This is a genomic window from Actinacidiphila sp. bgisy160, from assembly GCF_057707815.1.
Window position 1 is genome coordinate 1 of record NZ_JBYIQW010000050.1, and the last position, 55,619, is coordinate 55,619.

A 55,619-nucleotide genomic window follows, 5' to 3' on the forward strand; every position below is an offset into this window, starting at 1 on the left:
CGTCCAGCCCTCGGCGACCGTGCTGCCGGTGGCGGCGAGGGCGACGATCCTCTCGTCCTCGACGAGGACGTCGGCGTGGACCTCCTCTGCGGCGGTGATGACCAGTCCGCCGCGGATCAGGGTTCGGCTCACCGGTTTTCCCCTCCTCTCAGGCCTCGGTCAGCGGGCCGTAGGCGTCGGGGCGGCGGTCCCGGTAGAAGGCCCACTGCTGACGGACCTCCTCGATCTTTCCGAAGTCCAGGTCGCGCACGACGAGTTCCTCCTCCTTGTCGGAGGCGACGTCGCCCACGAACTGGCCGCGCGGGTCGACGAAGTAGGACGTGCCGTAGAAGTCGTTGTCGCCGTACTCCTCCTGGCCGACCCGGTTGATGGCGGCGACGAAGTACTCGTTGGCGACGGCCGCGGCCGGCTGCTCCAGCTGCCACAGGTACGCGGACAGCCCGCGCGAGGTGGCGGAGGGGTTGTAGACCAGCTCGGCGCCGGCGAGGCCCAGCGCCCGCCAGCCCTCGGGGAAGTGGCGGTCGTAGCAGATGTAGACGCCGACCTTGCCGACCGCCGTGTCGAAGACCGGCCACCCCAGGTTCCCGGGCTTGAAGTAGTACTTCTCCCAGAAGCCCTTCACCTGCGGGATGTGGTGCTTGCGGTACTTGCCGAGGTAGCTGCCGTCGGCGTCGATCACGGCGGCGGTGTTGTAGTAGAAGCCCGCCTGCTCGATCTCGTAGACCGGGACGACCATCACCATGCGGAGCTCCTTGGCGAGCGCCTGCATCCGCACGATCGTCGGGCCGTCGGGCACCGGCTCCGCCCACCGGTAGTGCTCGGGCTCCTGCACCTGGCAGAAGTACGGGGCGTTGAACACCTCCTGGAAGCCGATGACCTGCGCCCCCTGGGCGGCGGCCTCGCGGGCGTACCGCTCGTGCAGGTCGGTCATCGACTCCTTGTCGCCGGTCCACTTCGTCTGGACGAGCGCGGCGCGCACTACTCGACTCATCGGTCTTCCCTCCGACGTCGCGGCAATGAGCGGGCCGCGAAGGTGAACTCCGGGCCGCTTGACGGCTGACACTAAGAGCCGCGGGGTGCCGGGTGCAGTACCACGCTGTAACGCACTGGGCCTCCCGGCGTTCCGCCGCGTCACCTGCGCGGACACCGCCCACAGCGATGTCAGGGGCGTTCGCGCGGCAGGTGAGATCGGTGTTTCGTCCCGGGCGCCGGCGTTACCGGCGGGTGTCGCCCACTCCCCGACAAGAAAAGTGGGCTGGACAAAAAAAATTTTCGGTGAGACGGTTGAGCCATGTTGGACGTGAGTGTGATCGAGGACTCGGCGGCGGCCGCCGCCACGCTGGAGCCCGTACGGGCCCGCCTCCTCGCCGAGCTGGCGGAGGGGCCCGCGTCGGCGGCCATGCTCGCCGCCCGGGTCGGGCTGCCCCGGCAGAAGGTGAACTACCACCTGCGGACGCTTGAGGCGCACGGTCTGGTCGAGCTGGCCGGCGAGCGCCGCAAGGGCAACGTCACCGAGCGGCTGATGCGGGCCACCGCGGCCTCGTACGTGATCTCGCCGCTCGCGCTGGCCGCCGTCCAGCCGGACCCCGGGCGCTTCCGCGACCAGCTGTCCGCGCGCTGGCTGCTGGCCGTGGCCGCCCGCCTCGTACGCGACGTCGGCACCCTGATCACTGGCGCGGCCAGGGCCCGCAAGCGCCTCGCGACGTACGCCCTCGACGGGGAGGTGCGCTTCGCCTCCGCCGCCGACCGGGCCGCGTTCGTGGAGGAGCTGACCCGCGGGGTGAGCGCGCTGATCGCCAAGTACCACGACGCGGACGGCGAGGGCGGCCGCGACCACCGCATCGTGGTCGCGCTCCACCCCACCGTGAAGGACCCCGCGCCCACGGCCGGGGAGTCCGCGCCGGCCGTGGAAGGCCGCGCGCCGACGGCCATCGATGAGTCCTCGTGAGCCAAGTCCCCGTGTCGGAGTCCCCGTGAGCGGAGTCCCCGTGAACGGTCCGTGACCCCTTCACGGCCGCCCACGTACGGCGGAACACGAGCGCCACCACCCACCACCCACCCCCCCCACCACGCCGTCCGGGCGTCCGGGCCCGGTCCCACGAGGAGCAAGCAGCACCATGTCAAAGGAATTCGAGATCGTTCGCGAGTTCGAGACCGAGGCCAGTCCGGAGGAGGTCTGGGAGGCCGTCACCACCGGCTCCGCCGGCTGGCTGTGGCCCCAGGAGTTCGAGCCGCGCGAGGGCGGCGCCGCGCCCTTCGGCGGCACCCTCACCGCCTGGGACCCGCCGCACCACCTGATCGCCCGGTCGGAGGGCCTGGACGTCGCCCACAACCAGACCTTCAACCAGCTCGAGCACGTCATCGAGGAGCGCGAGGGCGGTGGTGCCTGGGTGCGCTACGTGCACAGCGGCGTCCTCGTCGACGACTGGGACAACCAGTACGACGGCGCGAGCAAGCACACCGACTTCTACCTGCACACCCTGCGCCAGTACCTGACCCACTTCGGCGGGCGGCCGGCGGCCTTCGCCACCGTGGCCGGCCCCGCCGCGTCCACCGCGCCGGACGCCCTCGAGGTCGTCAGCCGCGCCCTCGGGGTGCCGGACGACGCGGCCGAGGGCGCGACCGTACGCGTCGAACTGCCCGGCGCCGGGCCGGTGGAGGCCGTGGTCGACTACCGCAACCGCTACTTCGTCGGCCTGCGCACCAAAGACGCGATGTACCGGGTCTTCGGCCGCAACCACTTCGGCGCCCCGGTCGGCGTGAGCGTGCACGACTTCGCCCCCGGCGCCGACGGCGGGCGGGCCGGTGAGCGCTGGCAGGCGTGGCTGGACGGCGTCTTCGCCTGACGGTCCGCCGCGGCCCGCCCGTCCCTTGCACCTTGCACCTTGCGCGCGAACCGCCCCGGCTGGTGATCCAGCCGGGGCGGTTCCCGTCGTACTGCGGTTCGGCCGTGCCGAGGGTCGCGTCAGACGAGGCTCGCCAGCGCCTCGTTGAAGGTCGCGGACGGACGCATCACGGCGGCTGCCTCGGCCGGGTCGGGCTGGTAGTAGCCGCCGATCTCGACCGGGGAGCCCTGGACGGCGATCAGCTCGTCGACGATCGTCTGCTCCTTGTCGGTCAGCGTCTGGGCGAGCGGGCCGAAGGCCTTGGCCAGCTCCGCGTCGTCCGTCTGCCTGGCCAGCTCCTGGGCCCAGTACATGGCCAGGTAGAAGTGGCTGCCGCGGTTGTCGATGCCGCCGAGCTTACGGCTGGGCGACTTGTCCTCGTTGAGGAAGGTGCCCGTGGCGCGGTCGAGCGTGTCGGCCAGGACCTGGGCGCGGGCGTTGCCCGTGGTGGTCGCCAGGTGCTCGAAGCTGACCGCGAGCGCCAGGAACTCACCGAGGCTGTCCCAGCGCAGGTAGTTCTCCTTGACCAGCTGCTGCACGTGCTTGGGGGCGGAGCCGCCGGCGCCGGTCTCGAAGAGGCCGCCGCCGTTCATCAGCGGCACGACCGACAGCATCTTGGCGCTGGTGCCCAGCTCCAGGATCGGGAAGAGGTCGGTCAGGTAGTCGCGCAGCACGTTGCCGGTGACGGAGATCGTGTTCTCGCCGCGGCGGATGCGCTCGAGGGAGAACTTGGTCGCCTCGACCGGGGACTTGATCTCGATCTGCAGGCCCTCGGTGTCGTGCTCCGGGAGGTACTGCTTGACCTTGGCGATCAGGTTCGCGTCGTGGGCGCGCTCCTCGTCCAGCCAGAACACCGCCGGGTCGCCGGTCGCGCGGGCGCGGGTGACGGCGAGCTTGACCCAGTCCTTGATCGGGGCGTCCTTGGTCTGGCAGGCGCGGAAGATGTCGCCCGCGGAGACGGCCTGCTCCAGCACGACGTTGCCCGCCTGGTCGACCAGGCGCACGGTGCCGGTGTGCTGGATCTCGAAGGTCTTGTCGTGGCTGCCGTACTCCTCGGCCTTCTGCGCCATGAGGCCGACGTTGGGCACCGAGCCCATGGTGGCCGGGTCGAAGGCGCCGTGGGCGCGGCAGTCGTCGATGACGGCCTGGTAGATGCCGGCGTAGCTGCTGTCCGGGAGCACCGCGAGGGTGTCGGCCTCCTGGCCGTCCGGGCCCCACATGTGGCCGGAGGTGCGGATCATGGCCGGCATGGAGGCGTCGACGATGACGTCGCTGGGGACGTGCAGGTTGGTGATGCCGCGGTCGGAGTCGACCATGGCCAGGGCCGGGCCCTCGGCCAGCTCGGCCTCGAAGGAGGCCTTGATCGCGGCGCCGTCGGCCAGCGACTCGACGCCCTTGAGGATGCCGCCGAGGCCGTCGTTGGGGGTGAGGCCGGCCGCCGCGAAGGTCTCGCCGTACTGGGCGAAGGTCTTGGGGAAGAAGGCGCGCACGACGTGGCCGAAGATGATCGGGTCGGAGACCTTCATCATGGTGGCCTTCAGGTGCACGGAGAACAGGACGTCCTCGGCCTTGGCGCGAGCGACCTGCTCGCCGAGGAACTCGCGCAGCACGGCGACGCGCATGACGGAGGCGTCGACGACCTCGCCCGCGAGCACCGGCACGGACTCGCGCAGCACGGTGGTCGTACCGTCGTCACCGACCAGCTCGATACGCAGGGCGCCGTCCTCGGCGATGACGGCGGACCTCTCGGTGGACCGGAAGTCGTCGGCGGTCATGTGCGCGACATTGGTCTTGGAGTCGGCCGACCAGGCGCCCATGCGGTGCGGGTGCGCCTTGGCGTAGTTCTTGACCGACGCGGGGGCGCGGCGGTCGGAGTTGCCCTCGCGCAGGACGGGGTTGACGGCGCTGCCCTTGATCTTGTCGTAGCGGGCGCGGACGTCCTTGTCCTCGTCGGACTTCGGGTCGTCCGGGTAGTCCGGCAGCGCGTAGCCCTTTGCCTGCAGCTCGGCGATGGCGGCCTTCAGCTGCGGGATCGAGGCCGAGACGTTCGGCAGCTTGATGATGTTGGCGGCGGGGGTCTTGGCCAGCTCGCCGAGTTCGGCGAGGGCGTCGGGGATGCGCTGCCCCTCCTCCAGGTACTCGGGGAAGCTCGCGATGATGCGCCCGGCCAGGGAGATGTCACGGGTCTCCACGGCGACTCCGGCCGTGGAGGCGTACGCCTGGATCACGGGCAGGAACGAGTACGTCGCCAGCGCCGGCGCCTCGTCGGTGTGCGTATAGATGATGGTCGAGTCAGTCACCGGGTGCTCCGCTCCACGTCTGCAACATTGCTCGACATCAAGATATCTCGTGAGCGGCGGCCACTCGAATGGACCCTCTCGGGGCGCGCTCTCCGCCTCCGGTCACGCGCGGGCCCCCGCCGGGCACCCCGGGCCGTGCGCCCATGGTGCCCGCCCGGATACCCGTCCGCGTAACTGTGGTGTTCCACCACATGGGAGCGTGACGTGGCCGTTTCTACGGTGTGGCGACATCGGAAACGTCCCCGTCCCCCGCCCGGAAGTGGTGACCATGGCAACCCCGGCACCCGCGCCCACCGCACCCGGCTCGCTCCGCAGAATCGTCGCGGCGAGCCTCATCGGCACCACCATCGAGTGGTACGACTTCTTCCTCTACGGCTCCGCCGCCGCGCTGGTCTTCAACAAGCTGTTCTTCCCCAACGAGGAACCCCTGGTCGGCACGCTGCTGTCGTTCCTCACCTACGCGGTCGGCTTCGCCGCCCGCCCGGTGGGCGCGCTCGTCTTCGGCCACTACGGGGACCGTCTCGGCCGCAAGCGGCTGCTCGTGCTGAGTCTGCTGCTCATGGGCGGCGCGACCTTCTGCATCGGCCTGCTGCCCACGTTCGGCACGATCGGCGTCGCCGCTCCGGTGCTGCTCACCCTGCTCCGCCTGGTGCAGGGCTTCGCGCTCGGCGGCGAGTGGGGCGGCGCGGTGCTGCTGGTCTCGGAGCACGGCGACGCCAAGCGGCGCGGGTTCTGGGCGTCGTGGCCGCAGACGGGCGCCCCGGCCGGCCAGCTGCTGGCCACCGGTGTGCTGTCGGCGCTGACCGCGCTGCTCTCGGACGCCGCCTTCACGTCGTGGGGCTGGCGGATCCCCTTCCTGCTCTCGGGCGTGCTCGTGATGGTGGGGCTGTGGATCCGGCTGTCGGTCGACGAATCGCCGGTGTTCAAGGCGGCGCTGGCGAGGGCGGCGGCCCGCAAGGCGGAGGAGTCCGCGATCGAGCGGCTGCCGCTGCTGTCGGTGCTCCGTGACCACTGGCGGGACGTCCTGGTGGCCATGGGTGCCCGCATGGCGGAGAACATCAGCTACTACGTCATCACCGCCTTCGTCCTCGTCTACGCCGTCGAGCACGCGGCCCTGGGGAAGCAGACCGCGCTGAACGCCGTGCTCATCGCCTCCGCGGTGCACTTCGCCGTCATCCCGGCCTGGGGCGCCCTCTCCGACCGCGTCGGTCGCAGGCCGGTGTACCTGCTGGGTGCGGCGGGCGTGGGTCTGTGGGCCTTCCCCTTCTTCGCGCTGATCGACACGAAGAGCTTCCCGGCCCTGCTGTTGGCGGTCACGGGCGGTCTGGTGCTGCACGGTGCCATGTACGCGCCGCAGGCGGCCTTCTTCTCGGAGATGTTCGCGACCCGCATGCGCTACTCCGGCGCCTCGATCGGCGCCCAGTTCGCCTCCGTGGCCGCGGGCGCCCCGGCTCCGCTCATCGCGACCGCGCTGCTCGCGTCCTACGACAGCTCGGTCCCCATCTCGCTGTACGTCATCGCCGCCGCCCTGCTCACGCTGATCGCGGTCGGGCTGGCCAAGGAGACGCGCGGCCGGGACCTCGACGCCATCGAGGCCGAGACCTCGCAGGACTCCCCGCTGGCCCGGTCGGCCCACGCGGGCTGACGACGGCGACCACCGTTCCGCACCCCGACGCGTAGGCCCCGCCACGGAATGTCAGTGGCGGGGTCTACTGTCGTGACTGTGAGTGACAGGAGAGCGGGGACGGGGGTGCTGCACCATGTCGAGTTGTGGGTTCCGGAGCTGGAGCGCGCGGAGGCCGAATGGGGCTGGCTGCTGGGCGAGCTCGGCTACGTCCGGTACCAGCGGTGGGAGGCCGGGCGCAGCTGGCGTCTGGGAGCGGCCTATATCGTCGTCGAGCGGTCACCGGATCTCGTCGCCGGACCCCACGAGCGCCGCAGGGCGGGGCTGAACCACCTCGCGTTCCATGTGGCGGGCCGCGCGGAGCTGGAGGCGCTCGTGGCGCGCTCGCCGCGGCACGGCTGGACGCTGATGTTCCCCGAGCGGCATCCTTACGCCGGCGGCGAGGAGCACTACGCCGCCTACCTGGAGAACGGCGACGGGTTCGAGGTGGAGCTGGTCGCGGGCGCGGATCCCTGACCGGCCGGGCCTCGCGGCGGGCCCTCCCGCCCCGCCGAAAGGCCGTGCAGGCGCAGCGCGAGCTGGATCTCCAGCGCGCGGTCCGGGGACTGCCAGTCGGCGCCGAGCAGGTGGGAGATGCGCTCCAGGCGCTGCGCGACGGTGTTGACGTGCACGTGGAGGGCGTCTTTGGTGCGTACCGGGCTCATCCCGCTGGCGAAGTAGGCGTCCATGGTGCGCACGAGGTCGGTGCCCCGGCGGCGGTCGTAGTCGGCGACGGCGCCGATCGTGCGGTGCACAAAGCCGTCGACGTCGCGCGACTCAGTCAGCAGCAGTCCGAGGAAGCCGAAGTCGTCGCCCGCGGCACCCTCCCCGGCCCGGCCGAGGGCGCGCAGCGTGTCACCGCAGCGTTGTGCCTCCGCGTAGGCCAGGGCGACGGAACCGGGCCGGCCGACCGGCGCCCGGACGGGGCCGGACGCCCCCACGGTGACGGCCGCCCGCACCGCCGTGCCCAGTTGCTGGGCGATCCGGCGGGCGGTCGCGGAGGCGTCGGAGCCCGGCTCCAGCGGGAGCAGCAGCACGGTTCCGCCGTCGCGCGCGGCGGCCAGGCCGCGCCGGGTGGCGGCGAGGTGGGAGGCGGCCGACCACAGCCGCTGCCGGTCCGCGGCGGCCCCGGCGTGCTCCTCGTCGACGCGGGCGGCGAGGACGACGTGCGGGGCGTCGAGGTCGGCGCGGAGCCGGCCGGCGCGTTCCCGCAGCAGGCCGGGGTCGCGGTGCGGGGCGTCGAGCAGGTCGTCCAGGAGCTCGCCGCGGAAGCGCTGCTCGGCCTCGGCCGCGGTGCGCCGGGCGAGCAGGAGCAGGGAGGTGACCATGGCGGCCCGCTCCAGCGTGCGCTGGTCGACGGGGTCCAGTGCGGGGTGGCCGTGCAGCACGAGGGCGCCCAGCAGTTCCCCGCCCGCGGTGACGGCGGCCGTCCAGCTCTCGCCCTGCCGTACGGCGTGCCCGTCCTTCCGGGAGCGGGCGACGGCGTCGGCGAGCGCGTCGGGGACGGGGTCATGGTCGGTCCCGACGACCCGCACCGTCCCGGAGAGCACCTCGGCGACGGCTTCCGCGACGTCGTCGACACCGCCGCCGCGCAGCACGAGCTCGGTGAGCCGGTCGTGCACCTCGGAGGCCCGTTCCAGCACGGCGCTGTGGCTGCGGATGGTCTCGTTGGCGGTCCCGAGGTCGGCGAGCGCGGACCGGGTCTCCTCCAGCAGGTTCGCCGTGTCGATGGCGACGGCGGCGAGCGAGGCGAGGGAGGCGAGCAGGGCGATCTGGCCGCGCTCGAACACCCGGGCCCGGCGGTCCGCGGCGTACAGCACGCCGATGACGCCGGTACCCAGCACGAGGGGCACTCCGAGGATCGCCACTAGGCCCTCGTCGTGCACGGCCGAGTCGATCGGGTGGGTGTGCCGGAAGCGCTCGTCGTCGAAGTAGGACTCGGTGACGTAGGGCAGGGCGGTCTGCGCGACCAGGCCGCCGAGTCCCTCGCCCATCCCGAGTCGCACCCGCTGGAACTCGGCGGAGACCGAACCCTCGGTGACCCGCATGTAGGTGTCGCCGGCCTTGCGGTCGATCAGGCTGAGGTAGGCGACGTCCGTGCCGAGCAGCGATCTGGCCCGCTGCACGATGGCCTGCAGCACCGAGTCCAGGTCGCGCAGGCCCGCGAGGTCGCCGGCCGTCTCGAAGAGCGCCGACAGCTCGGCCTCGCGCCGCCGCCGGCCCTCCAGTTCCGCCCGCACTCGCAGCGCGAGCAGCTTGGCCTGCTCCATCTCCGCGAGCACGGCCGGGGGCGCGCCCTCGGCCCTGGCCGCGAGGACCGGCCGCTCGTACTCCTCGGCCGGTGCCCCGCGGGCGAGCAGCCGCAGGAAAGGTGCGTCGGAAGGGCTGTGGGGAGCCATGGTTCCGCCGTGGTCGTCGGGGGCTTCGTGTGAGTGGCGCGGCACGCTGTCAGGGATACCGGCAGATCAGTGTGCCGTCCATCCTCCGTCCATGGTGAGCGAGGCACCGGTGATGAAGGACGCCTGCCGCGAGCAGAGGTAGGCCGTCAGCTCGGCGACCTCCTCCGGCTCCAGCAGCCGCTTCACGGCGGAGTCGGCGAGCATGATCTCGGTGACGACCCGCTCGGGTTCGATGCCGTGCGCGGCCGCCTGGTCGGCGATCTGCCGCTCGACGAGCGGGGTGCGCACATAGGCGGGGCTGATGCAGTTCGAGGTGACGCCCCGTGCGGCGCCCTCCAGGGCGGCGGTCTTGGACAGGCCCTCCAGCCCGTGCTTGGCCGAGACGTAGGCGCTCTTGTAGGCCGAGGCCCGCAGACCGTGGACGGAGGAGATGTTCACGATCCGGCCCCAGCCCTGCCCGTACATGTGCGGCAGCGCCCCCCGGATCAGCCGGAAGGGGGCCTCGAGCATCACCCGCAGCACCGTGGCGAAGACGTCGGGCGGGAAGTCCTCGATGGGGCGGACGAGCTGCAGCCCCGCGTTGTTGACCAGGATGTCGGTGCCGGCGGCGGCCTGCTCGGCCGCGTCGAGGTCGGTCAGGTCCAGCGTCAGGGTCTCGACCGCGCCGGGGCGGCCGCCCGCCGCCGCCTGTGCCGCGAGCTCGGCCAGACCTTCGGCGTCCCGGTCGGCGGCCCGCACCTTGGCACCGGCGGCGGCCAGTCGCAGGACGCACGCGCGGCCGATACCGCCGGCGGCGCCGGTGACGAGCGCGGTGCGTCCGTCCAGGTCCGGAACTCCGGACGGCGCGACGGGGCCTGCTGCGGGACGGGGCGCGGGGGGCGTGAGCGTCATGCACTGCAGGCTAGGCAGCGCGCGGGTCCCGACCGATGTGTGCGCCGCCCACACTCGCGTCAGCGCCCGTGGGGGCGGCGCACACTCACCCCTGTGGCGGTCCCGCGGGCTCGAACCAGGTGGGGCTCCCGGACAGCGCGTGCTTGAGCCGCAGCCGCCCGTGGTTGCCGAGGTCGGGCAGGCCGTCCACGTCGAACCAGCCGACCTCCAGCGACTCGTCGTCCGCGACCCTGGCCCGCCCGCCGACGGCCCGGCAGCGGAAGGTGATGTCCACGTACTGGCAGCGGTCCCCGTTGGGGTAGAGGACGGGGTCGATCGTCTGGACGAGGACGACACGCTCCGCGACCGCGCGCACGCCGGTCTCCTCCAGCACTTCGCGTACGGCGGTCTGGGCGGGTTGCTCACCGGGTTCCGCGATGCCGCCGATGAGGGACCAGCGTCCGTTGTCCGCCCGCCGGTTCAGCAGGACGCGGTTCTCGTCGTCGAGCACGACCGCCGTGACACCGGGCAGGAGCAGCTGCCGGTGGCCGACGAGGGCCCGCAGCTCGCGAAGGAATTCGGGAATCGGCACGCCCTGAGCCTACGTCCCCCTGCCGCGCCCTCCCGTCGGTCCTCCCCGCCGGCGCGGCACTTGCCGTTCGCGCACGGGATCTGCACATCCCCGGGCCCCAGCGGTTACGGTGACCCCCGGGGTCGGGGGGGTCCCCGGGCTCGCCGCCTCCTACGTCTGGCTGCTCTGGGCGCTCCAGCGCTCTCCGCGCCCGACCCCGGTCGTCCTGACCGCCGCGGCCGCCCTGACCGGCCTGGCCATGCAGTCCGCCGTCGACCACGTCCTCAGCTACCCCGTCGTCACCGCGGCCGCGGGTCTCCTCGCCGGCCTCGCCACCTCCCGCCCCCTCGGCGCGACCCCGGACCGCGGCACCGGCACGTGAGCCCTCGGCCCGGAACAGCGCGTCGACGGCGTGAGCAAGTTCTCCCGCGGCCTCCATGACCGCGTCCGTGCCTCCAGCCGGACCGCGGCGAGTGCGGCGCCCATCGGGACGAGGCCCTGCCAGGCGGCGCCCCCCCGTTGTCCACGGGGTCGCCATGGTGGGCGGCGCGACGGCCGACCGCCGAGGCGAGTTCCTGGGTCGCGGCACGACAGGCGGCCATCAACGTCACATAGGCGTCGCGGCGGTCCTGCCGCTGTCAACGCCGGTCGCCGAGGTCCCGCTGCCGTACGGCCTGCCATCGCCTCGCCGCCCAGCCGGTGCCGCCGGTGACCACCGAACCGAATGCCCCGACCGCGGCGCCCAGCACCGCTGTTGCCTCTTCCACCCGGGACTCCCTCCCCGCCGGCCCGCCGCGGCCGCCCGCTCCGGCCCTACCCGGCTCGCGGCCCGCTGCACACCGGCGACGGGCCGGCCGCCGCGCCACGAGCCGAAGGGGCCGTTGTCGCACCCTGGGGTGTCGACATAACATCGTCCTCCGTAGTGGTCGAATCGATTCGACGAATCGATTCGACCACTACTGCACCTCAGGATCAGAAGGAGAGCCGCATGACCACGATCAAGGACGTCGCCGAACGCGCCGGGGTCGCGCCCAGCACCGTGTCGTACGTCCTGAGCGGCTCACGCAAGATCTCGGAGGACACCCGCCGCACCGTGCAGCAGGCGATCGACGACCTCGGTTACCACCCCCGCGCGAGCGCCCGCACCTTGCGCAGCACGCGCACCCATGTGCTGGCACTCGCGCTCCCCCGCGTGGCCGGGGGCTACCGGGCCGTCGACGGGCACTTCGCGATCGAGATCAGCGACGCAGCCCGCCACCACGGCTACGACGTCCTGCTCACCACGGCCCAGGAGGGCGTGCCGGGCCTGCGCCGCATCGCGCGCAGCGGCCAGGCGGACGCCGCGGTCCTGATGGCCGTCGAGATGGAGGACCCGCGCATCGCGGCCATGGTCGAACTCGGCTTCCCCAGCGCGCTGCTGGGGCGGTCCGCCGACGACTCCGCACTGCCGTGGACCGACCTGGACTGGGAGGCGGCCGCGGCCCTCGCCATCCGTGAAGTCGCCGCCGCCGGCCACCGGGACATCGCGTACCTCGCGACCACCGAGCACGAGATCCAGGCGCGCCGCGGCTACGCGATCCGGGGCCTGGACGGGGCCCGCCGCGGGGCGCCGGAGACGGGGGCCGACGTGCGCGTGCACCAGTCGACCAGGGACATGGCACGGCTCGCGCGGCGCATCGGCACCCTGCTGCACGGCGAACGCCCGCCCACCGCCCTGGTGGTGCAGCACGTGGCGGCGCTCCCGCACGTCCTCGCCGCGGTGGCGGCGGAGGGGCTGCGGGTGCCCGAGGACCTGGCGGTGGTGGCCGTCGGAAACCTGCCCGACGACCTCGGCGGCCAGGACCTGCCACGCATCGAACTGCCCGTCCCCGAGATGTCCGCAGAGGTGACGCGGCTCGCCGTGGAGGCGATCGCCGCGCACGCGCAGGGTGCGCCCCGGACCCCGCCGGGACACCGGTTGATCCCCCCGGTGCTCGTGCCGGGCCCGGGGATCGCCCCGCCCCGCTCAGGCGCGGCCGGCGCCTGAACCGCGCCCCGCTCTGCCGCTTTTCTCACCGTTCTGTTCCCCGCACACGCAGCGCACCAGCCAGGAGCATCCCCCATGCCCACCGACTTCCCGCTCTTCCCGCCCGGATTCCGCTTCGGCGCCGCCACCGCCGCCTACCAGATCGAGGGCGCCCACGACGAGGACGGCCGCGGGCCGTCCATCTGGGACACCTTCAGCCACACCCCCGGCCGTACCGCCGAGGGCGCCACCGGTGACGTGGCCTGCGACCACTACCACCGTCACGCCGAGGACGTACGCCTCCTCGCCGACCTGGGCGTGGATTCCTACCGCTTCTCCGTCGCCTGGCCGCGCGTCGTCCCGCAGGGCCGCGGCGCGGTCAACGGCAAGGGCCTGGACTTCTACGACCGTCTCACCGACGACCTGCTCGCCGCGGGCGTCTCCCCCGCGGTGACGCTCTACCACTGGGACCTCCCGCAGGCCCTGGAGGACGAGGGCGGCTGGCGCAACCGCGCCACGGCCGAGGCCTTCGCCGCGTACGCGGGCGTCGTCGCCGAGCGGCTCGGGGACCGCGTGGAGCGCTGGATCACCCTCAACGAGCCCTACTGCTCGGCCTTCGTCGGCTACGCCGAGGGCCGGCACGCCCCCGGCGCGCAGGAGGGCACCGGCGCCCTGGCCGCCGCCCACCACCTGCTGCTCGCCCACGGCCTGGCGGTGCGCACGCTGCGCGAGGCGGGCGCCCGCGAGGTCGGCATCACCCTCAACCTCGACCGCATCGAGGCCGCGAGCGACTCCGCCGCCGACCTGGCCGCGCTGCGCCGGGCCATGACGCTGCACAACGACACGTGGACCGAGCCGCTGTTCTCCGGCAGCTACCCCGTCGGCGAGGCCGAGACATGGGGCGCGCTCGCCGACGGCTCGTACCGCCGCGAGGGCGACCTGGAGATCATCGGAGCGCCGCTGGACTTCGTGGGCCTCAACTTCTACCGCCCTCTGACCGTCACCGACGCCCCGCACCGCGAGCCCGACCCGGCCCGCCGTACCGCCGTCGACATCGGTGTCCGCGAGACCGACCCGTACGGGACGCGGCACACCACCATGGGCTGGCCCGTCGTCCCCGAGTCCTTCACGGCGCTGCTGCTGGAACTCAAGGAGCGCTACCCGTCGCTGCCGCCCGCCTTCATCACGGAGAACGGCTCGGCCGAGGCCGACGTCCTGACCGCCGACGGCCGCGTCGACGACACCGACCGCGTGGCCTATCTCCGTGACCACCTCCACGCGCTCGTCGCCGCGGTGGACGCGGGCGTGGACGTGCGCGGCTACTACGTCTGGTCGCTGCTGGACAACTTCGAGTGGGCCCGCGGCTACGGCCAGCGCTTCGGCATCGTGCACGTCGACTACGACAACGACGCCAAGCGCACGCCCAAGGCCAGTTACGGCTGGTACCGGGACCTGATCGGCGCCCACCGGGCGGGACGGCCGGACCGGTTGTGAAGACACCGACGGCTTCTGGATGATGCGCCCGGGCGTCACGGCGAAGTACGCGGCCTCCGTCGCCGACGCCTCGGTCGCGGCGACCGGGGCGTCCTCCACGCGCCGTTGAAGCCGTGCTCTTCGCCCGCTCGGCGACCGCAGGCGGACAGCGGTTCCCGGTGCGCTGGGGCGGCGACTGCGCGTCGACGGTCACGGCGATGGCGGACAGCCTGCGCGGCGAACTGTCGCTGGGCCTGTCGGGCTTCGGCTTCTGCAACCACGACATCGGCGGATTCGAGGGCACGCCGCACCAGGCAGCCGGCTGCACAGCAGCAGGCCCCACCGCGTGCCGTGGGAGTTCGGGGACGTGGCCGTCGCCGTCACCCGCGACTTCACGCGGCTGAAGAACCCCCTCACGCCGTACCTGTATCGGGCCGCGCTGCAGGCCCGTGACCAGGGCACGCCGATGATGCGGGCGATGGTGCTGGAGTTCCCCGGCGACAGGGCCTGCCACCATCTGGACCGGCAGTGCATGCTCGGCGACGACCTGCTGGTCGCCCCGGTCCTCAGCGCGGACGGCGTGGTCGAGTACTACGTCCCGGCCTGCACCTGGACGCGCCTGCTGACCGGTGAGCGCGTCGAGGGCCCGCGCCGGCGGCGCGAGACGCCCGGCTTCGACACGCTCCCACTGCCGGCGAGGCCCGGCTCGGTGGTGCCCTTCGGCGCCGCCGGGGAGCGCCCGGAGTACGACTGGGCGGGCGGCGACGCGATCAAGGCCGTGCCGGCTACGGACGGCTCGACAGCCGCCGTCTCCCTCGTACGCCGTACGGGTGACACGGTCTCGGTCGAGGCCCAGGGCGAGCGCCCGCCGGCCGCCCCGTGGAACGTGCTGCTCGTCGGCGCGGACGACACGGGGGGGCCGAGGGAGCCGCATCGGCCGAGCGCCCGGGGCTGGGCGTGCTCTTGAGGTGCGCCGCGGTGACCGGACGGGGGCGGCGCGCTGGTCGTGAGCGCCCGCCGGCGGTGAAGGGGCCGCACCCCGGCCCCGAGGGCTACGGGCGCAGGCCCAGCCGGCTGCGGATGGCCCGGACGGCGCCCTCGGCGTCGTCCACGGTGACGGTGAAGTGCCGGCCGTTGCCGAGGTCGATCACGACACCGGGCCCGCGGCGGACCACGACCGCGGTGCCCTGTTCGGGCCGCCAGCGGTACCCCCAGCCGCCCCAGTGGCGGGGGCTGACCACGGGGGCGAGGTGCGCGTCGCTGATCTCCTCCCAGCGGATCCGGCGGCGGGGCACGCCGATGTGGCCGCAGCGCACCTGGAGCCCGTCGCGGTCCACGTTCACGCGGACGTGGGTGAACGCGACGGTTCCGAACAGCACCAGCAGCCCCGCCGCGATGCAGCCCACCACCGACATGACCAGCGGCACCGTGCCCGAGGTGTAGGGCGAGGCCACGGCGAGTTCGATGCCGAGCGCCAGGCAGGCCGCCCCCGCGGCCGCCAGGAGCCACTGGAAGCGGTTGCTCGCGTGGCCCGTCCACACCTGGGATGTACGCGCGTCGTCACGCTGCGCGTCCGTCATAGTGCGCAGCCTACTCATCCCACGGCCGGTTGGCACCGTTGCGCGGAGGGGAAGCGACGGAACGCGGCGGCAAGGCGGCGCCCCTCGCCCGAGGGCGTGGGGCGGGGTCAGCGCGCCTCGGCTGCGGCAGTGGCCACGCCGGCGCCGAGGGAGCGGCCCTCGGCGTAGGCCAGCGCCTCGGGCGTGACGGTGCCCGCCCGGCCGCTGAGGATCACCGTGAGGCTCCCGGTCGGTGCCGCGTCCGGGAGCGGCTCCGCGCCGATCCGGCGCAGCGTCTGGGCGGCGACGGCGTCCGCCGAGCCGTACAGCCGGGCCGGGCCGGCCAGGGCGGCCCGGATGCGGTCGGCCACCAGCTCGTAGTGAGTGCAGCCGAGGACGACCGCCTCGACGTCGGAGGGGGTGAGCGCGGCCGCGGCGGAGACGGCGGCGGCGGTCGCGGACTCGTCGGCCCGGTCGACGGCGTCGGCGAGGCCGGGGCACGGCACCTCGGTGATCTCTGCGCCGTTGCCGAAGTCCTCGATCAACCCGCGCTGATAGGGGCTGCCGGTGGTCGCCGGGGTCGCCCAGATCGCCACCTTGCGGGCCTCGGCGGCGGCGGGCTTGATCGCCGGGACGGTGCCGATCACCGGGATCGCGGGTTCGAGGGCCGCGCGCAGCGCGGGCAGGGCGTGCACCGTCGCGGTGTTGCAGGCCGCAATCAGCGCTTCCGGACGGTGCTCGGCGGCGGCGAGGGCGCAGGCCAGGGCGTGCGCGGTGACGTCCTCGGGGGTACGCGGACCCCAGGGCATGCCGTCGGGGTCGCAGGAGAGCACCAGGTCCGCGTCGGGCCGCAGCCGGCGGATGGCGGCGGCCGCGGCGAGCAGGCCGATACCGGAGTCCAACAGCGCGATCTTCACGGGGCACCACCTTACGCGATGCGATTGTCGGCCCGCCCCGCGGCCGTACCGGCGGAAATCACGCGCACATAGGGGCGGCGGCGGCACACTGCGGGAGTGACGTGGCTGACGTGGGTGACCGTGGGGTCGTTGCTGTCGTGGGTGTGGCTGCTCCTGGCGCAGGGCCTGTTCTGGCGGACGGACGTGCGGATGCCCGCCGTCGCGGCGGAGCCGCGGGAGTGGCCTGACGTGGCGGTGGTCGTCCCGGCGCGGGACGAGGCGGAGGTGCTGCCGCGGAGCCTGCCGAGCGTCCTGGCGCAGCGCTACCCGGGACGCGCCGAGGTCTTCCTGGTGGACGACGGCAGCACCGACGGCACTGGGGAACTGGCGCGTGAGCTGGCGCACCGGGCGGACGGGCTGCCGCTGCGCGTGGTCTGCCCGGCTCCTCCCCCGGAGGGCTGGACGGGGAAGTTGTGGGCGGTGCGGCACGGCATCGGGGCGGCCACGTCCTCCGGCCGCCCGGAGTTCCTGCTGCTGACGGACGCCGACATCGCGCACGGCCCGGACTCGCTGCGCCACCTGGTGGCCGCGGCGCAGGGCGCCGACCTGGACATGGTGTCGCAGATGGCGCGGCTGCGGGTCGCCACCGCCTGGGAGCGCCTGGTCGTCCCGGCCTTCGTCTACTTCTTCGCGCAGCTCTACCCGTTCCGCCGGGTGAACCGGCCGCGGGCCAGGACCGCCGCGGCCGCCGGCGGATGCGTGCTGATCCGCCGCGCGGCGGTGGAGCGGGCGGGTGTGCCCGACACGATCCGGCACGCGGTGATCGACGACGTGGCGCTGGCCCGGGCCGTCAAGCGCGCGGGCGGGCGGATCTGGCTGGGCCTGGCCGACGAGGTCGACAGCGTCCGCCCGTACCCCGGCCTCGCCGAGCTGTGGCGGATGGTCTCGCGGAGCGCCTACGCGCAGCTGCGGCACAGCGCGCTCCTCCTCACCGGCACGGTGCTCGGCCTGCTGCTGGTGTACGTGCTCCCGCCGCTCGCCGCGATCGGCGGGGCGCTCGCCGGCCACTGGGCGCTGTGCGCGGCGGGCGCTGCGGCGTGGGCCCTGATGTGCGGTACCTATGTGCCGATGCTCCGCTACTACCGGCAGCCGCCGTGGCCGGCGCTGCTGCTGCCGTTCACGGCGGTCCTCTACCTGCTGATGACGGTCGACTCGGCGGTGCAGCACGGCCGGGGCCGTGGGGCCGCGTGGAAGGGCCGCACCTATACGCGACCGCGGCCCGACGACGCCTCGGCGTAGACGACGGCGAGCCGGGCACCGACGACCGCGGTGCCGTAGCGGCGCCGGGTGCGCTCGGCGAGGGCCGTGGGCAGGCGGGCGGACAACCGGGCGGCGGCCTCCACGAGCGCCCGGCCGAGGGCGGAGGCGTCGCCGGGTTCGACGAGCACCCCGCCGTCGTGCCCGACGAGTTCGGGCAGTGCTCCGGTGCGGGTGCCGACGACGGGGGTACCGCAGCAGAGCGCGTCCAGGGCGCGCACGCAGAAGCTCTCCACATGGCTCGCCACGAGGAAGAGGTCGGCGTGCGCCACGGTGTGCAGCGCCTCGGCGCGGCCGCGAGCCCGGCGCACCGTGACGAAATGGGCCACTCCGCACTTGCGTATCAGCTCGCGCACATCGGCGGGGAGTTCGGCGGGCCCCTCGGCGATGACGTCCAGCCGCAGCCGCGGGTCCTTGACCCGCGCGGAGGCGAAGGCGTGGACCAGCACTTCCCAGCCCTCGTGACGCCCGAAGCGCCCGGCGGCCGCCACCCGCACCGGGTCCTGGCTGATCCGGGTGCGGGCGGGCACCGGCGGAAGCGCCTCGGGGCACACGGGGTGCGGGACCAGACGGTGCCGGCCGGGGAGGCGGAGTTCGCCGAGCCGCAGCAGCAGGGCGTCGCTGACGGCCAGGACCGCGGCGGCCTCGCGGTGGACCCGCGCACGGGCCCGCCGCGCGGGAAGGCCGGGGAGCGGGCAGGTGGGATGCCCGAACAGGGACGGGTCGTCCTCGGTGACCACGTACGGCAGCCCAACGGTCCGTGCGAGCCGGGGCAGCAGTTCCCCGGCGCCGGGCACATGGCCGTGGAGGAGATCGAACCTGCCGCACTCGGCCGCCTCGTGGCGCAGCACGCCCCCGACGCGGCCCGCGGTGACGCGGCGCGCCATGGCACCGCCGTGAGGGACGGCGACCTGGTAATGGTGCGGCCGCTCGGGGTCCCGACCGGCGTAGGGGAGTCCGCGGACGGCCGGCAAGGTCAACTCGCGGACGGCCACCACGTCGACCACGTCGGCGACGGTCGCAGCGGCCTTGCGCCATTCCTCCGGCCGCGCCGGCCGGTCCTGCCCGAAAAGCATGGCGACGCGCATGGCCCACTGTGGCATATCGGGGGCCTCCCGGGACGAAGTTCGACCGAGTCACGCAAACGCCTCGTTCCTCCTTCGTGCGGGTGACTTGTTGGTGCGCGAGAGTGTCGGTCCCGTCACTCTCCGACACCGCCCCGCCGGGTGCTTCCCCCCGTCCGTGTTCCCCCGTGACGAGCGGTTACGCCCCAGGCCCAGCGCCTTTACGCGATCCGAGCGGCGACCCTGGACCGATTTCCTCCGATTCGCTCGCAATAGGGGTCAGCCGTCACTCGCTGCACATGAAATGACCTGCTAATCGGTCTCCCCAACCAGCACATCGTGGGCTTAACTTATGGGCTATGAGCTCCCCCCGCGGTTCTTACAGCGGTGGCTACTACACGTCGCCGTTCTTCCCCGACACCCCCATCTACGACAGCCTGGTCGCAGAGCGGGGCACCCCCCAGATCGCGCCGATCCGCGTCCCGTCCGCGTACGAGACCACCGGCAGCAATCTCCCGGCCCTGCCGGCCGCGCTCCCCGCGCTGCCCCCCGGCCCCTCCCACCACGCCTCCGCGCCGAGCACGCCGTCGTACTCCGGCTACTCGGCGCCCGGTTACCAGCAGCCCCAGCTGCAGCAGGCACCGGCGCCCTACATCCCGCAGCAGGCCACCGCGCCCCGGCCCGCCGCCTTCAACGGCGGGTACCAGACACAGCAGGCCCCGCAGCAGTACCAGGGCCCGGCCGGGTACGAGCAGGTGCGCCCCGCCGTGGCGCCGCGTCCGGCGCCGCCGCGCCCCGCCGCGCCCGCCGGCTACGACGAGCAGCCGTACCAGCGGCGCAACCTCGGCCAGGGCTACTACTCCGGCTGACACCGGCGGGCGGCCCGGTCCCCGCCGACGGGTGACCGCGCCGCCTGGCACGATGGCGGAATGACGACTCCGACGCCCACACCCCGCCTCAGCGCACTGCACGTCCACCCTGTCAAGTCACTCGGTGGACAGCGGTTGTCCGAGGCACTGGTGGAGCCGTGGGGGCTCGCCGGAGACCGCCGGTGGATGCTCGCCGACACTGCGGGACGATGCGTCACGCAGCGGGAGCAACCCCGGTTGGCCCTGGCACGCGCGGAATCGTCCCCCGAGGGTGGGCTGCTGCTCACCGCGCCGGGAATGCCATTGCTGGACATCACCGCGCCGGAACCGTCCACGACGGTCCCGGTGCACATATGGGGCGACAAGGTGGAGGCCGTGCCCGCGGGAGACACGGCCGCCGCCTGGTTCGGCACGTATCTGGGGACAGAAGTCACCCTCGTCCACCTCGACGACCCGGGCCGCCGACGCCCGATCGACCCCGAGTACGCGCGTTCCGGTGAGACCGTCAGCTTCGCCGACGGCTTCCCCCTGCTCGTGACGACCGAGGCCTCGCTGGAAGCCCTCAACGCGCTGATCGCCGCGGGCGACCATCCCGGGGAGGGGCCGCTGCCGATGGACCGCTTCCGCCCCAACGCCGTCATCGCGGGAACCGACGCGTGGGCCGAGGACGATTGGAAGCGGATCCGCATCGGGGACGTCGAATTCCGCGTCGTGAAGCCCTGCGGGCGTTGCGTGGTGACGACAACGGACCAGCGCACCGCGGTCCGCGGCCGGGAGCCGCTGCGCACCCTCGCGCGCCACCGCAGATTCGGGGGCAGACTGGTTTTCGGACAGAATCTCGTGCCCGTACGACCCGGAACACTCCGGGTGGGAGACGCGTTGTCCCGTTTGGAGTGAACGCGTCCCGAGATCGCGGCACGGCCCGGGCCCCGGACGGGTGCCGGCGTGAGATGGCTCTCTCCCGCCCGGTCCATGCCGCGCATGTGCCGCGCCACGTGCGGCACTTGGACGGTGAAGGGGGTGCGCCCGATGGCGGCCACGCACGTGCGGTGGTGGCGGTGGCGGAAGAACAGCCTGCGCCGCCGTTCCGACGTGTTCGAAGCATGCGCCGGGGTCGCGGCCGGCTGCGCCATCGTGCTGGGGGCGCCCGCGGCGGGGCTGACAGCCGGGCTGGCCGTGGACCACTCCCTCCAGCACACCGTCGGCGTCGAGCACGCCACCCGCACCCAGGTCGGTGCCGTGGTCGTCAAAGCCGGGCCGCGTGAGGCCGCCGATCCCGACCCCGAGTCCGGCCGCGTCCGCGAGGAACGCCGCGACGCCCTGGTCCGCTGGACAGCTCCGGACGGCCGGGTCCACACCGCTCACGTGCGCGTGGGCGCCGCCTACGACAAGGGCGACCATGTGACGATGTGGACCGACAAGTCCGGTGCCGTGCCCGTGGCGGCGCCCCTGGACGCCCGGTCCGCCACCACGCATGCGATGCTCGCCGGGATCGGCACCTTCCTCGCCGCGAGCGTACTGGGGTTGATGGGGCGACAGGTACTCATGTGGCAGCTGATGCGCCGCAGGCTCGCCGAGTGGGAGCGGGAGTGGGCCGCGGCCGGGCAGAGCTGGGGCCGGGCCGGGGCGGGCGGCTGACCACGCCGGGTACGTGGGTGGGTGCTCCCCGATCACCCGCGATCGGCCTCATCCGGGCGGATCCATCAGGTGATCCATCAGCATCTGGGTGCTGGCGCGCGCCCGTCGCGCGCTACCGTTGAGGCCCCCAGGTCGGCGCAGTGCAAGAGGACGGGGCAGAGCATCTCCATGGCACAAGGCGTGGTTCAGGTGACGCACACCAGCAGCTCGCGGTGGCGCCGCCGCACAGGAGAGTACGAGAGCCTCGCCGCGGCCCTGGAGGCGGCCACCGAGGGTGATGTGCTCTCGGTCAACCCCGGGACCTACCGGGAGAACCTCGTCGTCGAGAAGGCCATAACGCTCCGCGCGGCCGAGGGGCCGGGCTCCGTGCGGATCGCCCCGTCGGCCGGCGTCGCGCTGACCGTACGGGCCGCCGCGACCGTCCAGGACCTCTCCGTCGAGGGCCAGGACACCTCCGCCGCGGCCCTGCTGGTCGAGGGGGCCTCGCCCGAACTCACCGGGCTGCGGGTCAGCACCCGTTCCGCGGTGGGCATAGAGGTCCGTGACGGGGCGCGGCCGACCGTGCGCCGCTGCACCGTGGACAACCCGGCCGGACTCGGGATCAGCGTCCTGGAGGCCGCGGGCGGCCTGTTCGAGGACTGCGAGGTGGTGGCCGCGGGCCAGACCGGCATCTCGGTGCGCGGCGGCTCCTCCCCACGGCTGGAACGCTGCCGGGTCCACAACGCCTCCGGCGCGGGGCTCGCCCTCACCGGCGAGGGCACCGTGGCCGAGGCGGTCGGCTGCGAGGTGTACGAGGTCAAGGGCGCCGGCGTACAGGTCGCCTCCCGCGCCACCGGCCATCTGACCGAGTGCCAGGTACACCGCACCACCGGCGACGGCATCACCCTGGACACCGACGCGGTCCTGACCCTCTCCGACTGCGACATCCACGACATCCCCGAGAACGCCGTGGATCTGCGGTCCCGTTCGGTGCTGACCCTCACCCGCACCACGGTGCGGCGCTTCGGCCGCAACGGCCTGTCGGTGTGGGACCCGGGCACCCGGGTGGACGCCAACCAGTGCGAGATCCACGACAGCCAGGGCGACTACCCGGCGGTCTGGGTCAGCGACGGGGCGGCCGCCGTCCTCGACTCATGCCGCGTGCACGACGTGCCCGACGCCCTGTTCGTGCTCGACCGGGGCTCGCGCGCCGACGTCGTCGACAGCGACATCTCCCAGGTCCGCAACACCGCGGTCTCGGTCAGCGACGGCGCCACCGTGCAGCTCGACGACTGCCGCATCCGCGAGGCCTCCACCGGCGCCTGGTTCCGCGACCACGGCAGCGGCGGCGCACTCTGCGCCTGCACCATCGACGACACGGCGACCGGTGTCATCGTCACCAAGGGCGCCGACCCCACACTGGAACGCTGCGTCGTCACCAACCCGGCCGAGGCCGGGTTCTACGTCTCCGCGGGCGGCCGCGGGACCTTCACCGGCTGCCGGGTCACGGGCAGCCGGGGATACGGCTTCCACATCATCGACGGCTGCCGCTCCGCGCTCACCCGCTGCCGCACCGAGCGCTGTGGGCGCGGCGGCTACGAGTTCGCCGAGCCGGGCCCGGTGACGGTGGACTGCACCGGGGACCAGAGCGGTGAGCGGCGCACCGTGCCGGAGCCCTCGGGCGTGCCGGCTCCGGCGGGCGAACGGCGGCCCGCGACCGCGTCGTTCGGGCTGCTCGGGGGACTGCCCGTGATGCCGACCGGCACCGCCGAGCCCCCGCCCGCGCCGGCCCCGGCCCCGGCCGGGGACACCCGTCCCTCGGACGAGGTGCTGGCCGAACTCGACGCGTTGGTGGGCCTGGAGAACGTCAAGCGCGAGGTGCGCTCCCTGATCGACCTCATCGCGGTGGGCCGCAGACGCCGCGAGGCCGGCCTCAAGGCCCCCTCCCCGCGCCGCCACCTGGTCTTCACCGGCTCCCCCGGCACGGGCAAGACGACCGTCGCCCGGCTCTACGGCGAGATCCTGGCCACCCTGGGCGTGCTGGAGCGCGGCCACCTGGTGGAGGTGGCCCGCGTCGACCTGGTGGGCGAGCACATCGGCTCCACCGCCATCCGCACCCAGGAGGCCTTCGAGCGCGCCCGCGGCGGGGTGCTCTTCATCGACGAGGCGTACGCCCTCGCACCCGAGGACTCGGGCCGGGACTTCGGACGGGAGGCGATCGACACCCTGGTGAAGCTGATGGAGGACCACCGCGAGGCCGTCGTGGTGATCGTCGCCGGCTACACCGCGGAGATGGAGCACTTCCTGTCCGCCAACCCCGGTGTTGCCTCCAGGTTCTCGCGGACCATCACCTTCGACGACTACACCCCCGTCGAGCTGCTGCGGATCGTGCGGGCCCAGGCCGAGGAGCATGAGTACCAGCTGTCCGAGGACACCGGCGAGGCGCTCTACAAGTACTTCACCGCGATCCCCAAGGGCCCCGCCTTCGGCAACGGCCGCACCGCGCGGCAGACCTTCGAGGCCATGGTCGAGCGCCACGCGGGCCGGCTCGCCAGGATCAGCGAGCCCAGCCACGAGGAGCTTCAGCTGCTCTACCCGGAGGATCTTCCCCCGTTGCCCTGACCCTGCGGGGGCAGCGTCCCCTCCGTGTTCCGGTACAGCCAGCCGAGCAGCGCACCGCGCTCGGCCGCGAAGGCCGGATCGGCCTGGTAGTCGAAGTGGGTCAGCAGGGGCGCGGGCAGCGGGTGTTCCTCCGTTCGTCCGTACGCCGCCGGATCGGGCAGCGGCGCGCGGTCGACCGGTGGGCCGGGCTCGTCGAGGTGCACCGGGCCGCCGATCGGATCCGTACGGCGCCACAGGTTGCGCCAGGCGTGCAGCTCGCCGTGGAGCGAGGTCAGCGCGGGAGGCCCGAAGTAGGCGGGGAACCAGCGCCCGTACAAGCGGCCCAGCGGCGAGCCGTAGGTGAGCAGGGCGATCCGTGCCCGGGTCGCCGGATCCAGTTGCCAGACGGCCGCCGCGGCCAGGACGCTCCCCTGGGAGTGTCCGGAGAGGATGATCCGGCCGCGGTGCGCTCGCGTCCAGGTCGTCATGCGCCAGGTCAGGTCGGGCACGGCGCGCTCGGCGTAGCAGGGCGGGGCGAAGGGGTGGGCGGCGCGCGGCCAGAACGTGCCGACGTCCCAGAGGATGCCGACGGTGCGGCGCGCCCCGGCGTCGCGGTAGGCCCGGCGCCCGAGCGCGATCAGGGCGACCACTCCGGCGCCGACCAGCCAGGAGCCGAGGCCCTGGGCCGTCTCCGCGACCGTGCGCAGCCATCCGGGCGCACCGGCCCCGGCCCGCCCGGGGACGGCGCCGCTCAGCCAGGCCCCGGCGAGCGCCCCCGCGCCCAGCAGGAAGGCCACGGCCCCGATGACCCCGATGAACAGTGCCGCCTGATCGGTGAGTTCGGCTCTGGCCCGGGCCATGGCGATCTGGCGGCTGCGCGGCGGATCGTGCTCCTCTCCCGGATAGTCCGACTCCACCTTCGGCACCAGCGCCCGGGTCCGGCGCAGCAGTCTCCTGCCGCGCACGACGACCACCACGGCCAGCACCAGCAGCAGGACCGGGATCGCCGAGGCCTGCCAGGACAGCAGCACCGGCGGCCCGGCGACGGCGCCGCCGCTGCCCGGCGTGGCGCCGCGGTCCAGCCAGTCCGCGACCCGCTGCGCGATCCCTCCGGTGAGCACTCCGCCGAGCGAGCACGCGAGCAGGGCGATCGCCGGCCCCCCGAGACCGCGCAGCTCAGCCCGGCCGCCGCCGGAGCAGTGCATCAGATGGGCGACGCACGCGAGCATCACGAGCAACAGCCCCTGCACCAGGGCGAGCCAGCCGAAGGCCTCCCCGGCCGGCAGCCGCCCACCGGCGTTCCATCCCTGGCGGTGCCAGCAGGCGTATCCGGCCGTGGCGAGCAGGGCTGCGGCCGTCCCGCCGAGCATCGCGCGGGCCAGCCGCGGATCCAGGGCCTCGTCCGGCGCGTGCTCGCTGCGTCCCATGCCGCAGGTCACGGCGATCACCGCGATCGTCAACCCGGCCAGTACGCCCGTCAGCAGCCAGCCGACCGCGGCGAGTATCCCGATTCCCCCGACATCGATGTCCCGTTCCAGCGGCGGAACGACCAGGGCGACCGCGACCGTGAGCAGCCCGGCCGCCGTGTGGGCCGCACGGAGCCGGGCGACCAGCCGCCGCCCGTACCAGAAGCCGCGCCGGGCCAGCGGTGTGACCTCCGGGCCCTCCCGCTCGTCCGGCTGCGGGCCGGGCAGCGGCCGCTGGGACTCGTAGGCGTACCAGGTGCGCCGGGAGAGCCACCACAGCAGCAGGGTCAGCCCGACGGGCAGCGCGGCCCCGGCGGCGATCCGGCGCCCCGGCTCGCCGGCGGCGAGGAAGGAGAGCCGGCTCTTCCCGCCCGCGCAGGCCGCGTTGCCCGCGCACTGCCAGGCCACCAGGTCCATCGCGACCTCGCAGGCCGCCGCCACCAGTAGCACCGTCAGCGACAGCGCCAGCAGCCGCACCAGCACGTCGTACGCACGGTCAAGTCCCGGGCGGGAGACCGGCGGCCGCATCCAGTGGGCCAGGTTGGCCACCATGAAGGGGAGCAGGAGCAGCCACAGCGCACGGCTGCCGTCCCCGGACGTCAGATTGCACCATGAGTAGGCGTCGGGCACCGGGCTCTCGCCGTACTCCCGCGGACGGCGCTCCGCGTCGGCGTCCTCGGCACGCCGGTAGATCCCGGCGGTGTCGTCACCGCAGACGCGCGTGACGCGCGGGTCGTTGAGCATCGTCTGCGGCGTCGTCCCGCCGACGCCGTGGACCAGCAACTCGAGCGACAGCTCCGTCCGTACCGTATCCGACCGCATCGCGATCGCCTCCCGTACTTTCCCCGTGGCGCGCGTACGGCATCGCGCGTATTCAGAATCGGGCACGCGTACCAGTACTGGACAGAGGTGTTCACGAATGCCACCCGAACGTGTCACAGGCGGTGCTTGTGGGACCGGTCACCCCGCGCCCTTCACCCCCTGTCCGGCGGGGGAGGTCGTGGAAGGATGGCGAGACTGCCGGTCCGGGCAGCATCGGGATCACATCAGAGGATGGGACGGGACCTCGGGTGAGCGACAACCAGAACCTGCTCGCGGAACAGCGGCGTGCGCTGATCCTGGACGAGGTCCGGCGGCGCGGCGGGGTCCGGGTCAACGAGCTGACCCGGAAGCTGAACGTGTCGGACATGACCGTGCGCCGCGACCTCGACGCGCTCGCCCGTCAGGGCGTGGTCGAGAAGGTCCACGGCGGCGCCGTGCCGGTCGCCCCGGCCAGCAGCCACGAACCGGGCTTCGAGGCGAAGGCGGGCCTGGAACCCGGGGCCAAGGAGGCCATCGCCCGCGCCGCCGCGCGTCTGGTCACCCCCGGCAGCGCGATCGCGCTCACCGGCGGCACGACGACGTACGCCCTCGCCCGCCACCTGCTCGACGTGCCCGACCTCACCGTGGTCACCAACTCCGTGCGCGTCGCCGACGTCTTCCACTTCGCGGCCCGCGGCGCGGCCGGCGGCCGCGAGGGCGCCGCGACCGTCGTCCTCACCGGCGGTGTGCGCACCCCCTCGGACTCCCTCGTCGGCCCCGTCGCGGACCGGGCGATCGGCTCGCTCCACTTCGACCTGCTCTTCCTCGGCGTCCACGGGATCTCGGTCGAGGCGGGCCTGTCCACCCCCAACCTCGCCGAGGCGGAGACCAACCGGCGCTTCGTCCGCTCCGCCCGCCGGGTGGTCGTCATCGCCGACCACACCAAGTGGGGCACCGTGGGCCTGAGCTCCTTCGCCTCGCTGGAGGACGTGGACACCCTCGTCACGGACGCGGGCATCCCCGAGGTGCTCCGGGCGGAGATCGCCGAGCACCTGTCGGACCTGATCGTCGCCGGCGAGCCAGGGGACGCGGAGCCGGGCGGAGCTCCCGGCGAGGGTCACGCAGACAACTGACGAGACGTCAACTGCCCTCCCATGACGCGCGCGGTGCGCCCCACACGCCGAATCGGCCTGGGATTCCTCACCACGGCGCCGCACCGCCTCGCCTCCGCCGCCGATGTCACGGCACCGCCCGACGCCGTCCACGCCGCGCTCGCCAAGGAAACCGAGTGCTGGACGGCGTGGTTCGGCGCCGTCACGGCCGCCGTCACGGCCGCCGTCCCGACCGACCAAGACCGTGCCCGCCGACGAGCCCCCGCGGCGCTTCGCCCACCGCGTCGATGCCACCAACGCCCCGGGCCTGCGCGCCCTGCCGGAGGAGTGGGCGCTCTCCCCCGGCCGGTTGCACCCCGTGTGCGCTGGACCTTCACCGCCGACGGTCCACCGCCCCCGCGCACCTTCCTGCTCCCGTCCCACACCCGGGCCTCGGCCTGTCTTCCGGTTCCGCGGTCCGCGCGCTGGACCGCCGGCCGGCCTCCCGAGCAGGGCCGCAGGCCTCAGGTGCGGGAGACCGTGCCGCAGCCCTCGAACCGGGACCGTTCGGCCTTGAGGTCCCTGCTGCGGTCGTAGGGATCCACGGTGGGTCCCGACCGGCCCGCGTCGTCACCCGACGAGGCGTCGGAGGCGAACTGCGGGTGGAGCCAGCCGTCGTGGACGAAGCAGGCCGAGTTGGCGACGTCGTCGTCGTAGCGGGTGATCGCGAACTTGCCCGGCGTCACCCGGTAGCGGGACGGGTCCGGGAACTCCACGTCCAGGATGCGGCGGATGATCGTCCGGGCGACCTCGGTGGATTCCGGCTCCGCCTTCACCACGGGGTACACGAAGGTGTAGTCGGCGTGCACGACGACGGCGCGGTCCTTGCCCTTCGTGAAGGTCATCCGGCCGCGGGTCTTGACCACGTCCCCGGCCAGGACGACTTCTGAGGGCTTGAAGCGTACCGCGAGCCGGAGCGGGTCGTTCTTCTCGGTCGGCTTGCGGAAGGCCGTCTCGAACCGGGAGCGCAGCTCTCGCTGGCTCGGGTCGAGCATCCCCAGGGCGTCGTCCGGCCGTTCGCCCCGCAGCGTCGCCGGGTCGAGGTTGGTGTCGACCAGGTACGCCTTGACCTTCTTCAGGGCCGCCGTCACCTGCGCCGACGTCATCCAGCCGGCCGGCCGCGCCTTCGGCGGGACGATCCCCTCGGCGCCGTCGGCGTACCGCTTCGCCGGGGAGCCTGCGAAGGGGTCCTTGAGCGTGGGCGTGTCGGGGAACGCCTCCTGCGACGGGGCGCCCGTCGGCTTCGCCGTCTCCACGGGGAGCGGCGTGGGTTCCGGATCCGCGCTGCCGCCGCCGCTGCCACGCAGCGCGTCCAGCGCCCAGCCCGGGTTGAGAGCGAACAGCAGCACCCCTGCCGCGACGAGGACGCCGGCCAGTCCGAGCCACCTGCGGCGCCGGGAGCCGCGTTCCTCGACCTCGTAGACGGCGGGGCCGGTGCGCCAGCCCTCGGGCCGGGCGGGCAGCGGGGTCCCGCGCCCCCGGCGCTTGGCGCGGCGCGCCGCCTCCTCGTCCTGCCGCCGCAGCCGTTCGGTGACCATGCGGGCCCGCGCGGAGGGTTCCTTGGGCGCCGACGCCCGGATCTCCGCCTCGGTGTCCTGCATGAACCGGGCCCAGACGTCGTCGGGCACTGAGGGGTCGTCGGGGGGCGGCGGGGTGGTGGTCACCGGAGGCTCTTTCACAAGATCGGGCTGACAGGACTTTCTATAGCCGAACACAGTTTCCCGACAAGCCCCGCCGGCACCGTTCTCCTACCTCACCGGTACTCCGCGAGCCGCGGCCGCACACCCACCACGACAAGGGCCGCGGCGATGCCGAGGACAACCGGGGGAACGACGGGCCAGCCGTCGAGCGCGGAGTGCGCGGCATCCGTGCGGGCGTGGAAGTCGGCCAGCTGGTCCTGGGCGAGGACCTCCAGGGTCGTCGCGAAGTCCCAGAAGTCGAACCCCACCTCGCCGCGCCCGACGTCCGTGAGCACCACGGCCGCCTGGTCGACCCGCTCGGCGGCCATCAGCTCGACGAGCCTGCGGTCGTCGGTGCGGAAGTGCCCGTAGCGCTCGTTGACGTCGGCATACACGGGGCGCTCGTCCGCCGCGGCCCAGCCGCCGGGGGCGAGCAGACCGTCCAGCCTCCGGTTGAGCGCGTCGAGTTCGGCGCGCTGCTGCGGCTCGGCGCCGCCCACGAACCAGCGGCTCTGTGTGGCGGCGGCGTCCGCCGCCACCGCGCGTGCCTGTGCGAGCCGGGACCAGGGGCGCAGCCCGTCCCGGGTGCCGGCCTCGAGGTCGGCGGCGGCGCCGGTGAAGGAGACCACACCGGCGAGGGTGACCCCGAGCGCCGCGGCCGTGGCGGCGACCAGCGCCGGGTTCAGGATCCGGCGGTACCGGCGCGTCAGGTCCCGCTGCCACCATAGGAGTACGGCGACGGCCACCAGGCCGAGGATGCCGACGGCCACGGCCGAACGCACGGCGGCGTCCCGCGCGGTGCGCGACGCCATGGTGGCCTGGGCGTCGTAGTCCTCCGCCAGGGCCGCGAGCTTGGGCAGCAGGTGGCTGTGCATGATGTCGCCCGCCTCGGCGGAGAACGCGACGGCGGCCGCCGGTGGGTGGCCCGCGGCCCGGTCATGGTGCTGTTCGTCGACGTAGGCGGCGCGCCCGCTGGCCTCGTCGTAGCGTCCGAGCAGGTCGAGGATGCCGCGCACCTGCGCGGCATGGGCCTCGTCGCCGCCCAGCTGCCGGAGGAGGTCGCTGACCTGGGCACGGCGCTGCTGCGCGGTGATGAGCGCGAGGAGGCGGTTGCCGACCGACACTTCGGGGTCGTCGACCGCGTGGCCGGGCACCAGTTGGTTGGCGCGCTGGGCGTCCAGGTCGGCCAGGGCGAAGCGGAGTTCGGCTGCGACGGCGGCGCGGTGCGCGGAGGTGTCGCGCAGCTGCTCGGCGTCCGACCGGACGGTGACCGCCCCGATGACCGCGGCGAGGCACAGGGCGAGGACGGCGACCAGTGCGGCGGTCGCCTGGACGGCCAGCCGCGCCGGGGGCGGCATACGCCGTCGCCGCTCCCGGACGGGCGGTACCGGCGCCCGGCCCGCCGGCGGCGCGGGGGCACCGGGCACGGGGGGCGGCGGCGCGACCGCCGGAGGCGCCACTTGAGAGATCGTCATATCGGGACGCTAAGAGCGCCCGGAGAAGGGAAGCCGGTACTCCGGCGGACCCCGGGTGACCGCGACGTAACAGAACGGAACGGACGGACCGGGTCAGTCAGTCCGGCCAGCTCCCCGACCTCAGGAAGGCGTCGATGGTGACGGCGTACGGCGCGATGTCCAGGCCCTGTTCGGCGACCCAGGCATCGGAATAGTACTTGTCGAGGTACCGGTCGCCAGGGTCGCACAGCAAGGTGACGACACTGCCCGTGCGGCCCGCCGCGACCATCTCCGAGACGATCCTGAAGGCGCTCCACAGGCCGGTGCCCGTCGACCCCCCGGCCTTGCGCCCGATGGCCGCCTCCAGGGCACGGACCGCCGCCACGGACGCCGCGTCCGGCACCTTCATCATCCGGTCTATGGCACCGGGCACGAAGCTCGGCTCCACCCTGGGGCGGCCGATGCCCTCGATCCGTGAACCCCGGTCGCAGCACACGGAGTCGTCGCCGCTCACCCAGCCGTCGAAGAACACCGAGTTCTCCGGGTCCGCGACGCACACCAGGGTGTCGTACTGCAGGTAGTGGACGTAGCGGGCGATCGTGGCCGACGTGCCGCCGGTGCCCGCGGTCGCCACGATCCACGCGGGACAGGGGTTCCGCTCCAGGCGCAGTTGCTGGTAGATCGACTCGGCGATGTTGTTGTTGCCGCGCCAGTCGGTGGCGCGCTCGGCGTAGGTGAACTGGTCCATGTAGTGCCCGCCGGTCTCCTGCGCGAGGCGGGCCGAGACTTCGTAGACCGTCCGCGGGTCGTCCACCAGGTGGCACCGGCCGCCGTGGAACTCGATCAGCCGCTGCTTCTCCCAGCTGGTGGTGCGCGGGATGACGGCGATGAACGGCACGCCGATCAGGGCGGCGAAGTACGCCTCGGACACCGCGGTCGAGCCGCTGGAGGCCTCGATGACGGGCTTGCCCGGCCGGATCCAGCCGTTGCACAGGCCGTAGAGGAAGAGCGAGCGGGCGAGGCGGTGCTTGAGGCTGCCGGTCGGGTGGGTCGACTCGTCCTTCAGGTATAGGTCGATGCCCCAGGCGTCGGGGAGCGGGAAGCGCAACAGGTGCGTGTCGGCGGAGCGGTTGGCGTCCGCCTGGACCTTGCGCACGGCCTCTTTGAGCCACCCTCGGTAGTCCGGGTCGGTCCGGTCCACGTCGATGGTGGCCATGGCCTCCGGCGTCCTCGTACGGTCTTCGCGATCACCCTTCTCGCTGCTGCTCACCTGCGCCGCCTTCCGTTCGCGCCTGTGTCCCGATCATAGGCGGACGCTGGTGCGGCGCCCCCCGGAGCGGGCAGACTGCGAGCGGACGAAGGAGGGGATGCACCGTGGCCGAAGCGGAGTTCACCGCCACAGGGGTGCGGATCGGGCGGCGGCTGCGGTCGCTCACCCGGGGCGGGCAGGTCCTGATCCAGGACGGCCGTCTGGTGCTGCTCACCAGCCGCGGACGGGAGATCGACAGCGCGCCTGTGGAGGAAGTCCACGCCCTGACCCCGCGTTTCGCGGTGCGGCGCCGCACTTTGACACGGCTCAACGGCACCGGCTACCTGCTGACGCTACGCACGCAGGGCGCGGCGTCGGCGGGCCGCTTCCTGGAAGCGCTGCGCACGGCCCGGGAGCGGGTCGTGCGCCGCTGAGACGAACGGAACGGCACTCTCCGCGTTCGCGGAGTTGCGGTAAGCATCCATCGGGGTGATCCTTGAGTGGCGTCACGGAGTCTCTGCAGCAGTCACTCACAGCAATCCCGCAAAGGTGTTCCCATTCCATGCGGGCGGGGCATGCCCCGATCACAGGGGCGCCCTCACCGCGGAGGGAGTCGCAGCCGTGATCAGCTCAGAAGGCAGTAAGCGGCAGTGTGCTCTGGAACTTGAGGCACTGCCGTCCCGGATCCAGCAGGTACGCCGAATCGTCGCCGCTCAGCTGCGGTACTGGCGGCTGGACCCCCTGATCGACCCCACTCTGCTGGGTATCACCGAACTGCTCGGCAACGTCCACCGGCACGCCCGGCCGGACAAGCGCTGTTCCGTCGAGCTGAGCTTCGCCTCCGGCTGGCTCACCGTCGCCGTCTCGGACAACGATCCGCGCCTGCCGCGGGTCCGCGAGTTCGAGCCCCTGGCCACCTGCGGCCGCGGCCTCGCCATGGTCGTGTCGATGAGCGACAGCTGGGGCACCGAGACCCTCAACGACGGTGGAAAGGTCGTGTGGTTCACGCTCCGGGCCGAGGCCACGGTCTCGTCCAGGACGATGACCGAGCAGGTGTCGGCGGCCGTCGTCCGCAAGCTCGCCCCGCGGACGCTGCCGGTGCTTCCCGAGACGCCGGAGGCCTGGCCCCCGGTGCTCGATCGCCTGGTCCCGGCCGCGGCCGAACCGGTTCTGGTCTGACGCGCGGCCGCCGCACCCCCGGAGGGGCACGGCGGCCGTGGCCCTCCGGGCCGTCGTCGGCGGAGTCATTCCGCGGCGATGGCCCTCCCGTACGTCCAGGCGGCGCGCGGCGGGCCGGGCGCCATCATGCCAGGACCCCGGCGACGAGGCCGACCAGCACGACCCCCGCGAGCTGGACGGGCGGCACCGCGAAGGCGCTGGTGCCCGCGCCGTCCGAAGCGCCGTGACCCCGTCCAGGCGCGCATCCGGGCGTCGGCCGCCCCATAGGTCTTGACGGCGTCGACGACGCGGGCGGCGGTCATCACTCCCCGCCCTTGGAGAAGCGGCCGAACTGCTCGTCCAGGACGGACAGCCGGCGCCAGTACTCGTCCTCGTCGATCTCGCCCGCGGCGAAGCGGCGGCCCAGTACCGCGATCGGCGAGTGCTCGCCGATCGCGGCCCGGGCGTGCCAGGGGCCGCGGCCGGGGCCACGCCGCCACCCGGTGCGGCGCAGCACGAATGCGACGCCCCCGATGACGGCGGCCCAGATCAGCGGGAAGAACAGCATCCAGGGGCCGGGCCCCCCGTCCCAGTGGTCGGCGAGCGGGGTCAGTGCGGTGGCGTCCATCGCGAGGCGTCTCCTTGGTGATGCCGTGTTTCCCGAGTTTCCCGACACCACGAGACTGGTCCGTGCGGGCCCGCCGGTCGTCCTACGGCCAGCGGCACCGCGGATACCACCCGGGGAGTACGGCCGCTGTCGGTGCCTGCGCCTAGCATGCGGATCATGTGGCGATGCACAGGTCTGCGATGGGTGTCCGGGGGTCCGGTGTGGACCTGGTGGCACCCGCGCCACGGCGACCGGCGCAGTCCCGTGCGCCTCGGCGACCCTCTTGCGCTGGCCGTGCAGCCGGGCGCGGTGCGGCAGTGCGTGGGCGTGTGGCGTTCGGGGCGCTGGACTCCGTGCCCGCAGGCCCGCGAACTGCGGGCGCAGTCCCGCAGTGACCAGTGCGCGCAGTGCGCGGCGCTGGACCGCTCCAGGTCCGTGGCCGCGGACACGCGGCTGGACGACCCGCGCCCCTTCGCGGTGTACCTGGCCTGGTTCGGTCCGGGTCTGGGCAAGGTCGGCATCACGGCGGCCGAGCGGGGCAGTGCGCGGCTGCTCGAACAGGCCGCGATCTGCTTCACGTTCCTCGGCCGGGGCCCGCTGATGGCCGCGCGTCGTGCCGAGTCGGTCCTCGGGACGGTGCTGGGTGTCCCGGACCGGGTGGCGACGTCCGCGAAGCGCGCCGCCCGCGCCGCGCTGCCTCCCGCGCCCGCGCGATCGGCCGAGCTGCGGGCCCTCCACGAGGCGGCGGCGGCCGTCCCCGACTGGCGGGACACGCTGACCGCCACCGGGTTCCAACCCGTCGATCATGCGGCGGTGTTCGGCCTGGAGCCCGACGCGCCGCAGGCCGGCGCCACGGTGACCCGGCTCGCCCCGGGCACCGCCCTGGGCGGCACCGTGGTGGCGGTGGCCGGAGGCGACCTCTACCTCCGCACCGCCGGCCCGGCCGGCGGTGTCCTGCTGCTCGACACGCACCTGGTGCAGGGGTGGCCGCTCACCGCGTCGGCGGAGGGCCTGCCGGCGCCGCCCACCAGAGCTCTGCCGCAGGCCACCGAACCGCCGGAGCCACTGTTCTGACGCCTGCCGGCGGCCCCGAGCCCTTAGGCGCCGAGCGCAGTGAGCGGGTCGTCCAGGACGGGCTGCCAGGCCAGTTCGGCGGCCCCGACGAGGCTGTTGTGGTCCAGCGCGCAGGCGAGCAGCGGGATGGCGCCGCTGCGCCCCCACAGGCTGCGTTCGGCGACGACGGCGCGCAACCGCTCGGGGGCCGCGTCGAGCAGCCAGCGGTGCAGGCCGCCGAGCAGGATCCGGTCGGGGTTGAGAACGTTGACCAGTCCCGCCAGTCCCTGACCGAGGTGGTCGATGAGGCGGTCGGCGGCGCGGCGGACCGCGGGGTCGTCGTACTCCTCGCGGAGCAGGGCACGGCACTGGTCGGGCAGCGAGCCCTCGGGGCCGGGGACGCGGCCGGCGGCCTCCAGGAAGGCCAGGGGGTCCACCTCGACGTCGAGGCAGCCGCGGCTGCCGCAATGGCAGGGGCGGCCCTCGGGGTTGACGGTGAGGTGACCGACCTCGAGGGCGAGTCCGGCACTGCCGGTGTGCAGCCTGCCGTGCAGGACGAGGGCGCCGCCCACGCCGCGGTGGCCGGTGGCGACGACCAGCAGGTGCTCGGCTCCCTGGCCGGCGCCGTGCCGGTGCTCGGCGAGCGCGGCGACGTTGACGTCGTTGCCGACGAAGCTCGGCGGCGGCGCCCCGTTGGGGGCGATGATGCCGGATCGCTCGATCTGTTCACGGAAGATGTCCAGCACGGGCGCGCCCGCGGGCCACGCGAGGTGCAGGGGGTTGAGCGCGGCACCCTCCGGCTCGGCGACGGCGGAGGGCACGGCGAGACCGGCGCCCGCGCACGCCCGGCCGGAGGCGCGCAGCAGCTCCGCCCCGGCCTCGACGACGGCGCCGAGGACCCGGGCGGGGTCCGCGGGCACGGTCATGGTGACCGGCGTGGACGCGAGGATGTGGCCGCCGAGGCCGACCAGGGCGGCGCGGAATCCGTCGGCGTGGATCTGCGCGGCGAGGACGACGGGTCCCTCGGGGTTGACGGCGAGCCGGTGGGAGGGCCGGCCCTGCGTGCCGGCGGGTCCGCCCGGCCGGGTGTCGACACGGATCAGACGCAGTGCCTCCAGTTCGGCGGCGACGGCCCCCGCGGTCGCCCGCGTCACGCCGAGTTCGGCGGTGAGCACGGCGCGGGTGGGGGCACGCCCGGTGTGCACGAGCGCGAGCGCGGGACCGAGCGCACCGCGGCCCCGCTCCAACCTTGTCCGAGTCTGGGTCACAGTCCTATTCTCACTTTGTGCCGAGCCTAAACAAAATACGGAGCGTACTCGCGCAGCAAGATCGCGCAAGTCCGCCGCTGCCATTGCGGCGCCTCCGTGTCGCCCTCACCGCGTTCTTCGCCCTCGACGGATTCGTCTTCGCCGGCTGGGTCGTTCGCATTCCCGCCGTCAAGGAGCAGGTCGGCGCCTCGGCGGGAGCGCTCGGCCTCGCGCTGCTCGGCGTGTCGGCGGGTGCGGTCGCCACCATGATCCCCAGCGGGCGGCTGTGCCGGCGCTTCGGGGCCCGGCAGGTGACCATCGGCACCGGTGCCGTCCTGTCACTGAGCGTCGCGCTGCCTCCGTTCACCCACTCCCCCCTCGCCCTCGGTCTCGTGCTGCTCCTGCTCGGCGTGGGCTTCGGCGGCATGAACGTCGCGATGAACAGCGTCGCCGTCGACCTGGTGACCGCGCTGCGGCGCCCCATCATGCCCGGTTTCCACGCGGCGTACAGCCTCGGCGGACTCGTCGGGGCCGGCGTCGGCGGACCGCTGGCGGCACGGCTGACGCCTGCGCAGCACCTCGTCGGCGTCGCGGTGTTCGGGCTCGTGTTCACCGCGCTGCTCGGGCGGCTCCTGCTCAGGTACCCGGTCCCCCGTCCCTCGGAGCCCGCGGCCCCCTCGGCCGTCACCGGGGAGGGCGCCCACGGCACGGCGCGTCCCGGCGGCGCCCGGCGGACGGTGGCCGTCTTCGGGCTGATCGCGCTGTGCACCGCCTACGGCGAGGGCGCGCTGACCGAATGGGGTCCGCTCCACCTGCAGGAGGACCTGCACACCGGCCCGGCGCTCGCGGCCGCCGGATACGCCGCCGTCGCCCTCGCGATGACCGTCGGACGGCTCTCCGGCACCGCCCTTCTGCTGCGGTTCGGCCCGACCCGGGCGGTTGTGCTGGGCGGGCTGACGGCGTGCGCCGGGATGCTGCTGGGGGCGTTCGGCCCCGCGGCCTGGCTCGTCCTGACCGGCTTCGCGCTCACCGGGCTCGGGCTCGCCAACGTCTTCCCCGTGGCCATCGGCCGGGCCGGCGCCCTCGGCGGCCCCGGTGGTGTGGCCACCGCCTCCACCCTGGGGTACGCGGGCTTCCTGCTCGGGCCGCCCACCATCGGTTTCCTCGCCGACGCCTTCGGGCTGCCGGTCGCGCTGACCACGGTCGCCGCTCTGGCGGCGGTGGCCGCCGCGGTCGCGCACACGACCCGCAATTCGTCCCTGGCCGCCGGAGCCTGACGCGCCGCCTCGGGGCTCCCCGCGTACGGGGAGCGCCATGGCGGGCGGTTCCCCGTGGGCCGCCTGGCAGTCGGAGGGAACATGCCCGTCCCCTGAGGGCTCCGGGCCGCCGCCGCCCGGTCTGGGACCACTCGTCCTGCTCACCTTGCCGTGACGCCCGTGTCCCGGTCGCCCGTCGAGGCCATCGGCGGTCCGGTCTCGGGCCGGCCGAAGCCGCCCACGGCCGTAGAGGCCGGATGGCGTCGATGGCGGCGGCCGCTGCGCCGGCGGTCCTCGGCGCCGTGCCGCCATGTGCGCAGCGCCGGTGCGGGCCCGCCTGTCAGTGCCTGCTGCCACAATCGTTGCATGGAGACAGCCGAGTTCATCGAGGTGCTGCGACGCGACGGAGGACTGCTCGGCGACGCGGCGGAAGCGGCCGGGCTCGACACCGAGGTGCCGTCCTGCCCCGGCTGGCGCGTACGCGAACTGGTCCGCCATCAAGGGGTCGTGCACCGCTGGGCGACCCGTTTCGTCGCGGAGGGACGTCGGCGGCCGGAGCCCATCGAGGCCGAGGTCCCGGAGGGTGACGCCTCGCTGCTCCCCTGGTTCCGCGAGGGCCACCGGGCACTGGTCGCGGCCCTTGACGCGGCGCCTGCCGACCTGGACTGCTGGCACTTCCTCAAGGCCCCCTCGCCGCGGGCCTTCTGGGCGCGGCGTCAGGCGCACGAGACGGCGATCCACCGGGTGGACGCGGAACTGGCCCTGGGCCGGGCCCCGTCCCCGATGGATCCGGATTTCGCGGCCGACGGGGTCGATGAGTTGCTCGCGGGTTTTCACGTACGGCCGCGGAGCCGGGTCCGCAGCGGGACGCCCAGGACACTGCGCGTGCGCGCGACGGACACCGACGCCGCGCGGGACGACTGGCTCGCGCGCCTGTCGGCCGATCCCCTGGTCGTCGAGCGGCCCGCGCCGGGCGCGGCTGACTGCACGGTGAGCGGCACCGCCGAGGAGCTCTACCTCACCCTCTGGAACCGGGGCGCGTACGAGAAGTTGCAGGTGACGGGAGATGCCTCCGTGATCGACCTGTGGCGGCGCACCGCGGCGATCGGCTGAGTCGGCACGCCCCGCGCGGGGCGAACGCTCCAACTACCGGCGAGTAACTTCTCGTGCTAGCGTCGGCGCATGGCACGACGTTCCCTGACACCCGCCACCCTGCGTCGCGCGATCACCTGGTGGCCGCCCTACCTGTTCTCCGGCATCCGCGTCCTGCACATCGCCGACGACTGGAGTTCGGCCCGGGTCCGGCTGCGGCTCCACCGGTTCAACCGCAACTACGTGGGTACCCACTTCGGCGGGTCGCTCTTCTCGATGAGCGACCCCTTCTGGATGCTGCTGGTCATGAACCGTCTCGGGCGCGACTACCTGGTCTGGGACCGCGCGGCCGAGATCGACTTCGTCTCACCCGGCAAGGGGGACGTGTTCGCGGACTTCAAGCTGACCGAGGACCGGCTCCAGGAGATCAGGGAGCTCACCGCGGGCGGCGACAAGGCCCTGGTGTGGTTCGAGAACGACGTCGTCACCGGCGACGGAACGGTTGTGGCCAGGGTCCGCAAGCAGTTGTACGTCCGCCTGAAGCACGACTCCCGCTGAACGAAAGACCCCCGGCGTCGGCCGAGCCCTCAGGCCTGGCCGAGAATCCGTTCCAGAACGGCCCGTTGCACCGGCTTGGCCTCCTCGTGACGCGCCCGGCCGGCGTCGGTCAGCGCGACCTGCACCCCCCGCCGGTCCTCGCTGCAGATGCCCCGGCTGACGAGGCCGTCCTTCTCCAGCCTGCCGACCAGCCGGGAGAGCGCACTCTGGCTCAGGTGCACGCGGTCCGCGAGCTCCTGGACACGGTAGGTGCAGCCCCCCTCGTCGGGATTGCCCTCGGCAAGCAGGTCGAGCACCTCGAAGTCACTCGCGCCGAGCCCGTGCGGGTTCAGCTCACGGTCGAGTTCGCACGCGGTGCGCGCGTGCAGGGAGAGGACCTCCCGCCACCGCTCCACGAGCACATGCTCACTCTTCACGCCGGTCATGGCCGCAGGATAGCAGAAAATCAACACTAGATGTACGCACATTAAATGCACCTGCATGTTATGCACTTGCATGTAGTGTTCCTCGGCATGACCTCTCCGCGCACCCCCGTCCCTGGTTCCGACGGGCGCTGGAGCGCCCGGCAATGGGGCACCTTGCTGGTGCTCTGTGCCGCGCTCTTCCTCGACGCCCTGGACGTCTCGATGGTCGGCGTGGCCCTCCCGTCCATCGCGGACGACCTCGATCTGTCCACCTCGTCGTTGCAGTGGGTCGTCAGCGGCTACATCCTCGGCTACGGCGGCCTGCTGCTGCTCGGCGGCCGCGCCGCCGACCTGCTCGGCCGGCGCCGGGTCTTCCTCGTCGCGCTGGCCGTGTTCGCCGTCGCCTCCCTGTTCGGCGGGGTCGTCGACTCCGGTGAACTGCTCATCGCCAGCCGCTTCGTCAAGGGCCTGAGCGCGGCGTTCACCGCCCCGGCGGGACTGTCCATCATCACCACGACGTTCGCCGAGGGGCCGGTCCGCAACCGTGCCCTCAGCATCTACACCACCTGCGGCGCGACCGGCTTCTCCATGGGCCTGGTCCTGTCCGGCCTGCTCACCGAAGTGGGCTGGCGCTGGACGATGCTGCTGCCCGCGCCCGTCGCCGTCCTGGCGCTCGTGGCCGGCATCCAGCTGATCCCGTCGAGCCCCCGAGAGCGGCACTCCGGCCGCGGTTACGACCTGCCCGGCGCCCTGACCGGCACCGGAGCGATGCTGCTGCTGGTCTTCACCGTCGTCCAGGCCCCCGAGGCGGGCTGGAGTTCGGCCCGCACCCTGCTCTCCTTCGCCTCCGTCGCGGCGCTGCTGGCCGCCTTCGCGGTGATCGAGCACCGCAGCGGCCACCCCCTCATCCGGCTGGGCGTCCTGCGCTCCCCCCAGCAGATCCGCGCCAACCTGGGCGGCGCCGCCTTCTTCGGCTCCTACGTGGGCTTCCAGTTCCTCGTCACCCAGTACATGCAGTCACTGCTGGGCTGGTCGGCGCTGCAGACCGCGCTGGCCTTCCTGCCCGCGGGGGCGCTGGTGGCACTCGCCTCCACGCGGATCGGTCCGCTGGTGGACCGTTTCGGCACACCGCGGGTGATCGCCGCCGGATTCTCCCTGCTGTTCCTGGGCTACGTCCTCTTCCTGCGCGTCGACCTCACCCCGAACTTCGCCGCGGTGATCCTGCCGTCCATGCTGCTGCTGGGCGCCGCGTGCGCGCTGGTCTTCCCGTCGCTCAACATCCAGGCCACCAACGGCGTCCGCGACGAGGAGCAGGGCATGGTCTCCGGCCTGCTCAACACCTCCTTCCAGGTGGGCGGCGCCATCTTCCTCGCCGTCGTGACCGCGGCGATCACCGCCGGGTCCGGCGACGGGTCCCCGGCCTCCCCGCAGGCCGTGCTCGACAGCTTCCGCCCGGGGCTGGTCGTGGTCAGCGCGATCGCCCTGGCCGGACTGCTGATCACCCTCACGGGGCTGCGCCGCAGGGTGTCGTACGGATTCGTGGTCGCCTCCTCGGCCACCGCCACCCCGGTGGGCGAGGAGCGCGAGGTCGCGGTGCGGGACTGACCCGCCCGCCACCGCAGCGGCCCGCGCGAACCGTCCGTTCCCGCGGGCCGCTGCGCTTCAGCCGAGCCAACCGGGTCGTACCAGGCCGGACTCGTAGGCCAGCACGACGAGCTGGGCCCGGTCCCGAGCGCCGAGCTTCACCATCGTGCGGCTGACGTGCGTCTTGGCGGTGAGCGGGCTCACCACCAGGCGGCGGGCGATCTCCTCGTTGGACAGGCCGACCCCGACCAGCGCCATCACCTCGCGCTCCCGCTCGGTGAGCCGGCCGAGTTCCGCCGCGGCCGAGGGCTCCTTGGACCGGGCGGCGAACTCGGCGATGAGCCGCCGGGTCACGCCGGGCGACAGCAGCGCGTCGCCGTCCACCACCGCCCGTACGGCACGCACCAGTTCCTCCGGCTCGGTGTCCTTGACCAGGAAGCCCGAGGCGCCCGCCCGGATGGCCTCGAAGACGTACTCGTCGAGCTCGAACGTGGTGAGGATGACGACCTTGACCCCGGTCAACGCCGCGTCCTCGGTGATCCGGCGGGTGGCCTCCAGTCCGTCCATGACGGGCATGCGGATGTCCATCAGCACCGCGTCCGGGGTGAGGTCGCGGACCAGCCGCAGCGCCTGGGCGCCGTCGGAGGCCTCCCCCACGACCTCGATGTCGGGCTGGGCGTCCAGCAGGGCGGCGAATCCCGCCCTCACCAGGAGCTGGTCGTCGGCGAGCAGTACCCGTGTCATGGGTTCTCCTTGTCGGGGACGGACACCGTCGCGGCGCCGGCGACGAGCGGCAGACGGGCCAGGACGCGGAAGCCGCCGTCGGCGCGGGGTCCGGCCTCGACCGTGCCGCCGAGCGCCGCCGCCCGCTCGTGCATGCCGAGCAGCCCGTTGCCGCCACCGGAATCGTGCGCGTGGTCGGCGGTCGTGGTCGCGGGGCCGTCGTCGTCGACCCGCAGCTCGACCACGCCCCGGCGCCGGGTGACCCGGATGCGGGCGGTACGGGAGCCGGAGTGGCGGATGACGTTGGTCAGCGCCTCCTGGACGATGCGGAACGCCGCCAGGTCCACGCCGGGCGGCAGGGCGCCGGCGCGGACGTCTCCCGTGATGTCGACGGCCAGCCCCGCGCCCGCGGCCTGTTCAAGCAGTTCGGGCAACCGGTCCAGGCCCGGGGCGGGTGAGCGCGGGGCCTCCCCGGGGCTGCGCAGGGTGCCCAGCACCTGGCGCACCTCGCCGAGCGCCTCCTTGCTGGCGGCCTTGATGGTGGTCAGCGCCTGCCGGGCCTGCTCGGGGCGCTCGTCCATGAGGGCGAGAGCCACCCCGGCCTGCACGTTGATGACCGAGATGCTGTGGGCGAGCACGTCGTGCAGCTCGCGGGCGATGCGCAGCCGCTCCTCGTCGGCGCGGCGGCGCTCGGCCTCGGCCCGCTCCCGCCGGTCGCGGACGAACTGCTCCCTGCGCAGCCGCCACAGCTCCGCGACGGCGAGGATGGCCAGCAGCCATGCGGCGGCCCCCGACACCTGCGCCCACGAGGCGGCCTTGTCCCCGGCGGGCGGCAGCCAGCGGTACAGCCACATCGTGATGAGCAGGTACCCCGTGTACAGGACACCCGCGATGATCAGGACGGCTCTGCGGCGGCCGGCCCCGGCGGCCGTGAAGTAGGCGGCGATGATGCTCAGGAAGACCGGCCCGTACGGGTAACCGGCCGCGACGTACGCGAGCGTCACCGCCGAGACGGCGGCGGCGACCGCCAGGGGCGCGCGGTCGCGCCACAGGAGCAGGACGGGCCCGGCGAGCAGGAGCGCGTATCCGAAGTGGTCCAGGGCGACCCGGCCGGACGCGTTGTGCGAGGCGGCCGTGGTGCCGACCACCTGGACGACGGCGATGACCGACGACGAGATCCACGGATGGCGCAGGCGCTCGTCGCCTCCGTGAGCGCGTCCGGGCGCGGTGTGGCGCCACCAGGGCCCCCGGGGCGGGCCGCCTCCCCGTGCCGAGTCTTCCGTCATGCGGCCACGCTAGACCGGGGGCGGCGGGCCGGCGTCCGGTCAGCGGGGTGATCGCGTCTACTCCCCGCGGAGTACGCGCTCACGGCGGAGCCCTGCCTGGTGCGCGAGGCCCGCGACGGCCTGGTCGAAGAAGTCGTCGCGCGCCTCGACCACCTTGTTGAACTGGCCGAACACCTCGAAGCTGACCAGACCGAAGAGCTGCGCCCAGGCGGCGACGAGGGGGGGGATCGCCCGTGGCGGCAGGTCGCGGTCCAGGTCCTTGCTGAGCCGCCAGGCGTCGGCGTGGGCGGCGTCGGACAACGGCTCGTCGGGCGAGGGCACGGCGAGCGCCCCCGCGGCGTGTGCCTGCTCGGCCACGGCGAGGAGTGCGAGCGGGACCCGGGAGGCGGGTCCGATCGTGTCGAGCGGGGCGGAGTAGCCGGGCACGGGGGATCCGTAGATGAGCGCGTACTCGTGTGGATGGCCGAGGGCCCAACGGCGCACGGCCCGGCAGACCTCGCGCCAGCGCTCGACGGGCTCGTCACCGCCGGCGCGGGCCAGGGCCTCCTCGGCGGCGGCCCCCACGGCGTCGTAGGCGTCCACGATGAGGGCGGTGAGCAGCTCGTCCCGGCTCGGGAAGTAGCGGTAGAGCGCGGACGAGACCATCCCCAGCTCCCGCGCGACGGCGCGGAGCGAGAGCCTGGAGGCGCCCTCGTCGGCGAGCTGCCGGCGCGCCTCTTCCTTGATGGCCGCGGTCACTTCGTCGCGGGCCCGTTCCCTGGCCGTTCGGATGACGCTCATGGGATCAGTGTAGGCGCGAATGGAGCAACGACCAATAACGAGAGCACCGCTCTTGCCAGGGAGCGCCGGGATGTGCACACTGTTCTCAAGCGAGAGCACCGCTCACGGACCGCCTTCGGTCCACGACGCGCGCATCACGGAGGAGTCCTCATGTCCGAGCACGTCATCAAGCCCGGCTGGTTCGTGGTCAACGTCTTGAACCGCGCGGTGGCCTGGCTGACCCGCCGCGGCCTCAGTGTGTGGGGCTCCCGCGTGCTGGCCGTCCGCGGGCGCAAGAGCGGGGAGTGGCGGCGCACCCCGGTCAACCTCCTGGAGGTGAACGGGGAGCGCTACCTCGTTGCGCCCCGCGGGCACGTCCAGTGGACGCACAACATGCGGGCCGCCGGCGGGGGTCGGCTGCTGCTGGGCAAAAAGGTCGAGGAGTTCAGTGCGACGGAGGTCGGTGACGACGCCAAACCCGAGGTGCTGCGTGCCTACCTCAAGCGCTGGAAGGCCGAGGTGGGCGTGTTCTTCGGCGGTGTGGGGGCGGATTCCTCCGACGAGGAACTGCGTGCCATAGCCCACAAGCACCCGGTCTTCCGCATCACTGAACTCCGGCCCGTCAGCTGAAGCGGACCTCCACCTTCTCGAACCCCAGCGAGGTCAGCAGCCGTTCCAGCATGGCCCGGGTGTTGGTCTCCGCACGCTTGGTCAGCTCGGTGGACTTCGCCGCCTGCTGGATCTTCTTCGCGGCGAGTTGCTGGACCTGGTGTTCGTCCCCCGGATGGGAGGAGAAGAAGTCGCCGAGCCGGTCGAAGAAGCCGCGCTCCTGGGCCACCACGTACGAACGGTCAACGTCGAGCGAGGTCCGCCCGAGTTCGGCGTGGGGCAGGGTGAGGACGGCGGAGGTCCGGTCCTCGGAAACGGTGACGCCCTTCGGGCCCACGTCACCGAGGTCAACGTAGGCGTCGACGCTGCCGGCCCCCACGTAGAGCGTGCGCCTGCCGCGCACCGCGTCGGGAAGGAACTTGGCGTCCTTCTCCAGGTCGACCACGACCTGGAACTGGCCGCTCGCCCCTTCGAAGCGGTTCATGTCCTGGATGGCCTTGAGCACCACGGGACCGGTGCGGTCCTTGGTCTCCTCGGCGAAGGGGTTCGGCAGACCCGGTATCAGGTCGGCGCGCGCGACCAGGAACAGAAGTCCGCCGAGCACCACGAGCCCGGTGAGTGTACGCACCCACCACGGCAGTCTTCCGTCTACGTTCCTCAAGGGCATGACGAGGACACCTCCCACAACGTCTCTGCCCCTCAACTCCGCCTTTATGACGCCCGGGAGGGTGCCATGAGGAGGTCAACGACGGTCGAACGACTCCAGCGCGCGACGGGCCAGCGGATGAGTACGGACCAGCTCGGCGAGCGAACTGGAACCGCGGGTGATCTTAGCGAAGGCGTTCCATGCCGGGGGGAGGGTTGTGAGAGCCGCGTGCAGCAGACCCGGACGCTTCTCGAAGACGCCCAACATGCGGCGGCCGACGCCCATTTCGACGCCGAGGCCGGCTTTGACGGCGAAGGCGTAGTTCAGTGCCTGGCGACGTGCGTCCACCGCGTCGTGCGCCTCGGCGATCCGCGCCGCCCACTCCCCCGCCAGGCGGCCGGAGCGCAGCGCGAAGGAGATGCCCTCGCGGGTCCACGGCTCCAGCAGACCCGCCGCGTCTCCGCACACCAGCACACGGCCCCGCGAGAGCGGGGAGTCGTCGGCGCGGCAGCGCGTGAGGTGGCCGGAGGAGATGCTCGGCTCGAAGCCCGCCAGTCCGAGCCGGCCCACGAAGTCCTCCAGATACCGCTTGGTGGCGGCACCGTCGCCACGCGCCGAGATGACGCCGACGGTCAGGGTTTCGCCCTTGGGGAAGACCCAGCCGTAACTGCCGGGCAGCGGGCCCCAGTCGATGAGAACGCGGCCCGCCCAGTCCTCGGCGACCTCGGCGGGCACCGGGATCTCGGCCTCGAGCCCCAGGTCCACCTGGGCCATCTTGACGCCGACATGGGCGCCTATCCGGCTCGCCGAGCCGTCGGCGCCGACCACCGCGCGGGCGAGGATGGTCTCGCCGTCGTTGAGGACGACCGCGACGGTCCGCCGGTCCGGGACGGAGGTGCCGTGCTGCTCGACCCGGGAGACCGAGGCCCCGGTCCGCAGCCGCGCGCCCGCGTCGACTGCCGTGTCCACGAGCCGGGCGTCGAACTCGGGTCGGTTGATCAGCCCGAAGAGCATCTGCCGCGACCGGCGGGTCCGGCTGAGCCTGCCGTTGAGGCTGAAGGTCACCGCGTGCACCCGGTCGCGCAGCGGGAGTTCGAAGCCTGGCGGCAGCGCGTCGCGGGAGGGCCCGATGATGCCACCACCGCAGGTCTTGTAGCGCGGCAGTTCGGCCTTCTCCAGCAGGAGCACCCGGCGTCCCGCACTCGCCGCGGCGTAGGCCGCCGAGGCCCCGGCCGGCCCGGCACCCACCACGACGACGTCCCACACCTGCGTGCCGTCGGCGCCGTCCGCCGAACCGCCGTCCTGCGCCTGGTACTCGCTGCTCACGTGTGCTTCCGCTCCCGTTCGACCCGCCGACTGCCGCCGCCCCTGCTCAGCCGCATACTAATCCGCGGGGTGAGCGCGGCTGCCTGTGGCACCATCGATCACGACCACCGGTCCCCGAACATCGCGTTCGACCTGTCCCACGCACCAGGAGCGCCCATGTCCGCCGCACCTCTCGCCGCAACCGTCGCCGCACTCATGCCGCGGGCCCGGACCGAGCTGGCCGAGCTGGTGTCGTACCGCTCGGTGGCCGACCCGCGGCAGTTCCCCAGGAGCGAGTGCGAGCGGGCCGCCTCCTGGATCGCCGACGCGCTGCGCGCGGAGGGCTTCGAGGACGTCGCCCTGCTGGACACGCCGGACGGCACGCAGTCGGTGTACGGCTACCTGCCGGGCCCTGAGGGCGCGCCCACGGTGCTGCTGTACGCGCACTACGACGTGCAGCCGCCGCTGGACGAGGCCGGCTGGCTGTCGCCGCCGTTCGAGCTCACCGAGCGCGACGGCCGCTGGTACGGTCGCGGCGCGGCCGACTGCAAGGGCGGCCTGATCATGCACCTCACCGCGCTGCGCGCGCTGCGTGAGAACGGCGGGGTCCCGGTCGGCGTGAAAATCATCGCCGAGGGCTCGGAGGAGCAGAGCACCGGCGGCCTGGAGCGCTACGCGGAGGAGCACCCGGAGCTGCTGGCCGCCGACGCCATCGTCATCGGCGACTCCGGCAACTTCCGCGTCGGCCTGCCGACCGTCACGGCGACCCTGCGCGGCATGGCGCTGGTGGACGTCAAGGTCACCACCCTGGAGGGCAATCTGCACTCCGGCCAGTTCGGCGGCGCCGCGCCGGACGCGCTGGCCGCTCTGGTCCGCATCCTGCACACACTCCACGACGACTCCGGCGCCTCCGCTGTGACGGGCCTCACCGCCGACGCCGCCTGGGACGGGCTCCAGTACGCAGAGGAGACCTTCCGCTCCGACGCCAAGGTGCTCGACGGTGTGAACCTGATGGGCTCCGGCACGGTAGCGGACCGCCTCTGGGCCCGCCCGTCGGTCACCGTCATAGGCATCGACGCGCCTCCCGTGGTCGGCGCCACTCCGTCCGTCCAGGCCACCGCGGGCGCCAAGGTCAGCCTTCGGGTCCCGCCGGGCGTGGACGCGCAGCAGGCGGCCAAGCTGCTGATCGCCCACCTGGAGGCGGCCGCCCCCTGGGGCGCCCGCGTGGAGGTCACCCAGGTCGGCAGCGGCCAGCCGTTCCGCGCGGACACCTCCAGCCCGGCGTACGCCTCGATGGCGGAGGCCATGCGCGCCGCGTACGGCACCGAGATGGAGATCGCCGGCATGGGCGGCTCCATCCCGCTCTGCAACACCCTGGCGACGCTCTACCCCGAGTCGGAGATCCTGCTGATCGGCCTGAGCGAGCCGGAGGCGCAGATCCATGCGGTGAACGAGAGTGTCTCCCCCGAGGAGCTGGAGAGGCTCTCGCTCACCGAGGCGCTCTTCCTGCAGAAGTACGCCGCCAAGGCGGTCTGAGCCCGGCGGACGGCCGGGACGCGCCAGTCGCCTCTCGGCCGCCCGCCTCTCAGCCGCCCACCGGCACCCCGGCCTCCAGGTTGAGCACGGTGGCCCGCTCGCGCGCCCGCAGCGCCCAGCGCAGCCGGGTGTGCCGGACGGGCGGCAGCATGGAGGCGGCCTCGTCCTCCGTGGCGAAACGCCAGCCCCGCAGCTCGGCGCCGGGCAGCAGCAGGCGCTCGGCGTCGGCGGCGGGCAGCAGCCCGCCGTCGAAGAGCAGCCGCAGACCGCCGTATCCCGGCGGCAGCGGCGGTTCCCAGTCGACGACCAGGAGCCGGGGCACCGCCGGGAGCCGTAGGCCGAGTTCCTCGGCGACCTCCCGCATGCCGGCCCGCGCGGGCGGCTCACCGGGCTCGACTACCCCGCCGGGGAACTCCCAGCCGGGCTTGTAGGTCGGGTCGACCAGCAGCACCCGGTCGTCCTCGTCGAAGAGCAGCACGCCCGCGGCGAGGGTCTCGGCGGTGGGCTCCGGGGTCTGCACGATGTCGCAAGCGCCGGCCCCCTCCCGTATCGCCTCGGCGATCCGCTCGGCGGTCGTACGGGGGGCGAGCCCCGCGGTGTCGACGACATGGGCGTCCGCCGTGAGCCAGGGCAGTGCCTCCTGGTAGGCGGGCAGGTGGTCCAGGCACCAGTCGCGGACCCCCGCACTGGCCTCGGCGTCGCCCGGTATCTCGGCGCGCTGGTCGATCCGCTCGCGCAGAACCGTTTCCTCAGCGTGCAGCAGCACATGCCGCACAGTGATCCGGCGGGCCGCGAGCCCGCCGAAGATCTCGTCCCGGTACTCCTGCCGCAGCAGGGTCATCGGCACCACCAGAGGTCCTCCGCCGACCTCGGCGAGCAGCGCGGCGGCGGTGTCGACGACCAGCCGCCGCCACGCGGGCAGTTCCTGGTAGTCGCAGACCTCGCCCAGCCGCTTCTCCGGAAGCATCAGCCGCAGCCCGCTGCCGATGAGTTCCGGATCGTAGAGCACGCTGCCCGGCAGCAGTTCGAGCAGTTCGCGTGCCGCAGTGGTCTTCCCCGCGCCGAACGTGCCGTTGAGCCAGACGATCACGGTGCCCCCTCTTCCGTAGCCTGGTAGCCCCCTACGAATTGCCCGGATCATCGGCGTCGGCAAACGCGCAGACCCGGCCATCGGCGCATACCGGTGGCTTCGGCACCCCTGAAGACGGTGGTCGGCCCTTGCTGGCCCCCAGGGTCGGTCCGGCGGTGAACTGCCGCCGCAGCAGCATGAACACCAGGACGGGCGGCAGCGCCACCAGCACCGAGCCGGCCGCCCACAGGTTGTAATCGGTGAAAAACAGGCCCCGCAGGTTGGTCAGGGCTGAGGTCACCGGCGGTTTGTCGCCGTCGGGGATGAAGACCAGGGCCCACAGGAAGTCGTTGCGCTTCCAGGTGAACTGCAGCGTGGCCAGAGCCGCGAGGGCCGGCCGGCACAGCGGGGGCGTGATCCGGCCCCGTCACGGGCCTCGCGCACCAGGCAGGGCCTCGCCCTGAGCGTGTGCCCGCGGAAAAGTGGGAGCACCACGCCGCAACCGGACCGCAAACGGGGGAGGCTCCCCCTGCGGGAGCCCTTAGGCGCCGGTCGCGAAGGCCTCCAGGCGCAGCGCCTGCGCCGCGGCCGCTGCCGCGCCGACCAGGCCCGCGTCCGTGCCGAGCACGGCGGGAACGACCTTCACCCCGGACGCGAACGACAACGTGGCGTACCGGCGCATATGCGTGCGGAGGGGCTCGAAGAGCAGCGGGCCCGCGCCCGCGACACCGCCACCGATCACCGCCACGTCGATCTCCACCAGGGTGGCCGTCGCGGCGATGCCCGCGGCCAGCGCCTGCGCCGCGCGGTCGTACGAGGCGAGGGCGAGGGCGTCGCCTTCTCGGGCCGCCCGGGCGACGGCGGCGGCGTCGGACTCCTCGCCGTGAGCCGGACGCCAGCCGGACTCCAGGGCGCGCCGGACGATGTTCGGCCCGCTGGCAAGGCGCTCGACGCAGCCACGGCTGCCGCAGGGGCACACGTCCCCGTCGAGGTCGACGCTGATGTGGCCGATGTGCCCCGCGTTGCCGGTCGGCCCGGGGTGCAGCTTGCCGCCGAGGACGAGACCGCCGCCGACCCCGGTCGACACCACCATGCACAGCGCGTTGTCGTGCCCGCGGGCGGCGCCCTGCCAGTGCTCCGCCGCGGTGATCGCGATGCCGTCACCGGTGAGCACCACCGGCAGCCCGCCGACCCGCTCGCCGACCTCGGCGACCACCGGGAAATCGCGCCAGCCGGCGATGTTGACCGGGCTCACCGTGCCGCGCGAGGCGTCGATCGGACCGGCGCTGCCGATGCCCACCGCGACGACCCTGGGCCAGCCCGCGGACTCCCGCAGCCCGGCCAGCACCTTCGCGAGCGATCCCATCACCGTCGCCGCGTCCCGGTCGGCGGGCGTCGGGCGCTGCACGCGCACGAGCAACTCGCCGCGGGCGTCCACCAGGGCGCCCGCGATCTTGGTGCCGCCGATGTCCACGGCGGCGATCAGCGGACCCGCGCCGGCGGCACCCGACGGCGGGACGATGGACTCGGCAGAGCTCTCGAACGGCATGGGCGTAGTGTCGCCCTTTGTTGACAACGTTGTCCAGCCCATAGGATCACGCCGTGACCGATATTCCGCGCACCGCCCGCCCCACCATGAAGGATGTCGCGGCCCGGGCCGGTGTCGGCCTGAAGACGGTATCGCGTGTCGTCAACGAGGAACCGGGCGTCACCGAGGACACGATCTCGCGTGTCCAGGCGGCCATCGACGCCCTCGGATTCCGCCGCAACGACAGCGCGCGGCTGCTCCGCAAGGGCCGTACGGCGAGCATCGGGCTGGTCCTGGAGGACCTCGCCGACCCCTTCTACTCCCCGCTCAGCCGTGCCGTCGAGGACCTGGCCCGCGCGCACTCGACGCTGCTGTTCACCGGATCGAGTGCCGAGGACGCCGACCGCGAGCAGGAACTCGTGCTCGCCTTCTGCGCCCGGCGTGTCGACGGGCTGGTCATCGTGCCCGCCAGCGAGGACCACCGCTACCTCGAACCGGAGATCGCGGCCGGCGTCGCCACCGTCTTCGTCGACCGCCCCGCGGGCGGCATCGACGCGGACGTGGTCCTCAGCGACAACGCCGGGGGCACCCGCGAGGGCGTCGCCCACCTCATCGCCCACGGGCACCGGCGCATCGGCTTCATCGGCGACCTTCCTCGCATCCACACCGCGGCCGAGCGTCTGCGGGGCTACCGGGAGGCGATGGACGCCGCCGGGCTGCCCGTGCACGAGGGCTGGGTCTCCTGCGGGCCCACGGCCCCGGGCCGCGTGCGCGCCGCCGTGGAGTCCATGCTGAGCGGCCCGGAGCCGGTCACCGCCCTGTTCGCCGGCAACAACCGGATCACCGTGACCGCGGTCCGGGTCCTCGCCGACCGGCCCAGCGTGGTCGCCCTCGTCGGCTTCGACGACTTCGAGCTCGCCGACCTGCTGCGTCCCGCGGTCACCGTCGTCGCCCAGGACCCGGGACAGCTCGGCCGCACCGCCGCCGGACTGCTCTTCCAGCGGCTCGACGGCGTCGCGGGCGCCCCCAAGCGGGTCGAGCTCGCCTGCCGGCTGATCCCGCGCGGTTCGGGCGAGCTTCCGCCCGTGCCGTAGCGGCGACGAGGGGATCAGGACGGCTGCTCTCCGACCGGGTCGCGGCGGCCCTGGTCGACGTGCCGTTCCTCTGCCACTACCGGCGGGCCGCGGAGAGCCACCGAGGGGCCGTACCCGGAGCTCGCCCAGTACCTCGGCGTGCACCGGCGCATCGACCCCGAACGGCTCTTCGGCACCCTCGACTACTTCGACGGCGTCCACTTCGCCCCACGCGCCACCGCACCGGCGCCGTTCAGCGTGGGCCTGATGGACCCCGCCTGCCCGCCCTCGACGGTGTTCGCGGCGTACAACCGCTACGCGGGGCCCAGGGACATCACGGTGCGGCGATTCGCGGACCACGGCGGACGCGGCTCCCAGCCGTACGAGCGGATGCTGTGGCTGCGCGGCCTCGGCCTCGCCCCGGCGGTCGGCCGGTAGCCGGCGCTCCCCCCGGCGGCTCGCTCAGGCGCAGGACGGGCACAGGCCGCGGTAGGTGACCTCGGCCTCGGAGACCGTGAAACCGAACCGCTCCTCGGCCGGGAGGTCGGCCAGCGGGTCGCCGGCAGGGTGGACGTCGCGGACGGTGCCGCAGCCCGAGCACACCAGGTGCTGGTGCGGACGGTGGGCGTTGGGGTCGTAGCGCTTGGCGCGGCCGTCGGTGGAGACCTCCATGACCTCGCCGAGGGAGACCAGCTCGCCCAGGGTGTTGTAGACCGTCGCCCGGGAGATCTCGGGCAGCAGCCGCGCCGCGCGGGCGTGCACTTCGTCGGCCGTGAGGTGCACGTGGTCGCCGTCGAGGACCTCCGCGACGACACGCCGCTGGGACGTCATGCGCCAGCCGCGCCCGCGCAGTCGCTCCAGCAGGTCGCTCATGTCTGCTCACCCATTCAGCTCGGTGGACGTCCGGAACTCACCCCGTGGACGCGTCCGGGTTCTGATCGCCTATGGAATTGACGCTCTTCTTGACTTGGACTGCGTCCATCGTAGGATCGGTTCCGGCGCCAGCCAAGGGACAGGAAGACCCCAGTACGGCAGAAGAGAGAGACGTGACGGGACCACCGCCGAGCAGCCGCGCGGTGCCGCCTGGTGACAGCGGGCATCCGCGTCGCACTGCCGCTGCCGGTCCGGGACCCTCTCTCCCTGTCATGCCGCCGGTGAGGCCCCGGTGCGCTCACCGCGGCGGCCCCCCGCCCGAACGCCTCCGACGGCCCGCAGCCCTGAGCACCGTGATCCGCCAGGTCCGGAAGGATTCCCATGTCTGAGAACCATGAAGCAATCGTCACAGACGCCAAGACGGAGGGTGTGGGCGGTTGCCCCGTCGCGCACGGGCGCGCTCCTCACCCGACCCAGGGCGGCGGAAACCGGCAGTGGTGGCCGGAGCGGCTGAACCTGAAGATCCTCGCCAAGAACCCGGCGGTGGCGAACCCGCTCGGTGGGGACTTCGACTACGCCGAGGCGTTCAAGGCGCTCGACCTCACGGCCGTGAAGAAGGACATCCTGGAGGTCCTGACGACCTCCCAGGACTGGTGGCCGGCGGACTTCGGCCACTACGGCCCGTTCATGATCCGCATGGCCTGGCACAGCGCCGGCACGTACCGCATCAGCGACGGCCGCGGCGGCGCCGGCGCCGGCCAGCAGCGCTTCGCCCCGCTCAACAGCTGGCCGGACAACGGCAACCTCGACAAGGCCCGCCGTCTGCTGTGGCCGGTGAAGAAGAAGTACGGCCAGAGCATCTCGTGGGCCGACCTCATGATCCTCACCGGCAACGTCGCGCTGGAGTCGATGGGCTTCAAGACCTTCGGCTTCGCCGGCGGCCGCGAGGACGTCTGGGAGCCGGAGGAGGACGTCTACTGGGGCCCCGAGTCCACCTGGCTCGGCGACCAGCGCTACACCGGCGACCGCCAGCTGGAGAGCCCGCTCGGCGCCGTCCAGATGGGTCTGATCTACGTCAACCCGGAGGGCCCCAACGGCAACCCGGACCCCATCGCCGCCGCGCGCGACATCCGTGAGACCTTCCGCCGGATGGCGATGAACGACGAGGAGACCGTCGCCCTCATCGCCGGCGGCCACACCTTCGGCAAGACCCACGGCGCCGGCCCGGCGGACAACGTCGGTCCGGCCCCCGAGGCCGCCTCGATGGAGGAGCAGGGCCTCGGCTGGCGGAACAGCTACGGCACCGGCAAGGGCGCCGACGCGATCACCAGCGGTCTCGAGGTCACCTGGACCAGCACCCCGACCCGCTGGGGCATGGGCTTCTTCGAGAACCTCTTCCGCTACGAGTGGGAGCTCACGACCAGCCCCGCCGGCGCCAACCAGTGGGTGGCGAAGGACGGTGCCGGCGCGGGCACCATCCCCGACGCGCACGACTCCTCCAAGAGCCAGGCACCGACGATGCTGACCACGGACCTCTCACTCCGGTTCGACCCGGTCTACGAGCAGATCTCGCGGCGCTTCCTGGAGAACCCGGACGAGTTCGCGGACGCCTTCGCCCGCGCGTGGTTCAAGCTGACCCACCGCGATATGGGCCCGGTCGTGCGCTACCTCGGGCCCGAGGTCCCGTCCGAGACCCTGCTGTGGCAGGACCCGCTGCCCGAGCGGACGCACGAGGTGGTCGACGCCGCCGACGTCGCCGCCCTGAAGGAGCAGGTCCTCGCCTCCGGCCTGACCGTGCCGCAGCTGGTGTCCACCGCGTGGGCGTCGGCCTCGTCCTTCCGCGGCAGCGACAAGCGCGGCGGCGCCAACGGCGCCCGTCTGCGCCTGGAGCCGCAGCGCGGCTGGGAGGTCAACGAGCCCGACCAGCTCGCCGTGGTGCTGCGCACCCTGGAGGGCATCCAGGAGTCCTTCAACGCGGCCCAGTCCGGCGGCAAGCGGATCTCGCTGGCCGACCTCATCGTGCTGGCCGGTTCCGCCGCCGTCGAGAAGGCCGCCGCGGACGGCGGTCACCCCGTCGAGGTGCCGTTCACGCCGGGTCGTGTGGACGCCGCGCAGGACCAGACGGACGTGGAGTCCTTCGCCGCGCTCGAGCCGGCCGCCGACGGGTTCCGCAACTACCTGGGCAAGGGCAACCGCCTGCCGGCCGAGTACCTGCTGCTCGACCGGGCGAACCTGCTGACCCTCAGCGCTCCCGAGATGACGGTGCTGGTCGGCGGTCTGCGCGTCCTGAGCGCCAACCACAAGCAGTCCTCGCACGGCGTCTTCACCGCGACCCCCGGGGCGCTGACCAACGACTTCTTCGTCAACCTGCTCGACCTGGGCACGTCGTGGAAGGCGACCTCCGAGGACCAGTCCACCTTCGAGGGCCGTGACAACGCCACGGGCGAGGTCAAGTGGACCGGCACCCGTGCCGACCTGGTCTTCGGCTCCAACTCCGAGCTGCGCGCGCTCGCGGAGGTCTACGCGAGCGATGACGCGAAGGCGAAGTTCGTCAACGACTTCGTCGCGGCGTGGGCGAAGGTCATGGACCTCGACCGGTTCGACCTCGTCTGACCGGTTCCCTGGGACGTCCGGGCCGGCCCCCTCGCGGGCCGGCCCGGACGTCTTCGTGTGCGGGCCCTCAGATGCCGCGGGACCGGCCCGCGAGGGCGTCGAGGTCGGCGCGGGTCAGCCCGGTCGCGGCGGCGACCTCGGCGAAGTCCACGGCGCCGCAGTCGAGTCCGCGCAGCAGGTAGCCGCTCAGGGCCCGGGCGGTGGCGGGCTCGTCCATGACGTCCCCGCCGGCCCTGGCGACGTACGCCGCCAACCGGGCCGCCGCCGCGTCCAGGCCCTCCCGGTAGAAGGCGTAGACCGCGGCGTAGCGCGTGGGCAGATGGGCGGGGTGCATGTCCCAGCCCTGGTAGTACGCACGGGCCAGCGAGCGCCGGACCAGGCCGTAGTGGTGCCGCCAGGCCTCGTGGACCTGGGCGCCGGGGCCGACGGGCAGCACATTGGTGGAGCCGTCGGACAGCCGCACGCCCGTGCCGGCGGCCGCCACCTGCATGACGGCCTTGGCGTGGTCGGCCACCGGGTGGTCCATGGACTGGTACGCCGCGCTGACCCCGCACGCGGCGCTGTAGTCGAAGGTCCCGTAGTGCAGCCCCGTGACGCGGCCCTCGGCGGCGTCGATCAGCCGGGCCACCGTGGCCGTGCCGTCGGGCCCGAGGATGGACTGGGTGGTCTCGATCTGGATCTCGAACCCGAGGCGTCCGGCCTGGAGTCCGCGTGCCTTCTCGAACTCTTCGGCGAGCCGGACGAACGCCGT

General features: G+C 73.3%; 50 protein-coding genes and 2 pseudogenes (1 of these 52 running past the window's edge). 26 read left to right on the forward strand and 26 right to left on the reverse strand.

The genetic code is table 11. The annotated features are described in order from the left end of the window. Positions 1–148 precede the first annotated feature (148 nt). A complete protein-coding gene (locus tag AC3EUJ_RS29275) occupies positions 149–991 on the reverse strand; it encodes a nitrilase-related carbon-nitrogen hydrolase (protein WP_431966576.1) in 843 nt (280 codons plus the stop codon). A gap of 300 nt (positions 992–1,291) precedes the next feature. Between AC3EUJ_RS29275 and AC3EUJ_RS29280 the strand changes: the two genes are divergently transcribed. Together AC3EUJ_RS29280 and AC3EUJ_RS29285 are read left to right on the forward strand one after the other, a co-directional pair. Continuing rightward, complete coding sequence (locus AC3EUJ_RS29280) at positions 1,292–1,948, forward strand: ArsR/SmtB family transcription factor (protein WP_431966578.1); 657 nt, start codon at positions 1,292–1,294, stop codon at positions 1,946–1,948. 169 nt (positions 1,949–2,117) lie between these two features. Beyond that, a complete protein-coding gene (locus AC3EUJ_RS29285; RefSeq protein WP_431966580.1) occupies positions 2,118–2,846 on the forward strand; it encodes an SRPBCC family protein in 729 nt (242 codons plus the stop codon). Positions 2,847–2,965: 119 nt separating this feature from the next. Here AC3EUJ_RS29285 and AC3EUJ_RS29290 read toward each other — a convergent pair whose 3' ends face one another. Further along, on the reverse strand, positions 2,966–5,185 hold the full coding sequence (locus tag AC3EUJ_RS29290; protein WP_431966582.1) for an NADP-dependent isocitrate dehydrogenase: 2,220 nt from the start codon (positions 5,183–5,185) through the stop codon (positions 2,966–2,968). A 268-nt stretch (positions 5,186–5,453) separates the two neighbouring features. On the opposite strand from AC3EUJ_RS29290, the gene AC3EUJ_RS29295 reads away from it, so the two are divergent. Then, positions 5,454–6,830 carry an MFS transporter gene (locus tag AC3EUJ_RS29295; protein ID WP_431966584.1) on the forward strand — a complete coding sequence of 459 codons (1,377 nt, stop codon included), beginning with the start codon at positions 5,454–5,456 and terminating at the stop codon, positions 6,828–6,830. Between the two features lie 48 nt (positions 6,831–6,878). Then, positions 6,879–7,325 carry a VOC family protein gene (locus AC3EUJ_RS29300; RefSeq protein ID WP_431966586.1) on the forward strand — a complete coding sequence of 149 codons (447 nt, stop codon included), beginning with the start codon at positions 6,879–6,881 and terminating at the stop codon, positions 7,323–7,325. On the opposite strand, the gene AC3EUJ_RS29305 is transcribed toward AC3EUJ_RS29300, so the two are convergent. The 3 genes from AC3EUJ_RS29305 to AC3EUJ_RS29315 form a co-directional block, all read right to left on the reverse strand. Further along, a complete protein-coding gene (locus AC3EUJ_RS29305; protein ID WP_431966588.1) occupies positions 7,268–9,247 on the reverse strand; it encodes a helix-turn-helix domain-containing protein in 1,980 nt (659 codons plus the stop codon). The genes AC3EUJ_RS29300 and AC3EUJ_RS29305 overlap by 58 nt on opposite strands. A gap of 66 nt (positions 9,248–9,313) precedes the next feature. Continuing rightward, positions 9,314–10,138, reverse strand: a complete 825-nt coding sequence (locus AC3EUJ_RS29310) for a 3-hydroxybutyrate dehydrogenase (protein ID WP_431966590.1) — start codon at positions 10,136–10,138, stop codon at positions 9,314–9,316. A gap of 85 nt (positions 10,139–10,223) precedes the next feature. After that, positions 10,224–10,709, reverse strand: a complete 486-nt coding sequence (locus AC3EUJ_RS29315) for an NUDIX hydrolase (protein ID WP_431966592.1) — start codon at positions 10,707–10,709, stop codon at positions 10,224–10,226. 109 nt (positions 10,710–10,818) lie between these two features. Here AC3EUJ_RS29315 and AC3EUJ_RS29320 point away from each other — a divergent pair, with 109 nt between their 5' ends. After that, the gene (locus AC3EUJ_RS29320; protein ID WP_431966594.1) at positions 10,819–11,070 is read left to right on the forward strand and encodes a hypothetical protein; all 252 of its coding nucleotides are present in this window, start codon (positions 10,819–10,821) and stop codon (positions 11,068–11,070) included. Positions 11,071–11,326: 256 nt separating this feature from the next. On the opposite strand, the gene AC3EUJ_RS29325 is transcribed toward AC3EUJ_RS29320, so the two are convergent. Then, on the reverse strand, positions 11,327–11,455 hold the full coding sequence (locus AC3EUJ_RS29325; RefSeq protein WP_431966596.1) for a hypothetical protein: 129 nt from the start codon (positions 11,453–11,455) through the stop codon (positions 11,327–11,329). Between the two features lie 221 nt (positions 11,456–11,676). Here AC3EUJ_RS29325 and AC3EUJ_RS29330 point away from each other — a divergent pair, with 221 nt between their 5' ends. The 3 genes and pseudogenes from AC3EUJ_RS29330 to AC3EUJ_RS29340 all read left to right on the forward strand — a co-directional run. After that, the gene (locus AC3EUJ_RS29330) at positions 11,677–12,714 is read left to right on the forward strand and encodes a LacI family DNA-binding transcriptional regulator (RefSeq protein WP_431966598.1); all 1,038 of its coding nucleotides are present in this window, start codon (positions 11,677–11,679) and stop codon (positions 12,712–12,714) included. A 75-nt stretch (positions 12,715–12,789) separates the two neighbouring features. Next, a complete protein-coding gene (locus AC3EUJ_RS29335; protein ID WP_431966600.1) occupies positions 12,790–14,187 on the forward strand; it encodes a GH1 family beta-glucosidase in 1,398 nt (465 codons plus the stop codon). Positions 14,188–14,294: 107 nt separating this feature from the next. Beyond that, positions 14,295–15,133: pseudogene (locus AC3EUJ_RS29340) on the forward strand (TIM-barrel domain-containing protein); the annotation flags it as partial. An 85-nt stretch (positions 15,134–15,218) separates the two neighbouring features. On the opposite strand, the gene AC3EUJ_RS29345 reads toward AC3EUJ_RS29340, so the two are convergent. Both AC3EUJ_RS29345 and AC3EUJ_RS29350 read right to left on the reverse strand, forming a co-directional pair. Then, positions 15,219–15,746: a hypothetical protein gene (locus tag AC3EUJ_RS29345; protein ID WP_431966602.1), complete on the reverse strand. Its 528-nt coding sequence runs from the start codon at positions 15,744–15,746 to the stop codon at positions 15,219–15,221. 107 nt (positions 15,747–15,853) lie between these two features. Continuing rightward, the gene (locus AC3EUJ_RS29350) at positions 15,854–16,642 is read right to left on the reverse strand and encodes a glutamate racemase (RefSeq protein WP_431966604.1); all 789 of its coding nucleotides are present in this window, start codon (positions 16,640–16,642) and stop codon (positions 15,854–15,856) included. A gap of 96 nt (positions 16,643–16,738) precedes the next feature. Between AC3EUJ_RS29350 and AC3EUJ_RS29355 the strand changes: the two genes are divergently transcribed. After that, positions 16,739–17,920: a glycosyltransferase gene (locus tag AC3EUJ_RS29355; RefSeq protein WP_431966606.1), complete on the forward strand. Its 1,182-nt coding sequence runs from the start codon at positions 16,739–16,741 to the stop codon at positions 17,918–17,920. On the opposite strand, the gene AC3EUJ_RS29360 is transcribed toward AC3EUJ_RS29355, so the two are convergent. Continuing rightward, complete coding sequence (locus AC3EUJ_RS29360; protein ID WP_431966608.1) at positions 17,884–19,041, reverse strand: glycosyltransferase family 4 protein; 1,158 nt, start codon at positions 19,039–19,041, stop codon at positions 17,884–17,886. The genes AC3EUJ_RS29355 and AC3EUJ_RS29360 overlap by 37 nt on opposite strands. Before the next feature lie 320 nt (positions 19,042–19,361). Here AC3EUJ_RS29360 and AC3EUJ_RS29365 point away from each other — a divergent pair, with 320 nt between their 5' ends. From AC3EUJ_RS29365 to AC3EUJ_RS29380, 4 genes are all read left to right on the forward strand, one after another. Further along, a complete protein-coding gene (locus tag AC3EUJ_RS29365; protein ID WP_431966610.1) occupies positions 19,362–19,871 on the forward strand; it encodes a DUF6643 family protein in 510 nt (169 codons plus the stop codon). A gap of 60 nt (positions 19,872–19,931) precedes the next feature. Further along, positions 19,932–20,768, forward strand: coding sequence for an MOSC domain-containing protein (locus AC3EUJ_RS29370; RefSeq protein ID WP_431966612.1), 837 nt, complete (start codon positions 19,932–19,934; stop codon positions 20,766–20,768). A 132-nt stretch (positions 20,769–20,900) separates the two neighbouring features. Then, on the forward strand, positions 20,901–21,509 hold the full coding sequence (locus tag AC3EUJ_RS29375) for an Rv1733c family protein (protein ID WP_431966614.1): 609 nt from the start codon (positions 20,901–20,903) through the stop codon (positions 21,507–21,509). Positions 21,510–21,677: 168 nt separating this feature from the next. After that, entirely contained in the window at positions 21,678–24,110 is a 2,433-nt protein-coding gene (locus AC3EUJ_RS29380; protein ID WP_431966616.1) for a right-handed parallel beta-helix repeat-containing protein, read from the forward strand. On the opposite strand, the gene AC3EUJ_RS29385 is transcribed toward AC3EUJ_RS29380, so the two are convergent. Next, positions 24,080–26,377 carry a hypothetical protein gene (locus AC3EUJ_RS29385; protein WP_431966618.1) on the reverse strand — a complete coding sequence of 766 codons (2,298 nt, stop codon included), beginning with the start codon at positions 26,375–26,377 and terminating at the stop codon, positions 24,080–24,082. The genes AC3EUJ_RS29380 and AC3EUJ_RS29385 overlap by 31 nt on opposite strands. A 248-nt stretch (positions 26,378–26,625) precedes the next feature. Here AC3EUJ_RS29385 and AC3EUJ_RS29390 point away from each other — a divergent pair, with 248 nt between their 5' ends. Continuing rightward, positions 26,626–27,489 (forward strand): DeoR/GlpR family DNA-binding transcription regulator, encoded by an 864-nt coding sequence (locus AC3EUJ_RS29390; protein ID WP_431966620.1) that lies wholly within the window; start codon positions 26,626–26,628, stop codon positions 27,487–27,489. Between the two features lie 482 nt (positions 27,490–27,971). Here AC3EUJ_RS29390 and AC3EUJ_RS29395 read toward each other — a convergent pair whose 3' ends face one another. From AC3EUJ_RS29395 to AC3EUJ_RS29405, 3 genes are all read right to left on the reverse strand, one after another. Beyond that, positions 27,972–29,171, reverse strand: coding sequence for a hypothetical protein (locus AC3EUJ_RS29395; RefSeq protein ID WP_431966622.1), 1,200 nt, complete (start codon positions 29,169–29,171; stop codon positions 27,972–27,974). A gap of 89 nt (positions 29,172–29,260) precedes the next feature. Beyond that, positions 29,261–30,661 (reverse strand): hypothetical protein, encoded by a 1,401-nt coding sequence (locus AC3EUJ_RS29400; RefSeq protein WP_431966624.1) that lies wholly within the window; start codon positions 30,659–30,661, stop codon positions 29,261–29,263. Positions 30,662–30,758: 97 nt separating this feature from the next. After that, positions 30,759–31,856, reverse strand: coding sequence for a PLP-dependent cysteine synthase family protein (locus AC3EUJ_RS29405; RefSeq protein ID WP_431966671.1), 1,098 nt, complete (start codon positions 31,854–31,856; stop codon positions 30,759–30,761). 158 nt (positions 31,857–32,014) lie between these two features. Between AC3EUJ_RS29405 and AC3EUJ_RS29410 the strand changes: the two genes are divergently transcribed. Next, positions 32,015–32,323, forward strand: coding sequence for a hypothetical protein (locus AC3EUJ_RS29410; protein WP_431966626.1), 309 nt, complete (start codon positions 32,015–32,017; stop codon positions 32,321–32,323). Between the two features lie 187 nt (positions 32,324–32,510). Continuing rightward, on the forward strand, positions 32,511–33,068 hold the full coding sequence (locus tag AC3EUJ_RS29415; RefSeq protein WP_431966628.1) for an ATP-binding protein: 558 nt from the start codon (positions 32,511–32,513) through the stop codon (positions 33,066–33,068). A gap of 301 nt (positions 33,069–33,369) precedes the next feature. Here the strand turns inward: AC3EUJ_RS29415 and AC3EUJ_RS29420 are convergent, their stop codons facing one another. Continuing rightward, positions 33,370–33,675, reverse strand: coding sequence for an SHOCT domain-containing protein (locus AC3EUJ_RS29420; protein WP_431966630.1), 306 nt, complete (start codon positions 33,673–33,675; stop codon positions 33,370–33,372). A 156-nt stretch (positions 33,676–33,831) separates the two neighbouring features. Between AC3EUJ_RS29420 and AC3EUJ_RS29425 the strand changes: the two genes are divergently transcribed. Further along, positions 33,832–34,728: a DUF2797 domain-containing protein gene (locus tag AC3EUJ_RS29425; RefSeq protein WP_431966632.1), complete on the forward strand. Its 897-nt coding sequence runs from the start codon at positions 33,832–33,834 to the stop codon at positions 34,726–34,728. A 23-nt stretch (positions 34,729–34,751) separates the two neighbouring features. Here the strand turns inward: AC3EUJ_RS29425 and AC3EUJ_RS29430 are convergent, their stop codons facing one another. Beyond that, entirely contained in the window at positions 34,752–35,975 is a 1,224-nt protein-coding gene (locus AC3EUJ_RS29430; protein WP_431966634.1) for an ROK family protein, read from the reverse strand. Between the two features lie 17 nt (positions 35,976–35,992). Between AC3EUJ_RS29430 and AC3EUJ_RS29435 the strand changes: the two genes are divergently transcribed. The 3 genes from AC3EUJ_RS29435 (at position 35,993) to AC3EUJ_RS29445 (ending at position 38,860) form a co-directional block, all read left to right on the forward strand. Next, positions 35,993–37,231, forward strand: a complete 1,239-nt coding sequence (locus AC3EUJ_RS29435; protein ID WP_431966636.1) for an MFS transporter — start codon at positions 35,993–35,995, stop codon at positions 37,229–37,231. A 345-nt stretch (positions 37,232–37,576) separates the two neighbouring features. After that, on the forward strand, positions 37,577–38,323 hold the full coding sequence (locus tag AC3EUJ_RS29440) for a maleylpyruvate isomerase family mycothiol-dependent enzyme (protein WP_431966638.1): 747 nt from the start codon (positions 37,577–37,579) through the stop codon (positions 38,321–38,323). Positions 38,324–38,392: 69 nt separating this feature from the next. Further along, on the forward strand, positions 38,393–38,860 hold the full coding sequence (locus AC3EUJ_RS29445) for a DUF4442 domain-containing protein (protein WP_431966640.1): 468 nt from the start codon (positions 38,393–38,395) through the stop codon (positions 38,858–38,860). Positions 38,861–38,889: 29 nt separating this feature from the next. Here AC3EUJ_RS29445 and AC3EUJ_RS29450 read toward each other — a convergent pair whose 3' ends face one another. Beyond that, complete coding sequence (locus tag AC3EUJ_RS29450) at positions 38,890–39,285, reverse strand: MarR family winged helix-turn-helix transcriptional regulator (RefSeq protein ID WP_431966642.1); 396 nt, start codon at positions 39,283–39,285, stop codon at positions 38,890–38,892. Between the two features lie 87 nt (positions 39,286–39,372). Between AC3EUJ_RS29450 and AC3EUJ_RS29455 the strand changes: the two genes are divergently transcribed. Next, on the forward strand, positions 39,373–40,869 hold the full coding sequence (locus tag AC3EUJ_RS29455; protein ID WP_431966644.1) for an MFS transporter: 1,497 nt from the start codon (positions 39,373–39,375) through the stop codon (positions 40,867–40,869). A 57-nt stretch (positions 40,870–40,926) separates the two neighbouring features. Here AC3EUJ_RS29455 and AC3EUJ_RS29460 read toward each other — a convergent pair whose 3' ends face one another. From AC3EUJ_RS29460 to AC3EUJ_RS29470, 3 genes are read right to left on the reverse strand one after another with little or no spacing between them, the layout of a single operon-like run. Further along, positions 40,927–41,592, reverse strand: a complete 666-nt coding sequence (locus tag AC3EUJ_RS29460; protein WP_431966646.1) for a response regulator — start codon at positions 41,590–41,592, stop codon at positions 40,927–40,929. Beyond that, a complete protein-coding gene (locus AC3EUJ_RS29465) occupies positions 41,589–42,857 on the reverse strand; it encodes a sensor histidine kinase (protein WP_431966648.1) in 1,269 nt (422 codons plus the stop codon). The genes AC3EUJ_RS29460 and AC3EUJ_RS29465 overlap by 4 nt, the downstream gene beginning before the upstream one ends. 57 nt (positions 42,858–42,914) lie before the next feature. Further along, entirely contained in the window at positions 42,915–43,637 is a 723-nt protein-coding gene (locus AC3EUJ_RS29470) for a TetR/AcrR family transcriptional regulator (protein ID WP_431966650.1), read from the reverse strand. Positions 43,638–43,787: 150 nt separating this feature from the next. Between AC3EUJ_RS29470 and AC3EUJ_RS29475 the strand changes: the two genes are divergently transcribed. Then, positions 43,788–44,246: a nitroreductase family deazaflavin-dependent oxidoreductase gene (locus tag AC3EUJ_RS29475; protein WP_431966652.1), complete on the forward strand. Its 459-nt coding sequence runs from the start codon at positions 43,788–43,790 to the stop codon at positions 44,244–44,246. Here the strand turns inward: AC3EUJ_RS29475 and AC3EUJ_RS29480 are convergent. Together AC3EUJ_RS29480 and AC3EUJ_RS29485 are read right to left on the reverse strand one after the other, a co-directional pair. Further along, a complete protein-coding gene (locus AC3EUJ_RS29480) occupies positions 44,239–44,853 on the reverse strand; it encodes a DUF4230 domain-containing protein (protein ID WP_431966654.1) in 615 nt (204 codons plus the stop codon). The genes AC3EUJ_RS29475 and AC3EUJ_RS29480 overlap by 8 nt on opposite strands. A gap of 114 nt (positions 44,854–44,967) precedes the next feature. Then, positions 44,968–46,197, reverse strand: coding sequence for a geranylgeranyl reductase family protein (locus AC3EUJ_RS29485; protein ID WP_431966656.1), 1,230 nt, complete (start codon positions 46,195–46,197; stop codon positions 44,968–44,970). Positions 46,198–46,353: 156 nt separating this feature from the next. On the opposite strand from AC3EUJ_RS29485, the gene AC3EUJ_RS29490 reads away from it, so the two are divergent. Beyond that, on the forward strand, positions 46,354–47,712 hold the full coding sequence (locus AC3EUJ_RS29490; protein ID WP_431966657.1) for a dipeptidase: 1,359 nt from the start codon (positions 46,354–46,356) through the stop codon (positions 47,710–47,712). Positions 47,713–47,761: 49 nt separating this feature from the next. Here the strand turns inward: AC3EUJ_RS29490 and AC3EUJ_RS29495 are convergent, their stop codons facing one another. The 3 genes and pseudogenes from AC3EUJ_RS29495 to AC3EUJ_RS29505 form a co-directional block, all read right to left on the reverse strand. Next, entirely contained in the window at positions 47,762–48,802 is a 1,041-nt protein-coding gene (locus AC3EUJ_RS29495) for an NUDIX hydrolase (protein ID WP_431966659.1), read from the reverse strand. A gap of 124 nt (positions 48,803–48,926) precedes the next feature. Continuing rightward, positions 48,927–49,202 (reverse strand): annotated as a pseudogene (locus AC3EUJ_RS29500) (carbohydrate ABC transporter permease); the annotation flags it as partial. Between the two features lie 120 nt (positions 49,203–49,322). Next, positions 49,323–50,330, reverse strand: a complete 1,008-nt coding sequence (locus tag AC3EUJ_RS29505) for an ROK family protein (RefSeq protein WP_431966661.1) — start codon at positions 50,328–50,330, stop codon at positions 49,323–49,325. 86 nt (positions 50,331–50,416) lie between these two features. Between AC3EUJ_RS29505 and AC3EUJ_RS29510 the strand changes: the two genes are divergently transcribed. Together AC3EUJ_RS29510 and AC3EUJ_RS29515 are read left to right on the forward strand one after the other, a co-directional pair. Next, entirely contained in the window at positions 50,417–51,403 is a 987-nt protein-coding gene (locus AC3EUJ_RS29510) for a LacI family DNA-binding transcriptional regulator (RefSeq protein ID WP_431966673.1), read from the forward strand. A gap of 138 nt (positions 51,404–51,541) precedes the next feature. Next, positions 51,542–51,820 carry an acetylxylan esterase gene (locus AC3EUJ_RS29515; RefSeq protein WP_431966663.1) on the forward strand — a complete coding sequence of 93 codons (279 nt, stop codon included), beginning with the start codon at positions 51,542–51,544 and terminating at the stop codon, positions 51,818–51,820. 24 nt (positions 51,821–51,844) lie between these two features. Here the strand turns inward: AC3EUJ_RS29515 and AC3EUJ_RS29520 are convergent, their stop codons facing one another. Next, positions 51,845–52,255 (reverse strand): Fur family transcriptional regulator, encoded by a 411-nt coding sequence (locus AC3EUJ_RS29520; protein WP_431966665.1) that lies wholly within the window; start codon positions 52,253–52,255, stop codon positions 51,845–51,847. 381 nt (positions 52,256–52,636) lie between these two features. Here AC3EUJ_RS29520 and katG point away from each other — a divergent pair, with 381 nt between their 5' ends. Further along, positions 52,637–54,868 (forward strand): catalase/peroxidase HPI, encoded by a 2,232-nt coding sequence (gene katG, locus AC3EUJ_RS29525; protein WP_431966667.1) that lies wholly within the window; start codon positions 52,637–52,639, stop codon positions 54,866–54,868. 67 nt (positions 54,869–54,935) lie between these two features. On the opposite strand, the gene AC3EUJ_RS29530 is transcribed toward katG, so the two are convergent. Further along, on the reverse strand, positions 54,936–55,619 hold the 3' portion of the coding sequence (locus tag AC3EUJ_RS29530) for a DUF6986 family protein (protein ID WP_431966669.1). It continues 597 nt past the right edge of the window; the window shows 684 of its 1,281 coding nt (coding positions 598–1,281); the start codon falls outside the window, past its right edge; it ends in the stop codon at positions 54,936–54,938.

Excerpts from the sequence above, each read along its gene's own strand:
- AC3EUJ_RS29275 (WP_431966576.1), bottom strand. The coding sequence starts at position 991 with ATGAGTCGAGTAGTGCGCGCCGCGCTCGTCCAGACGAAGTGGACCGGC.
- AC3EUJ_RS29280 (WP_431966578.1), top strand. The coding sequence starts at position 1,292 with ATGTTGGACGTGAGTGTGATCGAGGACTCGGCGGCGGCCGCCGCCACG.
- AC3EUJ_RS29285 (WP_431966580.1), top strand. The coding sequence starts at position 2,118 with ATGTCAAAGGAATTCGAGATCGTTCGCGAGTTCGAGACCGAGGCCAGT.
- AC3EUJ_RS29295 (WP_431966584.1), top strand. The coding sequence starts at position 5,454 with ATGGCAACCCCGGCACCCGCGCCCACCGCACCCGGCTCGCTCCGCAGA.
- AC3EUJ_RS29300 (WP_431966586.1), top strand. The coding sequence starts at position 6,879 with ATGTCAGTGGCGGGGTCTACTGTCGTGACTGTGAGTGACAGGAGAGCG.
- AC3EUJ_RS29305 (WP_431966588.1), bottom strand. The coding sequence starts at position 9,247 with ATGGCTCCCCACAGCCCTTCCGACGCACCTTTCCTGCGGCTGCTCGCC.
- AC3EUJ_RS29310 (WP_431966590.1), bottom strand. The coding sequence starts at position 10,138 with ATGACGCTCACGCCCCCCGCGCCCCGTCCCGCAGCAGGCCCCGTCGCG.
- AC3EUJ_RS29330 (WP_431966598.1), top strand. The coding sequence starts at position 11,677 with ATGACCACGATCAAGGACGTCGCCGAACGCGCCGGGGTCGCGCCCAGC.
- AC3EUJ_RS29335 (WP_431966600.1), top strand. The coding sequence starts at position 12,790 with ATGCCCACCGACTTCCCGCTCTTCCCGCCCGGATTCCGCTTCGGCGCC.
- AC3EUJ_RS29345 (WP_431966602.1), bottom strand. The coding sequence starts at position 15,746 with ATGACGGACGCGCAGCGTGACGACGCGCGTACATCCCAGGTGTGGACG.
- AC3EUJ_RS29360 (WP_431966608.1), bottom strand. The coding sequence starts at position 19,041 with ATGCCACAGTGGGCCATGCGCGTCGCCATGCTTTTCGGGCAGGACCGG.
- AC3EUJ_RS29365 (WP_431966610.1), top strand. The coding sequence starts at position 19,362 with ATGAGCTCCCCCCGCGGTTCTTACAGCGGTGGCTACTACACGTCGCCG.
- AC3EUJ_RS29370 (WP_431966612.1), top strand. The coding sequence starts at position 19,932 with ATGACGACTCCGACGCCCACACCCCGCCTCAGCGCACTGCACGTCCAC.
- AC3EUJ_RS29375 (WP_431966614.1), top strand. The coding sequence starts at position 20,901 with ATGGCGGCCACGCACGTGCGGTGGTGGCGGTGGCGGAAGAACAGCCTG.
- AC3EUJ_RS29380 (WP_431966616.1), top strand. The coding sequence starts at position 21,678 with ATGGCACAAGGCGTGGTTCAGGTGACGCACACCAGCAGCTCGCGGTGG.
- AC3EUJ_RS29385 (WP_431966618.1), bottom strand. The coding sequence starts at position 26,377 with ATGCGGTCGGATACGGTACGGACGGAGCTGTCGCTCGAGTTGCTGGTC.
- AC3EUJ_RS29400 (WP_431966624.1), bottom strand. The coding sequence starts at position 30,661 with ATGACGATCTCTCAAGTGGCGCCTCCGGCGGTCGCGCCGCCGCCCCCC.
- AC3EUJ_RS29405 (WP_431966671.1), bottom strand. The coding sequence starts at position 31,856 with ATGGCCACCATCGACGTGGACCGGACCGACCCGGACTACCGAGGGTGG.
- AC3EUJ_RS29420 (WP_431966630.1), bottom strand. The coding sequence starts at position 33,675 with ATGGACGCCACCGCACTGACCCCGCTCGCCGACCACTGGGACGGGGGG.
- AC3EUJ_RS29425 (WP_431966632.1), top strand. The coding sequence starts at position 33,832 with ATGTGGCGATGCACAGGTCTGCGATGGGTGTCCGGGGGTCCGGTGTGG.
- AC3EUJ_RS29440 (WP_431966638.1), top strand. The coding sequence starts at position 37,577 with ATGGAGACAGCCGAGTTCATCGAGGTGCTGCGACGCGACGGAGGACTG.
- AC3EUJ_RS29445 (WP_431966640.1), top strand. The coding sequence starts at position 38,393 with ATGGCACGACGTTCCCTGACACCCGCCACCCTGCGTCGCGCGATCACC.
- AC3EUJ_RS29450 (WP_431966642.1), bottom strand. The coding sequence starts at position 39,285 with ATGACCGGCGTGAAGAGTGAGCATGTGCTCGTGGAGCGGTGGCGGGAG.
- AC3EUJ_RS29455 (WP_431966644.1), top strand. The coding sequence starts at position 39,373 with ATGACCTCTCCGCGCACCCCCGTCCCTGGTTCCGACGGGCGCTGGAGC.
- AC3EUJ_RS29460 (WP_431966646.1), bottom strand. The coding sequence starts at position 41,592 with ATGACACGGGTACTGCTCGCCGACGACCAGCTCCTGGTGAGGGCGGGA.
- AC3EUJ_RS29465 (WP_431966648.1), bottom strand. The coding sequence starts at position 42,857 with ATGACGGAAGACTCGGCACGGGGAGGCGGCCCGCCCCGGGGGCCCTGG.
- AC3EUJ_RS29470 (WP_431966650.1), bottom strand. The coding sequence starts at position 43,637 with ATGAGCGTCATCCGAACGGCCAGGGAACGGGCCCGCGACGAAGTGACC.
- AC3EUJ_RS29475 (WP_431966652.1), top strand. The coding sequence starts at position 43,788 with ATGTCCGAGCACGTCATCAAGCCCGGCTGGTTCGTGGTCAACGTCTTG.
- AC3EUJ_RS29490 (WP_431966657.1), top strand. The coding sequence starts at position 46,354 with ATGTCCGCCGCACCTCTCGCCGCAACCGTCGCCGCACTCATGCCGCGG.
- AC3EUJ_RS29505 (WP_431966661.1), bottom strand. The coding sequence starts at position 50,330 with ATGCCGTTCGAGAGCTCTGCCGAGTCCATCGTCCCGCCGTCGGGTGCC.
- AC3EUJ_RS29510 (WP_431966673.1), top strand. The coding sequence starts at position 50,417 with ATGAAGGATGTCGCGGCCCGGGCCGGTGTCGGCCTGAAGACGGTATCG.
- AC3EUJ_RS29520 (WP_431966665.1), bottom strand. The coding sequence starts at position 52,255 with ATGAGCGACCTGCTGGAGCGACTGCGCGGGCGCGGCTGGCGCATGACG.
- katG (WP_431966667.1), top strand. The coding sequence starts at position 52,637 with ATGTCTGAGAACCATGAAGCAATCGTCACAGACGCCAAGACGGAGGGT.